This window comes from Bacillus sp. UNC69MF (assembly GCF_000746035.1).
Taxonomy (GTDB): Bacteria; Bacillota; Bacilli; order Bacillales; family Bacillaceae; genus Bacillus; species Bacillus velezensis.
In genome coordinates, this window is the sequence record NZ_JQKM01000013.1 from 57,672 (window position 1) to 106,919 (window position 49,248).

Annotated in this window: 48 protein-coding genes and 1 pseudogene; 35 read left to right on the forward strand and 14 right to left on the reverse strand. The window is 47.4% G+C overall.

Annotated elements, in window-relative coordinates:
- The first annotated feature begins 154 nt into the window (after positions 1-154).
- From glvA to cyoE, 9 genes are all read left to right on the forward strand, one after another.
- Positions 155-1,504: a maltose-6'-phosphate glucosidase gene (gene glvA / locus BR62_RS0109955; RefSeq protein ID WP_007610111.1), complete on the forward strand. Its 1,350-nt coding sequence runs from the start codon at positions 155-157 to the stop codon at positions 1,502-1,504.
- A gap of 68 nt (positions 1,505-1,572) precedes the next feature.
- Positions 1,573-2,334: a MurR/RpiR family transcriptional regulator gene (locus tag BR62_RS0109960; RefSeq protein WP_015239410.1), complete on the forward strand. Its 762-nt coding sequence runs from the start codon at positions 1,573-1,575 to the stop codon at positions 2,332-2,334.
- Positions 2,335-2,350: 16 nt separating this feature from the next.
- On the forward strand, positions 2,351-3,937 hold the full coding sequence (locus tag BR62_RS0109965; protein WP_032870701.1) for an alpha-glucoside-specific PTS transporter subunit IIBC: 1,587 nt from the start codon (positions 2,351-2,353) through the stop codon (positions 3,935-3,937).
- 187 nt (positions 3,938-4,124) lie between these two features.
- Entirely contained in the window at positions 4,125-6,449 is a 2,325-nt protein-coding gene (locus BR62_RS0109970) for a peptidase G2 autoproteolytic cleavage domain-containing protein (protein ID WP_032870703.1), read from the forward strand.
- Between the two features lie 293 nt (positions 6,450-6,742).
- On the forward strand, positions 6,743-8,476 hold the full coding sequence (locus BR62_RS0109975) for an ABC transporter ATP-binding protein (RefSeq protein WP_007408532.1): 1,734 nt from the start codon (positions 6,743-6,745) through the stop codon (positions 8,474-8,476).
- On the forward strand, positions 8,457-10,274 hold the full coding sequence (locus BR62_RS0109980; RefSeq protein WP_032870705.1) for an ABC transporter ATP-binding protein: 1,818 nt from the start codon (positions 8,457-8,459) through the stop codon (positions 10,272-10,274). Before BR62_RS0109975 ends, BR62_RS0109980 begins: the two co-directional genes overlap by 20 nt.
- Before the next feature lie 167 nt (positions 10,275-10,441).
- Entirely contained in the window at positions 10,442-10,846 is a 405-nt protein-coding gene (locus BR62_RS0109985) for a DoxX family protein (protein WP_032870707.1), read from the forward strand.
- Between the two features lie 16 nt (positions 10,847-10,862).
- Positions 10,863-11,720: a catechol 2,3-dioxygenase gene (locus BR62_RS0109990; RefSeq protein WP_032870709.1), complete on the forward strand. Its 858-nt coding sequence runs from the start codon at positions 10,863-10,865 to the stop codon at positions 11,718-11,720.
- A 365-nt stretch (positions 11,721-12,085) separates the two neighbouring features.
- Positions 12,086-13,033 (forward strand): heme o synthase, encoded by a 948-nt coding sequence (gene cyoE, locus BR62_RS0109995; protein WP_032870711.1) that lies wholly within the window; start codon positions 12,086-12,088, stop codon positions 13,031-13,033.
- A gap of 37 nt (positions 13,034-13,070) precedes the next feature.
- Here cyoE and BR62_RS0110000 read toward each other — a convergent pair whose 3' ends face one another.
- Positions 13,071-13,622: a PadR family transcriptional regulator gene (locus BR62_RS0110000; protein ID WP_032870713.1), complete on the reverse strand. Its 552-nt coding sequence runs from the start codon at positions 13,620-13,622 to the stop codon at positions 13,071-13,073.
- A 231-nt stretch (positions 13,623-13,853) separates the two neighbouring features.
- On the opposite strand from BR62_RS0110000, the gene BR62_RS0110005 reads away from it, so the two are divergent.
- From BR62_RS0110005 to bstA, 5 genes are all read left to right on the forward strand, one after another.
- On the forward strand, positions 13,854-14,456 hold the full coding sequence (locus tag BR62_RS0110005) for an NAD(P)H-dependent oxidoreductase (protein WP_007408540.1): 603 nt from the start codon (positions 13,854-13,856) through the stop codon (positions 14,454-14,456).
- On the forward strand, positions 14,447-15,535 hold the full coding sequence (locus tag BR62_RS0110010; protein WP_020955519.1) for an acyltransferase family protein: 1,089 nt from the start codon (positions 14,447-14,449) through the stop codon (positions 15,533-15,535). The genes BR62_RS0110005 and BR62_RS0110010 overlap by 10 nt, the downstream gene beginning before the upstream one ends.
- A 230-nt stretch (positions 15,536-15,765) precedes the next feature.
- Complete coding sequence (locus tag BR62_RS0110015; protein ID WP_032870715.1) at positions 15,766-18,177, forward strand: PEP/pyruvate-binding domain-containing protein; 2,412 nt, start codon at positions 15,766-15,768, stop codon at positions 18,175-18,177.
- Positions 18,178-18,199: 22 nt separating this feature from the next.
- A complete protein-coding gene (locus BR62_RS0110020; RefSeq protein WP_007408543.1) occupies positions 18,200-18,472 on the forward strand; it encodes a ribonuclease inhibitor Barstar in 273 nt (90 codons plus the stop codon).
- Positions 18,473-18,497: 25 nt separating this feature from the next.
- Positions 18,498-19,040, forward strand: coding sequence for a bacillithiol transferase BstA (gene bstA / locus BR62_RS0110025; RefSeq protein WP_032870717.1), 543 nt, complete (start codon positions 18,498-18,500; stop codon positions 19,038-19,040).
- Here the strand turns inward: bstA and BR62_RS0110030 are convergent.
- A complete protein-coding gene (locus BR62_RS0110030) occupies positions 19,000-20,592 on the reverse strand; it encodes an MFS transporter (RefSeq protein WP_032870720.1) in 1,593 nt (530 codons plus the stop codon). The two genes, bstA and BR62_RS0110030, sit on opposite strands and share 41 nt — an antisense overlap.
- Before the next feature lie 108 nt (positions 20,593-20,700).
- Complete coding sequence (locus BR62_RS0110035; RefSeq protein WP_007408546.1) at positions 20,701-21,183, reverse strand: MarR family transcriptional regulator; 483 nt, start codon at positions 21,181-21,183, stop codon at positions 20,701-20,703.
- Positions 21,184-21,351: 168 nt separating this feature from the next.
- Here BR62_RS0110035 and mprF point away from each other — a divergent pair, with 168 nt between their 5' ends.
- From mprF to BR62_RS0110050, 3 genes are all read left to right on the forward strand, one after another.
- Entirely contained in the window at positions 21,352-23,922 is a 2,571-nt protein-coding gene (mprF, locus tag BR62_RS0110040) for a bifunctional lysylphosphatidylglycerol flippase/synthetase MprF (protein ID WP_032870722.1), read from the forward strand.
- A 94-nt stretch (positions 23,923-24,016) separates the two neighbouring features.
- Positions 24,017-24,901 carry a PhzF family phenazine biosynthesis isomerase gene (locus BR62_RS0110045; RefSeq protein ID WP_007408548.1) on the forward strand — a complete coding sequence of 295 codons (885 nt, stop codon included), beginning with the start codon at positions 24,017-24,019 and terminating at the stop codon, positions 24,899-24,901.
- A gap of 76 nt (positions 24,902-24,977) precedes the next feature.
- The gene (locus BR62_RS0110050; protein WP_007408549.1) at positions 24,978-25,562 is read left to right on the forward strand and encodes a nitroreductase family protein; all 585 of its coding nucleotides are present in this window, start codon (positions 24,978-24,980) and stop codon (positions 25,560-25,562) included.
- Between the two features lie 38 nt (positions 25,563-25,600).
- On the opposite strand, the gene BR62_RS0110055 is transcribed toward BR62_RS0110050, so the two are convergent.
- The 3 genes from BR62_RS0110055 to BR62_RS0110060 form a co-directional block, all read right to left on the reverse strand.
- Entirely contained in the window at positions 25,601-25,792 is a 192-nt protein-coding gene (locus BR62_RS0110055; protein ID WP_003155508.1) for a YfhD family protein, read from the reverse strand.
- Between the two features lie 70 nt (positions 25,793-25,862).
- Positions 25,863-25,973, reverse strand: a complete 111-nt coding sequence (locus tag BR62_RS19195; RefSeq protein ID WP_003155504.1) for a YfhE family protein — start codon at positions 25,971-25,973, stop codon at positions 25,863-25,865.
- 57 nt (positions 25,974-26,030) lie between these two features.
- Positions 26,031-26,930 carry a TIGR01777 family oxidoreductase gene (locus BR62_RS0110060; protein ID WP_020955524.1) on the reverse strand — a complete coding sequence of 300 codons (900 nt, stop codon included), beginning with the start codon at positions 26,928-26,930 and terminating at the stop codon, positions 26,031-26,033.
- A 91-nt stretch (positions 26,931-27,021) separates the two neighbouring features.
- Between BR62_RS0110060 and recX the strand changes: the two genes are divergently transcribed.
- From recX to BR62_RS0110075, 3 genes are all read left to right on the forward strand, one after another.
- Positions 27,022-27,813: a recombination regulator RecX gene (gene recX, locus BR62_RS0110065; protein WP_015239427.1), complete on the forward strand. Its 792-nt coding sequence runs from the start codon at positions 27,022-27,024 to the stop codon at positions 27,811-27,813.
- Between the two features lie 6 nt (positions 27,814-27,819).
- Positions 27,820-28,134 (forward strand): YfhH family protein, encoded by a 315-nt coding sequence (locus BR62_RS0110070; RefSeq protein WP_007408553.1) that lies wholly within the window; start codon positions 27,820-27,822, stop codon positions 28,132-28,134.
- A 144-nt stretch (positions 28,135-28,278) separates the two neighbouring features.
- Positions 28,279-29,472, forward strand: a complete 1,194-nt coding sequence (locus BR62_RS0110075) for an MFS transporter (RefSeq protein WP_076982912.1) — start codon at positions 28,279-28,281, stop codon at positions 29,470-29,472.
- 39 nt (positions 29,473-29,511) lie between these two features.
- Here the strand turns inward: BR62_RS0110075 and BR62_RS0110080 are convergent, their stop codons facing one another.
- The 3 genes from BR62_RS0110080 to BR62_RS0110090 form a co-directional block, all read right to left on the reverse strand.
- Positions 29,512-29,901, reverse strand: coding sequence for a DUF2606 family protein (locus BR62_RS0110080; RefSeq protein ID WP_007408555.1), 390 nt, complete (start codon positions 29,899-29,901; stop codon positions 29,512-29,514).
- Complete coding sequence (locus BR62_RS0110085) at positions 29,864-30,775, reverse strand: trypsin-like serine peptidase (protein WP_007408556.1); 912 nt, start codon at positions 30,773-30,775, stop codon at positions 29,864-29,866. The genes BR62_RS0110080 and BR62_RS0110085 overlap by 38 nt, the downstream gene beginning before the upstream one ends.
- Before the next feature lie 144 nt (positions 30,776-30,919).
- Positions 30,920-31,072, reverse strand: a complete 153-nt coding sequence (locus BR62_RS0110090) for a small, acid-soluble spore protein K (RefSeq protein WP_003155495.1) — start codon at positions 31,070-31,072, stop codon at positions 30,920-30,922.
- A gap of 123 nt (positions 31,073-31,195) precedes the next feature.
- On the opposite strand from BR62_RS0110090, the gene BR62_RS0110095 reads away from it, so the two are divergent.
- The 6 genes from BR62_RS0110095 to BR62_RS0110120 all read left to right on the forward strand — a co-directional run bounded on the left by BR62_RS0110095 (position 31,196) and on the right by BR62_RS0110120 (position 37,211).
- Complete coding sequence (locus BR62_RS0110095) at positions 31,196-31,465, forward strand: YfhJ family protein (protein ID WP_003155492.1); 270 nt, start codon at positions 31,196-31,198, stop codon at positions 31,463-31,465.
- Positions 31,466-31,596: 131 nt separating this feature from the next.
- Positions 31,597-32,124 (forward strand): SH3 domain-containing protein, encoded by a 528-nt coding sequence (locus tag BR62_RS0110100; protein ID WP_007408557.1) that lies wholly within the window; start codon positions 31,597-31,599, stop codon positions 32,122-32,124.
- Between the two features lie 85 nt (positions 32,125-32,209).
- On the forward strand, positions 32,210-32,545 hold the full coding sequence (locus BR62_RS0110105) for an SdpI family protein (protein ID WP_007408558.1): 336 nt from the start codon (positions 32,210-32,212) through the stop codon (positions 32,543-32,545).
- On the forward strand, positions 32,538-33,398 hold the full coding sequence (locus tag BR62_RS0110110; RefSeq protein ID WP_032870726.1) for an alpha/beta fold hydrolase: 861 nt from the start codon (positions 32,538-32,540) through the stop codon (positions 33,396-33,398). The genes BR62_RS0110105 and BR62_RS0110110 overlap by 8 nt, the downstream gene beginning before the upstream one ends.
- 210 nt (positions 33,399-33,608) lie before the next feature.
- A complete protein-coding gene (locus BR62_RS0110115) occupies positions 33,609-34,589 on the forward strand; it encodes a glycosyltransferase family 2 protein (RefSeq protein WP_003155484.1) in 981 nt (326 codons plus the stop codon).
- A gap of 36 nt (positions 34,590-34,625) precedes the next feature.
- The gene (locus BR62_RS0110120; RefSeq protein WP_032870728.1) at positions 34,626-37,211 is read left to right on the forward strand and encodes a YfhO family protein; all 2,586 of its coding nucleotides are present in this window, start codon (positions 34,626-34,628) and stop codon (positions 37,209-37,211) included.
- Here the strand turns inward: BR62_RS0110120 and BR62_RS0110125 are convergent.
- The gene (locus BR62_RS0110125; RefSeq protein ID WP_003155481.1) at positions 37,208-38,191 is read right to left on the reverse strand and encodes a metal-dependent hydrolase; all 984 of its coding nucleotides are present in this window, start codon (positions 38,189-38,191) and stop codon (positions 37,208-37,210) included. The two genes, BR62_RS0110120 and BR62_RS0110125, sit on opposite strands and share 4 nt — an antisense overlap.
- Before the next feature lie 225 nt (positions 38,192-38,416).
- Between BR62_RS0110125 and mutY the strand changes: the two genes are divergently transcribed.
- The gene (gene mutY, locus BR62_RS0110130; RefSeq protein WP_032870730.1) at positions 38,417-39,514 is read left to right on the forward strand and encodes an A/G-specific adenine glycosylase; all 1,098 of its coding nucleotides are present in this window, start codon (positions 38,417-38,419) and stop codon (positions 39,512-39,514) included.
- A gap of 6 nt (positions 39,515-39,520) precedes the next feature.
- Here the strand turns inward: mutY and BR62_RS0110135 are convergent, their stop codons facing one another.
- Positions 39,521-39,745, reverse strand: coding sequence for a hypothetical protein (locus BR62_RS0110135; protein WP_007408563.1), 225 nt, complete (start codon positions 39,743-39,745; stop codon positions 39,521-39,523).
- Between the two features lie 81 nt (positions 39,746-39,826).
- Here BR62_RS0110135 and fabL point away from each other — a divergent pair, with 81 nt between their 5' ends.
- From fabL to BR62_RS0110160, 5 genes and pseudogenes are all read left to right on the forward strand, one after another.
- Positions 39,827-40,579 (forward strand): enoyl-[acyl-carrier-protein] reductase FabL, encoded by a 753-nt coding sequence (gene fabL / locus BR62_RS0110140; RefSeq protein WP_032870733.1) that lies wholly within the window; start codon positions 39,827-39,829, stop codon positions 40,577-40,579.
- An 84-nt stretch (positions 40,580-40,663) separates the two neighbouring features.
- Positions 40,664-40,816: pseudogene (locus BR62_RS0110145) on the forward strand (gamma-type small acid-soluble spore protein); the annotation flags it as partial.
- A 160-nt stretch (positions 40,817-40,976) separates the two neighbouring features.
- Positions 40,977-41,243, forward strand: a complete 267-nt coding sequence (locus tag BR62_RS0110150; protein WP_003155476.1) for a YgaB family protein — start codon at positions 40,977-40,979, stop codon at positions 41,241-41,243.
- Positions 41,244-41,378: 135 nt separating this feature from the next.
- Positions 41,379-41,909, forward strand: coding sequence for a nucleoside tri-diphosphate phosphatase (ntdP, locus tag BR62_RS0110155; protein WP_003155475.1), 531 nt, complete (start codon positions 41,379-41,381; stop codon positions 41,907-41,909).
- A gap of 84 nt (positions 41,910-41,993) precedes the next feature.
- Entirely contained in the window at positions 41,994-43,736 is a 1,743-nt protein-coding gene (locus BR62_RS0110160; protein WP_014417243.1) for an ABC transporter ATP-binding protein, read from the forward strand.
- Positions 43,737-43,815: 79 nt separating this feature from the next.
- On the opposite strand, the gene BR62_RS0110165 is transcribed toward BR62_RS0110160, so the two are convergent.
- Together BR62_RS0110165 and BR62_RS0110170 are read right to left on the reverse strand one after the other, a co-directional pair.
- Positions 43,816-44,880, reverse strand: a complete 1,065-nt coding sequence (locus BR62_RS0110165) for an aromatic acid exporter family protein (RefSeq protein WP_007610190.1) — start codon at positions 44,878-44,880, stop codon at positions 43,816-43,818.
- A gap of 209 nt (positions 44,881-45,089) precedes the next feature.
- Positions 45,090-46,379: a glutamate-1-semialdehyde 2,1-aminomutase gene (locus BR62_RS0110170; RefSeq protein ID WP_007408567.1), complete on the reverse strand. Its 1,290-nt coding sequence runs from the start codon at positions 46,377-46,379 to the stop codon at positions 45,090-45,092.
- 157 nt (positions 46,380-46,536) lie between these two features.
- On the opposite strand from BR62_RS0110170, the gene bcp reads away from it, so the two are divergent.
- Together bcp and perR are read left to right on the forward strand one after the other, a co-directional pair.
- A complete protein-coding gene (gene bcp, locus BR62_RS0110175) occupies positions 46,537-47,010 on the forward strand; it encodes a thioredoxin-dependent thiol peroxidase (RefSeq protein WP_003155466.1) in 474 nt (157 codons plus the stop codon).
- Positions 47,011-47,134: 124 nt separating this feature from the next.
- Complete coding sequence (gene perR, locus BR62_RS0110180; protein ID WP_003155465.1) at positions 47,135-47,572, forward strand: peroxide-responsive transcriptional repressor PerR; 438 nt, start codon at positions 47,135-47,137, stop codon at positions 47,570-47,572.
- Between the two features lie 34 nt (positions 47,573-47,606).
- Here the strand turns inward: perR and BR62_RS0110185 are convergent, their stop codons facing one another.
- The gene (locus BR62_RS0110185) at positions 47,607-47,960 is read right to left on the reverse strand and encodes a YgzB family protein (RefSeq protein WP_007408568.1); all 354 of its coding nucleotides are present in this window, start codon (positions 47,958-47,960) and stop codon (positions 47,607-47,609) included.
- Between the two features lie 200 nt (positions 47,961-48,160).
- On the opposite strand from BR62_RS0110185, the gene BR62_RS0110190 reads away from it, so the two are divergent.
- A complete protein-coding gene (locus BR62_RS0110190; protein WP_007408569.1) occupies positions 48,161-49,045 on the forward strand; it encodes a nucleotidyltransferase-like protein in 885 nt (294 codons plus the stop codon).
- The last annotated feature ends 203 nt before the right edge of the window (positions 49,046-49,248 follow it).

The window sequence follows — 49,248 nt, forward strand, 5'->3', positions numbered from 1 at the left end:
GACAGCAGGCCTTTTTCGTACCTGTGGGAACTTTCCCGCTTTTTGAGAAAAATAACTAAAAATGATTAAATGATCTAACTCCTCCAAACCCGGTACAGATCGGACCTTCTCATGATATAAATAAAATGTAAACGTTATCAGAGGAGGGCTTCACATGACAGACAAATCATTCTCAATCGTTATTGCAGGCGGCGGCAGCACATTTACCCCCGGAATTGTATTAATGCTTTTGAATCACCTGGAAGAGTTTCCGATCAGAAAGCTGAAACTTTATGACAATGATAAAGAAAGGCAGGAGCGGATTGCGGGTGCGTGTGAGGTATTCATAAAAGAAAAAGCGCCGGACATTGAATTTCTGGCGACTGATGACCCAGAGACGGCTTTTACGGATGTTGACTTCGTCATGGCGCATATCCGCGTCGGAAAATATGCGATGCGCGCGCTCGATGAACAAATCCCGCTGAAGTACGGCGTGGTCGGCCAGGAAACATGCGGGCCGGGCGGAATCGCATACGGCATGCGCTCTATCGGCGGTGTTCTGGAGATTCTTGATTATATGGAAACGTACTCGCCTGACGCATGGATGCTGAATTACTCCAATCCGGCGGCGATTGTGGCCGAAGCTACACGGCGCCTCAGACCGAATTCAAAAATATTGAACATCTGCGACATGCCGGTCGGAATTGAGGATCGCATGGCGAACATCCTCGGATTATCTTCACGGAAAGAAATGAACGTCCGTTACTACGGCTTGAACCACTTTGGCTGGTGGACGTCCATCACAGACCGGCATGGCAATGATTTAATGCCGAAGCTGAAAGAGCATGTCCGTGAATACGGCTACGTTCCGAAGACGGAGGCCGAACAGACTGAAGCAAGCTGGAATGACACATTCAAAAAAGCGCGCGACGTACAGGCGGCTGATCCGGATACGCTTCCGAACACATATCTGCAATATTACTTATTCCCGGATGATATGGTGAAAAAATCAAACCCGAACCATACGAGAGCCAACGAAGTCATGGAAGGGCGGGAAGCTTTCATTTTCAGCCAATGCGATATGATTACGCGCGAACAATCGTCGGAGAACAGTGAAATTAAAATTGATGATCATGCTTCCTATATCGTCGACCTTGCCCGGGCCATCGCTTACAACACAGGGGAGAGAATGCTGTTAATCGTTGAAAATAACGGCGCGATCGCAAACTTTGATCCGTCAGCCATGGTTGAGATTCCTTGTCTCGTAGGCTCAAACGGACCGGAACCGCTCTCAGTCGGGAACATACCGCAATTTCAAAAAGGCCTGATGGAACAGCAGGTGTCTGTCGAAAAACTGACGGCTGAAGCGTGGGAAGAGCGGTCATTTCAAAAGCTGTGGCAGGCGCTGATCCTGTCAAAAACAGTGCCGAACGCCCGTGTGGCAAGACTGATTCTTGAAGATCTGATGGAGGCTAACAAGGACTACTGGCCTGAGCTTGATGTAAGTCCGTCTCCTATTTCCTGATGACAATCTTCCCCGTTTTCTTTATCTGTTATTCTATATAATAGAAAGAAAACGGGGGGATTTTTGGGATGAGTCTTGAAGAACTGGTTAACCAGCATTACGCGAAATTAAATGATAACGATTTTTATATTTTAAAATATATATTGAATCATAAACATACGTGCTACCATCTCGGTATCAATGACATGGCGAAAGCCTGCAATGTCTCTCGGTCTTCCATCCTGCGGCTTGCCCAAAAACTGGGCTTCAGCGGCTACAGTGAATTCCGGGTTTTTCTGAAATGGGAGGATCAGCCTGAAGAGGGCGAGAATATGACGTTTGAAAAGCTGCTGGATGATATTGAAGCCAATGTAAAATATGTGAAGTCAAAAGATATGACGGAGATGTGCCGGCTAATAGATGAAGCAAAACGGATTTTCGTTTACGGATCGGGCACGGCTCAGAGGGTGTGCGCCCGTGAGCTGCAGCGGATGTTTGTATCCCGGCGGAAGTATCTGATTTTAATTCAGGACATCACAGAGTTTGATATCATGTGTGATGATTTTAAGGTTGATGACGTATTCATCATTATTTCTTTATCAGGCGAAACACCCGAATTAATTCCGCAGGTAAGGACCCTGTCCGCAAAGGGAGTTCCGTTTATTTCAATCACCAATCTGAAAAACAACGTACTGGCGCAAACGACGCCGTATAATCTTTATGCGACCAGCAAGCCGGTGACGTTAAGCGATAAAACGGAAATTGTCGCATTTGCCCCGTTTTTTCTGGTGGGCGAATCGTTATTCCGTGCATATGTTGATTATAAAGAGCTTGAAAATTTTGATAAATAGCGGGAGGTCACGTGAAATGATGCAAAAAGTCCAGCGCTTCGGCAGCGCGATGTTTGTGCCTGTTTTGTTATTTGCATTTTCCGGTATTATTGTCGGTCTGAGTACGCTGTTTAAAAATAAAACACTGATGGGGCCGCTGGCTGATCCTGACGGGCTTTGGTATCAATGCTGGTATGTCATTGAACAAGGCGGCTGGACCGTCTTTAATCAAATGCCGCTCCTGTTTGCGATCGGCATCCCTGTCGCCTTAGCGAAAAAAGCGCAGGCGCGGGCTTGTTTGGAAGCGCTTACAGTTTATCTGACATTCAATTACTTTATCAATGCGATTCTAACGGTTTGGGGCGGGGCTTTTCACGTCGATATGACTCAGGAAGCCGGCGGAACGAGCGGGCTGACGATGATCGCCGGCATCAAAACGCTTGATACGAATATTATCGGTGCCATCTTTATTTCATCTATTGTCGTGTATTTGCACAATCGTTATTTTGATAAAAAACTGCCGGATTTTCTGGGGATTTTTCAAGGATCTTCCTACATCGTTATCATTTCTTTCTTCATTATGATACCGATTTCACTTGCGGTGGCATACGTATGGCCGATGGTTCAGTCCGGAATCGGCTCGCTGCAAAGCTTTCTCGTTTCTTCCGGGGCGATAGGCGTGTGGATTTACACATTCCTGGAGCGGATTTTAATTCCGACCGGCCTGCATCATTTTATTTACTCGCCGTTTGTTTACGGTCCGGCTGTGACTGAAGGCGGTATCGTTACCTATTGGGCCCAGCATCTCGGGGAATACTCTCAAAGCGTCAAACCGCTGAAAGAATTGTTCCCGCAGGGGGGATTCGCGCTTCACGGCAACTCGAAAATCTTTGGCATTCCGGGAATCGCGCTCGCTTTTTACGCCACGGCTTCAAAGGAGAAGAAAAAAATCGTCGCCGGCCTATTGATCCCGGTCACCTTGACGTCCATTGTCGCGGGAATTACAGAGCCGATTGAATTTACATTCCTTTTTATCTCTCCGTTTTTATTTGCGGTTCATGCTTTGCTTGCCGCTTCCATGGCAACCGTCATGTATATGGCCGGCGTCGTCGGAAATATGGGAGGCGGTTTGATCGAAGCTGCGACCTTGAACTGGATCCCGCTGGCGTCAAGCCACGGCTTGACGTATGTATACCAGATCATTATCGGGTTGTGTTTTACCGCTGTTTACTTTTTCGTCTTCCGTTTCCTCATTCTCAAATTCAACATCGCCACACCGGGCAGAGAAAAAGAGGAAGGACAGGAAACAAAGCTCTATTCGAAAAAGGAGTACAGAGAACGGAAGCAGGCTTCAAAAGAAACAGCGGCGGCAGACGAAACACAGCGGGATACAGCCGCTTTGTATATTGAAGCGCTGGGCGGAAAGGACAATATTACGGAGGTCACCAACTGCGCCACCCGTCTCCGCGTCACTGTCGCTGATGAATCAAAGGTCAAAAGTGACGCCGATTTCAGAGAGCTGGGAGCCCACGGCGTCGTCAGAAAAGGCAGGGCGCTTCAGGTCATTGTCGGATTAGGCGTTCCGCAAATGCGGGAGCGTGTCGAGAAAATATTGAACGGTTAAAATACTGCAGCAGCAGACTATGTGCAGAGCGCTTGTTAATCCGGCGCTCTTTTTATGTTTTGAAAAAATGTATGAATTTGTCATACCTTTGCCACCTGTACATGCAGGAGTGAAAATGAGGGGGTGCAAAAAACGAAATGACTTCTGCGGTATTTTAAATAGCAATTAACAAATAGGAGGCAAGGCAATGACAAACTATACGACTTTCTTAGGACTTTACAAACCCGATAAAACGGAGGGGATTGAGGTTGAAAGCATTGCTCAAAACTTTGAAGCGATTGACAGCAAAATCGGTGCTGCGCTTAGCAATGGCACGTCAACTTATGAAAATTTAAACGAAAGACTTAAAATGTATGAAAACAGATTTGAACATGTGACAGAGCGGAACGTTATGGATTTTGGAGCTAAAGGTGACGGCGTAACGGATGATACGCAGGCATTTCATGATGCCATGGCCGACGGAGGTTATGTCGTAACAGTTCCCGCGGGTGTATTCAGAACATCGGGATTGTTTGTTCCTTCAAATACAATGCTTGTCGGAGCAGGCAAGAAAAGAACGGTCATTAAATTATTAGACGAAACACCGGTCGGCCATTCTGTTCTGACCAACAGTGATTATACGAACGGTAATGAAAATATTTATGTCGGCCATCTCACTTTGGATTGGAACAAGGATACGCGTCCTTCCGGCTGGAAGATTCCGAAAGGTCCCACTTCAAGCTGTTTGCTTTTTGCGAATGTTGACTATTCTTTTGTCGAGCATGTGTTTGCGAAGAACGCCGGCCTGCACGGCTTTGATTCTACAAGCCCGAACTATAACAGACATGGAGAAAAAGATGATCCAACTTATTATCAGCCCAACGGCTGTAACTTTGTAACGTTTTCACATTGTGAAGCAACAGGGTCCGGGGATGATAACTTTACTTGTCATTTTGGATTCCACACTACTTTCAGCCACTGTGTTTCCTATCACCCGATGGGCAATGGGAATGGCACGTCAAATTCAAATTGCTTTGAGATCGATGACGGTTCTCAAGATGTATTTGTAGATAGCTGTGTTGCAATTGGCGGTGCACGCGGTTTTGAAATTAAGGCGCATGACTATGCACCGGCGGCTAAACGAGTTCAACTGGCTAATTGCCGTGCTTACGAAAATGCGATCGGTTTTTGCATTAGACATATTGGCCATCATTTATCGGCTGAGCCGACATCAAAAACTGCCCATGATGTCCAATTAGTAAATTGTCAGGCAACAAATCCTAAACAAAATTCTATATATAAAGGCGTCGGAGCGAGTGCGTTGGTTGTTTCGGGCTATGATTCAGTTAATATAGTGAATTTCCAAGCTATTTGTGAAGATCGTTCATACGATTACAGCAATGACACGATCATTATGATTTATTACAAAGGACGGTATGTCAATCTGAAGAATATTACGATCCGCGGGTTCCGCTCCGCTGCTCATGATCTGTATGTTCTTGGCGGAGAAAATGCGGTAGGTAAGTGCATGATTGACGGCGTTTTTCTAGTTGACGGCGGCACGACGGGGCTTGCTTTTGGCGGAGGCGTTGATAATTGTACAGTGAGCAATGTATACGGGCATAGATTGGGAGCCGGCAGCGGAACGGTCGGACTCTATTCTTCGGGTCCGGATCTGAATATATCAAATATTGATTTTCAAGGATATGAAACAACATTTCATGTAGGCGGTAAAAAAACACCGTATGAGTTGTTTAAACATAAAGGATCTTCTGTTATGGCATCTAAAGATTCCCATGTTACAGGAACTAATGGCTTTGTCGTCGGTTCTGTCCGGGGACAGGCTGCAGGAGGTTCTCAATCTGGAGTAATCGGTTCATATAATACGATTAACCCAAATGCGAACTCAACTGTATGGGGCTGGGGTGCCGGCAGCACTCCGTCATCAGCCAACAGAAAGATTGAGCTTCACGCAAAAGAAGGAACAATTAAGGCTACGGGAGGCGTAACAGGTTCCTCGACATTCTCTGACTACGCCGAGTATTTTGAAAGCCTGAGAGGGGAAAAGATTCCGACGGGAACACTTGTCACACTTGAAGGTGATAAGATCAGACCGGCTGAAAAAGGTGACCTCATGCTTGGGGTCATTTCCGAGACCGCCGGAGTGATTCTTGGTGAGTCGAGTTTTCACTGGTCGGGACGATACGTAAAGAATGAATTTGGCGGCTATGTTTATGAAGAACAGAAAGATGCGAACGGCCATACGGTCATGGCGCCAAAGGAAAATCCGGACTTTCGGCCTGAAGAAGACTACGCTTCAAGAGAAGAGAGAGACGAGTGGAACATTGTCGGACTCATCGGCCAGGTATATGTCAGATGCGATGAGACTGTGAAACCGGGAGATTTTATTCACGCTCATAACGGGATTGCAACAAAATCTGATGCTTCAAACCAGCGCTGGCAGGTCATGAAAGTGATCAATGAGTTTGATGCTGATAAAGGATTCGGGGTCGCTCTCGTTTTTATTCGTTAAATGAAATGACACGGTATGAATGATCATCTGACTAGCGGATGTCTTTTAAAGGCTCCGCTAGTCATTTTAAAATAAAAGGCTCCGGTTCAGGAGCTGGTAAAAAGAAAAGATAAGACAGCCTCCATATATCTGCACGCCTCATTCCCTCAATTTTTATCCTCAATGATTTCCGTTTTTTTTACACAAAGTACATAATAAAAGTGCGAGTTCAAGGGTTAATCCTTTATTCATTTAAGACAAACAAATAAAATAAATATACATACATATTGAACAAAGGATTTGGAGGCTTACACATGTCAAAGGCTTTATCATATGTAAAACCGTATTCTCTTTTGGCGGGAATCGCTCTGTTTTTCATGCTCATCGAGCTTGCGGTAGAGCTGATACAGCCCCTGCTGATCGGGAAAATCATTGACGAAGGAATTTTAAAGCAGGATCTCGGTACGGTTTGGCTGTGGGGCGGCGTGATGATCGGACTGACCGCTGTTTCATTCGCATCGGGCATTTTAAATTCATTCTACTCCGCCCACATCAGCCAGAGCTATGCGTATGATACGCGAAAAGGGCTTTTTCAAAAAATTCAATCCTTCTCTTATTCGACGTTTGCGCAATTCTCATCCACATCGTTTATCACCCGGCTGACAAACGATGTGACACAGGTCCAAAATATGCTTTTCATGAGTCTCCGGTTTATGCTTCGTGCGCCGTTAATGATCGCGGGGGGCATTATTCTCTCGCTGACCGTCAATGCGAAACTCGGGTTTTTTCTGCTGATCACGGTGCCGATTTTGCTTTTGTTTTTGCTGTGGGTGCTGAAAAGAGGCGGCGCGCTGTTTCGGTCTGTGCAAAAGCGGCTTGATCAGGTCAACACGATCATGCAGGAAAACCTGACGGCGATCAAACTGATTAAAGCGCTCCTCCGTGCAAACCACGAAGTGAAACGTTTTTTGAAATCGAATACGAAGCTGATGGAAAAAACGGTCTCCGCTTTTCGTCTCGTGGAAGCGGCGATGCCGATTTTAATGCTGCTGATGAACATTTGCATTTTGTTTATCTTATGGTTCGGCGCCAAAAGCATTGCTCAGGGCGGAGCGCAGGTCGGCGATGTCGTTTCCGTCATTAACTATGCGACGCGGATTACAGGCGCGCTGTCCGTCCTTCCTTTTCTCATCATGGTATTTTCCCGGGCGAAGGCTTCCGGAGAAAGAATCGGCGAGGTGCTGGAAACAGAAGGCGGCGAGGGAACGGGGCAGGACCCGGCACGGGCGCTTGCAGGCGGGATTGAGTTTCGCGAAGTGTCCTTCCGCTATCCGGGCATGGAAAAAGACGCGCTGCATCACGTGTCCTTTTCTGCCAGCCCGAAAGAAACGGTTGCCATTATGGGCGCGACAGGTTCAGGAAAATCAACGCTTTTTCAGCTGATTCCGCGCCTGTACACGGCTGATTCGGGCAGTATTTTCATAGACGGCAAACCGATCGGTGAATTCTCCGCTTGCGGGCTGCGCAGGGAAATCGGCTATGTTCCGCAGGAAGTGCTTCTGTTTTCGGGCACCATCCGTGAAAATATCGCCTGGGGGCGGGAGGATGCTTCACTAGATGAAGTAATGGAAGCGGCCCAAGACGCGCAAATCCATGACACGATTATGAAGCTGTCAAACGGATACGACACGGTGCTGGGACAGCGGGGCGTCAATTTGTCAGGCGGGCAGAAGCAGCGGATTTCCATCGCGCGCGCTTTTATCAGAAAGCCGTCCCTCCTGCTGTTAGATGACAGTACGAGCGCGCTTGATCTTCAAACGGAAGCGAAGCTTTTACAAGCGATCAGATCCTATGAATGCACGACACTGATTATTACGCAGAAAATAACGACTGCAATGAAGGCTGACACCATCTTATTGCTTGAAGACGGCGAACTGCTGGCCAAAGGCACGCACAAAGAGCTGATGGCACAGTCTCATCTGTACCGGCAGATTTATGAATCACAATTCGGAAAGGAGGGAGCTGACAATGCAAAAAGACATTCGTAAACCTTTCCGATATCCGAAAATACCGCTCAAATCAAATGAAGGCGGCAGAAAACGCGCGAAAGCAAAAGATACAAAAGGCACGCTGCGCAGAATCTGGTCTTATGTAGCCGAGAAAAAAGGGCTTTTAACCCTTGTGATCATCATGGTAGTCATAAGCGCCATATTCGGCCTGCTCGGACCGTTCGTCATCGGGAAAGCGATTGATCATTTTATCGTCGGACAGACGACAGACGGATTGGCGGGGGTGCTGTTCATCCTGTTTGGGATTTACCTCGTGCAATCATTGTCCTTATGGTTTCAAAACTATTGGATGATCAATATCTCGCAAAGCACCGTGTTTAAAATGCGGAGCGAGCTGTTTACCCATCTGCATGAGCTGCCGATTCCGTTTTTTGATAAACAGCGGCTCGGGGACTTAATGAGCCGGGTCACCAATGATATCGAAAATGTCAGCTCCACTTTAAATACATCCGTCATTCAAGTGCTGTCGAGCGTCATTACATTCGTCGGCACAATCTCCGTCATGCTGTACATGAGTCCGCTTTTAACATTGATCACGCTTTTGATTATTCCGATCATGCTTTTGAGCATTAAATGGATCACCAACCGGACGGGATTGCTGTTTAAGCAGCAGCAGAAAAACCTCGGCGAGCTGAACGGTTTTATTGAAGAGTCGATATCAGGGGCGAAGGTCATTAAAGCCTATTCGAGGGAAGACCGCGTCATGGAACAATTTTTAGAAAAAAACGCGGCGTTACAATCATCGGGGTTTTGGGCGCAGACAATTTCGGGATTCATTCCGAAAGTCATGAACTCTTTAAACAATTTAAGCTTTACGATTATAGCGGCGGTCGGCGGGCTGTTTGCGCTGAAGGGATGGATCTCGATCGGTTCCATCGTCGTATTCGCCGAATACTCGCGGCAGTTCACGCGCCCTTTAAATGATTTAGCCAATCAGTTCAATACGATGTTATCGGCCATCGCCGGGGCTGAACGGGTGTTTGACGTGCTGGATGAAAAAGAGGAGCGGGAAGATGAAGAGCATGCGCTGTACCAGCCGATCAAAACGGGAGAGATTGAATTCCGAGATGTCTCCTTCGGCTATCAGGAAGACAGCCTGATCTTAAAACACCTGTCCTTCAGCGTTCCGAAAGGACAGTCCATCGCCTTCGTCGGACCGACCGGAGCGGGTAAAACAACCGTTACAAGCCTGATCGCCCGTTTTTACGAGCCGAATAACGGAAAAATCCTCATTGACGGAACGGACATCAAAAAACTGACGAGATCCAGTCTGAGAAAAAACATGGGGTTTGTCCTGCAGGATTCTTTTCTCTTTCAGGGCACAATCAGGGAGAATATCCGCTACGGCCGGCTGGATGCTTCTGACAAAGAGGTGGAGGAAGCCGCAAAAGCCGCCAATGCCCACGGGTTCATCGAACGGCTCCCGAAAGGCTACGATACCGTTCTTACCCAAAACGGCGCGGGCATCAGCCAAGGACAAAAACAGCTCATTTCCATCGCGAGAGCTGTGCTGGCGGACCCGGTGCTGCTCATTTTGGATGAAGCGACGAGCAACATTGACACAGTGACGGAAGTGAAAATACAAGAAGCGCTCGGCCGTTTAATGACGGGCAGAACAAGCGTCATCATCGCTCACAGGCTGAACACAATTCAAAAAGCCGATCAGATTCTTGTGCTGAAAGACGGCGAAATGGCTGAAAAAGGAACCCATGCCGAACTTCTAAGCCAGAACGGGTTTTACCGGGAATTATATGAAAGCCAGTTCCGGGAATCATAGATAGGGAAAAAGACCTCCGACAGAGTGCGGAGGTCTTTTTTTCGCGAAGGCAAATAGTACTTTTAAGTTATTTTCGTTAAATGTAACAAAATTACTTGACGTAAATAAGTTATGTATATATACTAGCTTACATAAAGTAAGTGATAATAATTTTCAAGGAGGATTTTATGAATAAATCATTCGAAACAGGAACACTGCTTTTAAGGGTTGTAACAGGTATTATCTTTTTTGTTCACGGTTTATCCAAGTTTCAAGGGTTGGAAGGAACTGCGCAATTTTTCCAGAGCATCGGGCTTCCGGCCTTTATGGTCTATGTCATCGCGACGATTGAGCTTGTCGGCGGGGTTCTGATCTTTTTCGGTTTGGCAACGCGCATTATCGGCGTTCTGTTTGCCGTCACATTAGTCGGCGCCATCTTCACGGCGAAGCTTTCCTCACCATTTATGGGCGGATCGGAATTTGATTTCATCTTACTGGTTGCGTCAATTCATTTAGCGCTTTCAGGAAGCCGTCTGCTTTCATTGGATCAGCTCCTTTTCAAATCAAAAAAGGGAGAAACTTTTTCAGCATAAGAAAGAAGGCGTTCAAATGACCGGCATTCATCAAGATACGGCAATCGGTTATGTCAAATTGACCATTAAAAATATGGAACGCTCGCTCGGCTTTTACCGGAATGTCATCGGCCTTCAAGTCATCTCGCAGACAGATCGTTCTGCAAGACTGTCAGCAGACGGAAAACGCGTCCTGCTGGTGCTTGAAGAAAATCCAAGCGCCGTCGTTCTGCCGGAGCGGTCTGTCACCGGCCTTTACCATTTCGCGATACTTCTGCCTGACCGGAAAGAACTCGGCATCGCATTGGCCAGGCTGATTGAAAACGGCATCGCGCTCGGTCAGGGGGATCACGCGGTCAGTGAGGCTCTTTACCTGTCTGATCCGGACGGCAACGGTATTGAAATATACGCCGATCGTCCCCGCAGCACGTGGCGCCGGGATGCAGAGGGCAATTATGTCATGCAAACGGCGCCCGTCGATGTGGACGGGCTTTTGGAAGAAGCCGGAGCTGAACGGAAAAGCCGTCTCCCAGAAGGAACTGTTATCGGCCACATCCATCTTCATGTGACGGACTTACAGGAAGCCAAAGCGTTTTACACCGATATTCTCGGTTTTGATATTGTCGGCAATTACGCGGGCATGTCCGCTCTGTTTGTTTCAGCGGGAGGGTATCACCATCACATCGGTCTGAATATATGGGCCGGAAAACATGCGCCGCCGAAACCGGGAAATGCAAGCGGGCTGGATTATTACACCATCGCGCTGCCGCATCAAAAAGAGCTGTCACGTGTGACAAAAGCGCTGACCGATGCCGGCTTTGAGATCGAAGAAAAAGAAGAGGGCGTATTCGTCAAAGACCCTGTATCAGGGGCGGATATCGCATTTACACTGTAAGAAACAAACCTTGCCGTCTAACCGGCAAGGTTTTTTATTTTTCTGAAGTTTTCTTGAAAAGGCTCGGGAAAGAAGAACGTCGATTTGCAATATACACACGGCTTTTGAGTGACTGAAGAGAGCGAACATCTCAGTGAGGCGCAAAAATGACGCGTGGAGCCGCCATCGCCGGCCCGAGCTCAGGGCATCCGCCGGATTGAAAAAGCTGTATGGGCAGAATTTGAATAGAAAAAGGCAAAAGCCGCATCCGGTCACAAGATGCGGCTTTTCATATACAATTTACAATTGTGTGAAAAATGTCCAAAATAAATTGTGCTTCCTGATTCTTCCTGATATGATAAGCCGAAAAAGGAGAACCTGAACAAATGAACTCAAATGCAGCACAGACGGAACAGCCGATGAAGCATAACGGAAACCGGGTGACGATCAAGGACTTTATCATTCTTGCCAAACCGGGGATTATCATCTCAAATTCACTCGCCGCATTGGGCGGATTTTGGATCGCATGGATTCAGTCAGAAAGGACGGGCGGAGGGCCCGGTATATTTGCCGCCATGGCGGTTGCCATGATCGGAACGGCGTTGGTCATGGCATCAAGCACTGTTTTTAATAACTTCTTTGACCGCGGCATGGACGCAAAGATGGCACGAACCCGCACCCGCGCAAGCGTCACGGGAAAAATACCGCCGTCGGTCATGATCCTGTACGGCACATGTCTCGGCGCCTGCGGATTCATCATGCTTGCTTCACTTAATGTACTGACCGCCGTTCTTGGCCTGCTTGCCTTTTTGCTGTATGCCGTCGTTTATACGCTTTGGTTTAAAAGACAATCCGTCTGGAGCACATTTGTCGGCAGCTTTCCCGGGGCGGCTCCGCCTTTAATCGGTTATTGCGCGCTGGCCGGGTACATTGATATGCCCGCGATTTTGTTATTCGCGATTATGTTTTTGTGGCAGCCGCCGCATTTCTGGGCGATCGGAATCAGGCGAAAGGAAGAGTATCGTGCAGCCGGCATTCCGCTTTTGCCGATCATAAAAGGCAACCGCGCCACAAAAATAAAAATGCTGCGCTATATTGCGGTTCTGACTGCGGTTTCGCTGCTCGTTCCTCTTTATATAGACGTCAGCCCGTTTTATACCGCGTCCGCTCTCCTGCTCGGGGCCATCTGGCTGTACCGGAGCGTCAAAGGCTTTCAGGCGGCGGATGACACGCAATGGTCGAAGGGGATGTTTTTTTATTCGATTGTGTATTTCAGTCTGCTTTTTCTTATTTTAATGGCTGATTCGTTTATCAATGCGGTTCTCAGAACGTAAACAGGCGGCTTGCAGATACAGAGCCGCCCCGTTTTGTTTATGCTTTTTTGATGAGAGCCAAAATATCTTCAAGCCAGGAAATATAATTCCGTTCCCGCTCAAGCGCTTTTGTCAGCACGAGATAATGGCCGAAATCAGGAGAAGAAAAAGAATCCGCCTCCGCGGACGATGTCATCAGTTCTTGATAACTGTTTTCCAGATCGGACAATTTCTCCTTCCGCTTTACGAGCTGGTCGGTGAATAGCTCATCCGCTTCTTCCTGCGTCAAAGCTGAGATGAAATAAGCCTTCAGCATAAATTCATCCTTCACCGTTTCCGGAATCGGGTCTTTTTTCGTCAGCCAGGCAGCAAGCTCCAGCTCTCCCCTGTCAGTCAGCGTGTACATTTTTTTCTCAAGCTTTGTTCCTTGAATCGCAGTGCGAAACGTAATAAATCCCTCAGCCGTCAGTTTTTTTAATTCCGGATAAATCTGGCTGTGCTTTGCGCTCCAAAACTGGCCGAGCTCTTCCTTAAAATAGCTCGATATATCATATCCGCTCAATTCGCCTTTTCGCAAAAGCCCTAAAATCGCGTACTTTAAAATTCTCATGTTGTCCTCCAAGCCATTCATTTGACAGCTAGTATACCATACGGCCGCTCAAAAACGCAGAAGTGCCGGATGCTTGTCATTGAATCTGCGGCGGCAAAATCAGCGAAAATATGCAGAAAGGGGTTATCGAAACGGCAGCAGAACTGGAAAAAGCCTTTCTCATGTCTTTGCCTCATTCATATGACAACATGATATAATCATTGTAAAAATTAAGAAATAATGGAGGGACATATGAAGACGGTGATTGTGTATGCAAACCCGGATGAGAACAGTTTCAATGCGGCTCTCGTAAAATACGTCGTCATGGCTTTAAAGGATAGCGGCCAAAGCTATACGGTCATTGACTTATACGCCGACCAATTTGATCCCGTGCTGAAGTACGGCGGCGAAAAAAAGCGCTCTGACATGAACCGGGACGCTGAAACGAAGAAATACCGGAAACTGATGAAAGAAGCGGATCATCTCATTTTCATCTACCCGCTGTGGTGGGGAGGCGTTCCGGCGATTATGAAAGGCTTTTTTGACAGAGTGCTTGTCGCCGGAGAAGCCTACACATATGAAAACGGCCGCGTAAAAGGACTGCTCCGGGCAGAGACGGCACAGGTCTTTTATACGGCGGATTCCCCGGGCTGGTACTTAAAGTGGTTCCGGAAAAACTCGGACTGGATTACGCTGAAAAAAGGCATTCTGCAATTTTGCGGCATTCAAAAAGCCGAGCGGAACCTTTTTTCTGTCGTCAAAACGAGCACACCCGAGCTGCGGGAAAAATGGCTGCGCCAAGCATACGCTAAAGTCCGGCGCGCTTGTGAAAAAGGAGCGGCCGCATGCAGATAAAAGAAATTTTTGTGATTCGCTGCCTGTCCTGTTTAAGTGTGGTTCTGCTTCACGTAGTTTCAATGGTGCTGATGATTCAGGAAGAGTCCTTAGCCAGTGCCGCCCATACGGTTGATGCTTTTCGGACCCTGTTGATGTTCAGCACGCCGGCGTTTATCTTTATTTCGGAATTTCTGCTTGCCAGGTCATACCCGGGAGGCGTTCCCGCGGGTTTTTTAAAGAAAAGGGGCAAAGTCATTTTCGTGCCGTTTCTGTTTATTGCCGCGGTGGATGCCATTTTAATGAAAAGCGTGGCGGAAGAAGGAGCCGGCTTCGTTTCAGTGATCGGTAAATTTTTAGAGAATGTGTTTTTAGGAAACTTCATCGGCTACTTCATTCTTGTGATCTTTCAATTTTACATTCTCCATATGCTGCTGCACCGCTGGCTGAACAACACATCTCCCATGTGGGTGCTGTCTGTTTCGTTTATCATCAACGCCGTCTATCTGGCTTACTTTTCCATCTTTCATCCGCCGGCATCATCGGGGCTTGATTCTATTTTTCCGTTCTTTTGGGTTCCGTTTCCGGGCTGGGTGTTTTATTTCTGTCTGGCATTTTATTGCGGAAAGGAATATCCGCGTTTTTTATCGCTCATCAATCAGTACCGTTATGCGGTTTACTTCAGTGCGGCCGTATCGGCAATATTGATTGTGGCCGTTTCATATATCAGCGGCGGCTCCATTTCCTCTAAGCGTCCGGATATTATGATTTACGCGGTCAGTATGATCTTTCTGTGTTTTCATCTGTTTTCAAAGCTCAAAAAAGTGCCCGCGATTGTGATGATGATCAGCAACTATTCGTTTTCAATCTATCTGCTGCACTCCTACTTTTTAATCAGCGGATATCTTCTGGAAGGCTATTTGCGATCAATGCCTTTGCCGGCTGCCATCCTTCTTTTATTTTTGATCTGCACGCTCGGTCCCATTTTCTTATCTTGGGTGTGCAACCATTTCAGATACGGATACCTGTTTGTCGGGAAAGTGTATCAGCCGAAGCAGACCAAAAGAAATACGGCGGCGCATCAAGGCCGCACAGTCTGAAAAAAAGGCGGCGTTTCGGCCGCCTTTTTGATACGGAAGTTGACATAACCTGCAAACGAAACCCCCCGCTGCGGCCGTTTTGACGGATGCATTTATGACAACATAACGCCATCGATTTTCTCCCTTGTGAAGACCGATATATTGTATACTTATAGGAAATACTTTCAAAAAAAGTGAAAAAGAGAAAAACTGTGAGCTTGGATGAACGACTAAAAAGGAGCGGGGACATTATGAATGACTGTGTCAAAACATTCGGAGAACTTCCGGCCGAACTTTATTCCTTTGCGGGAGGAAAAGGAAGCATTCTCTCTAAAATGTATCAAAGCGGGTATCCTGTGCCTGAAGGGTTTGTGATTTTGCCGTCAGCCTTTCAGGACGGGCAGCTCCGCCATCAGGCGAGAGAGGCTGTTGATCAATATGTGAATTCCATCCGCAGCCGCCATGCATCTGCGTTGTTTGCCGTACGATCATCCGCGCTGAGCGAGGATTCCGCTCAGGCTTCCTTTGCCGGAGAATTCGATACGGTGTTGAATGTCAAAACAGATCAAGACATGTCCAGGGCGATTGATGAAGTCCGCCGATCGGCACAGTCAGAAAGGGTAAAAGCGTACAGCGCCGTTCAGGGAATGGAAGATGAGCATGAAATCGCAATCGTCATCCAACTGATGATACCGTCTGAGATATCCGGAGTGCTGTTTACCGCAGATCCGATTACGGGGAGCGGGCGGGAGATGACAGGCAATTACGTCTACGGTCTCGGGGAGCAGCTCGTTTCCGGGGAAGCCGATGCTTATTCTTTTAAACTGGCACGGCCCAAGAAAAAATATGACGGCCCCGGGGAATTTCGCAAATATGCGTCAAAGCTCTATAAACTGGCGAAAAAGCTGGAAAAAGATCTTGGAGGGCCGCAGGATATTGAATGGGCCGCCGCGGGCGGGACATTGTATATTCTTCAATCCCGCCCGATTACGACCTTACAAGCCGGAAATCTGGAAACCTATGAATGGAATGATTCTTTCAGCGGGGATTTTTTATGGACAAACACAAATATAGGAGAAGCGATTCCCGATGTGATGACGCCGCTGACATGGTCGCTCCTCCGGAATCTGGATGAAGAGTCGGGCATCATTCCGGGCTATTATGTCTGGTCCGGCAATATTTGCGGAAGAGCCTATAACAATATGAGCCAGCCTCTTTCCGTTCTCGCCGCTTTCGGTCTGAATCCGAAAGGCGGAAAAATAGGAAAAATGATGAGCGATACATTGGGAGAAATCCCGGCGGAAATGAAGATTCCTTTATATCCGTTCTCAAAGTATGAACTTTTGAAGATCATCTCGAAAAAACTGAAACCGTATCTGTCGAAAATGAAGCTCGCGAAAAAAAACATGTCCTCCTACTTGGACGAATCGCCGGAGTGGTGCCGGAATATTGAGGAAAAGCTGAAACGGGCCGAAACGGAGCGGGCATTATTAGCGATATGGAACAATGAGATCTATCCGTATTTATGCAACGCGTGGTTTGCGTTAATATCCGGCGGGCGTGATTCTGCGCAATCCTCTTCGTCGTTAACCTCTCAATTAACAAAACTCGCAGGGATAGAAGATGCGAATCTCCTGCTGTCCAATCTGAGGGGAAAAGGCGGACTGGCCAGCCTGGAGCCGATTATCGGCATTGATCAAGTCATGAAAGGCCGTATGAGCGAGGAAGAATATCTCAGGAACCAAGGCCACCGAGGCCCGCATGAATACGAACTTTCCATACCGCATCCGGGAGAAAACCGGGATTGGCTGACGAAGCAGATCAAAGAACACAAGGAGTCGGGTATTGATGCCGAACAACTGCTTTTGAAACAGCAGCGGGCGCATGAACAGGCCTTCCGAAGATTTGAAGAAAAGTTTCCTCATAAGGTCAAATGGCTCAAAGCCAAAATGGAAAAAGCGTCAGAATACGCGAATATGAGAGAAACAACCAGATCCGAATTTGTCAGGGTGTACCGGACAGCCAGAGCATTCGCGCTCAGAGCGGCGGAAATGACCGGCATGAAGGACGATATTTTCTTCTTGTATCTGCATGAAATAACCGATCTGCTCGCGGGGAAAGAGCCGGCGGTTGCGTCGATTCAAGCGAGAAAGCAAAACTATGAAACCTATAAAAAACTGCCGCCGTTCCCATCCGTTATTAACGGAAGATTCAATCCGTTTAAATGGGCTGAAAATCCTGACAGAAGAGCGGATTATTACGATGCTTTTATGCCTGCGCAAACTGATGATGCGCATACTTTAAAAGGTTTCGCGGGAGCGGCCGGGAGAGTGGAGGGCATTGTCCGTGTCCTTGATGCTCCGGAAGACGGGGATTCTTTTGCGGCGGGGGAAATTTTAGTGACGTCGACAACCAATGTAGGCTGGACCCCGCTTTTTCCAAGAGCGGCTGCTATCATAACGGACGTCGGCGCCCCTTTGTCCCACGCGGCGATCGTTGCCCGGGAACTGGGAATTCCTGCCGTTGTCGGGTGCGGAAATGCAACGTCAAAACTGAAAACGGGGGACAGGGTGGCCGTTGACGGCGGGCAAGGCATCGTCCAGCTGGAACCGCGGCAGACTCCGGTTACTTCTGAAGAGGAAAATGGTAAACTGATAGAATAAAATCATGAGAAAGGAGCCGCGCATGAATAAAGCAGTTATTAATGGGGAGCAAATCAGAAGTATGAGCGACCTGCACCAGACATTGAAAAAGGAACTTGCTCTTCCTGAATACTACGGTGAAAACCTTGACGCTTTATGGGATTGTCTGACCGGCTGGGTGGAATACCCCCTCGTTTTAGAATGGAGACAGTTTGAACAAAGCAAGCAGCTTACAGAAAATGGCGCCGAGAGTGTGCTTCAGGTCTTTCGTGAAGCGAAAGCGGAAGGCTGCGACATCACCATCATACTTTCATAATACGATCAACGGGAGAGAGACAAAAATGGAAAAACAAATCCTCAGCTATCCGATTGGAGAGTATCAGCCGGCTGAATCGATTTCGGCCGGACAGAAACAAGAATGGATCAATACGCTCGAACACGCTCCGGCCAAACTGAAACAAGCTGTCAGAGCGATGTCGGACAGTCAGCTTGATACGCAGTACCGCGAAGGGGGATGGACTGTCCGCCAAGTGGTTCACCATCTGGCGGACAGCCACATGAACGGCTATACCCGGTTTAAATTGAGCTTAACGGAGAATGAACCGGAAATCCGTCCTTATGATGAAAAAGGCTGGGCCGCTCTTCATGATTCCAAAACCGCCGCTTGCGGGGATGCGCTTGAGCTGTTAACGATCCTGCACAGAAGATGGGCCGCTCTTTTGCGCTCCATGACGGAAGCCCAATTCAAACGGACATACTTCCATCCTGTATCTAAAGAGACGATTACGCTGGAACAAGCGCTCGGACTATATGTCTGGCACTCTGAACATCACATCGCCCATATTACTGAGCTTTCCCGGAGGATGGGCTGGCATCTGTCTTAGAGGGTGCCGGCTTTCGGAAAAACGCCAAAACAGCCGCAGATACAATCGTGCATAATGAAATGACGGCGGCTGCCGTATAAAGATGGTGGTAGCCGCTGGCAATGCCCGCTTCAATCGCATCAGAAACCGCTTTTTTGACAGCGGGAACGGGGATTCGGCTCACTTGCTCCTGCCACGAAGAAAGTCCGCCGCCGATATCCGGCGTTTGCGCCTGATCAGCGGGAATGCCGCTTTTCGCTAAACGGTTTTTGATGTCATCTCCGATCCGGTCAAAGCCCGCTGTAATGAAGCCGGCATATAAAGCCGGAGCGAGCGTCAGCCCGACCTGCCTTACGAGTGACAGCGTGCCGAGCGCTGTTCCTTTGTTTTGGCCCGCCGTTTCTGATACAAGCACATTCAGCGGAGCCCCGAGCAGAAATCCGAAACCGATCCCCGCAATGACACTAGATGTAACAAATTCCCATTTATCCGTCACCCATAACGGAAACAGGCTGAAGCCTGCAAATGCGATGGCGCCTGATACAACCGCGGAAAAGACCGGCCCTTTTTTATCCGTGATCGCCCCGCCGAGCCACGCTCCGATGCCTGACGCCAAAGCGAGCGGCGTCATCCAATAACCCGCTTTCTCCGCCGATACGTGCAAATATTGCTCCGCATAAGAAGGAATAAAAATGACCGCAGCGAGCAGCCCTCCCGATAAAAATCCGATGACGAGCGTCCATTGAAACACTTTATTTTGCAGCAGCGAGTAGGCGAGAATCGGATCGCCCCCTCGGTTTTCAACCCGCTTTTCGACCTTAAGCAGCACCAGAAAGAGAAGTGCAGCTCCCAAAAGATACCCGTATACCTTTACGTCCATTATGCTTTCTGACAGCTTCGCCCCATCGAGATTCGTGATACCGATCATGCAAGATAAGATCGCAAGAGACAGCAGCATTGTGCCGGCGAGGTCAAGCCGTTTCGCCTCAGGCTCTTTCGTTTCAGCGATAAACAAACCGCCGCACACAACCAAAGCGGCGGCAATCGGCAGGTTAATCAAGAACAGCCAATGCCACGATCCGGTTACATCAAGCAAAAAGCTCCCGATATTCGGTCCGAGGACGGCCGCCATACCGTTCATCGCCCCTAAAAGCCCGAGAGCTTTCCCTTGTTTCTCCTTCGGAAGCACGGCCAGCACATGCGAACTCCCGATAATAAAAATTCCGCCGCCGCCAAGCGCCTGAATGAGCCGTGCCGCCAAAAACATCGGGAAGCTCTGACTGAGTGCGACAAGCAAAGAGCCGAGTCCGAACAGCCCGACTTCAATCATAAACAGCTTTTTCCGCCCGTATCGGTCCGACAGCTTGCCGACAATCGGCACACTGACACTGAGTCCCAATGTGTAAAGGGTCACTCCCCACGATCCCCATGAAGGAGAAACATCAAAAGAGCTGTTAATCGTCGTCAGAGCAGCGGAAATAATTCCGTTGTCCAGCGCCGCCATGAACACACCGATCGTAAAGAGAGTGATGGCCCGGCTCTGGTTTTTTACTGTTTGCAATGGCTCCGGCATACTGATCAATCCTCCTGTTTTTAATTCACTTCGAATATATTATTCACTTCAAGTGAATTAAATGTCAAACAAAAAAAGGCCGCCGATACCGGCAGACCTTTTTCATCTCTATCCCTGTTTGGAAGAATCAAGCGCTCTTGCCAAAATGGAAAGCCCTTGATTGACCGTTTGTTTTTCTTCAGCGGTCAGTGTTTCCAATGAACGCTTCAATTTTACATGTCCTTTTTGATAAAGGCTGCGGAAAATATCTTTCGCGTTTTCCGTTAATTGAACGACGACTGAACGGCGGTCTTCTTCTGACGGAGCGCGTGTAATGAAACATGATTTTTCTAAACGGTCAAGCAGCCCCGTCGTATTTGAAAGGGAAGCGCCCATTTTCTCCGCTATGTCACTCACCTTAAGCGTCCCGTGGTTGTTCAGAAGCATCAGCACCTTCATTTGCGGCATGCTCATATCAAGCTTCATCCACTCCGACACATCGCCGAGCCCCGCCGATGTCATCACTTTCATGTACAGCACCCAAATATCCCGTTCCTCAGGAGAAAAAATATCGCCGCTTAATACTGTTGTATCATGCAGATTATAATCCATCGTCTCACTTCCTCATTTATACTCCTGCATACCATATTACTGATTTTAATCAGAGAAAGAAAGTTGCAGACGAGTTTTGTTTGAATGTGAGGTGGTAGTGTATAATATGTTGGAGATTATTGGGGGAATTATAATAAATAAGCTATTTTATGATGATTGGAGAGAACATTGCTGACTAAAAAGAATGCCTTATCGATATTAAAAGTATTATTTCCTATTGCAGTTTTGCTTTTAGTCATTTATCAGTCCAAAAAGGAATTGACAGACCTTTCTTTTAAACGAACGCTGTACATTATTAACGGGATTGAGCGTTACGATTTATTTATTCTCGTTCTGCTCGGCCTTCTTGCCGTCAGCGCAATGTCCTTTTATGACTTTGTGCTGAAACGGACGCTTCGCCTCAACATTCCGAATTGGAAAGTATTCAGGGTCTCCTTTATCGCCAATTCCTTTAACAATGTCCTTGGATTCGGCGGTCTGGCGGGTGTCGGGCTGCGGACGATGCTATACAAAGAACATACGAATGACGTAAAACGCCTCGTCGCAGGCATCGCCTGGCTTACGTCCTCAGCGCTGCTCGGGCTGTCCGTTTTCAGTATGTTGACCATTGCCCGCGTTCTGCCGGTCGGAGAGATTACAGGTGAGAAGCCGTGGCTGTGGGCTGTTATCGCCGGAGTGGCGCTTATTGTGCCGGCAGCCTTAATCGCCGCTGGGATCAACAATAAAAAAGCTGGCGCAGAAGACGGTGAAGCAAAACCGAGGCATCCGGTTTTTTCTTACATCGGGGCATCGTTTGCTGAATGGTTTGCGGCGGCTGTCGTCATGTATTATTCCTTGTATGTCATGGGAATTCACGCGGATGTCCGCCATGTATTCGGTGTATTTGCCATTGCCGCTATCGGGGGAATCATCAGTCTTGTGCCGGGAGGATTCGGTTCGTTTGACCTTCTGTTTCTGCTCGGCATGCAGAATATGGGCTTTCCGCAGGAGGCGGTTGTGACATCCATCGTCATCTACCGGATTGTGTATTCATTTATTCCGTTTGTGTTCGGGCTGTTCTTTGCGGCTGGCGATTTAACGGAAAATACGCTTAAACGGCTGGAATCAAATCCGAAGATGGCGCCCGCCGTGGAAACGACGAACGTGCTTCTCGTATTCCAGCGCGCTATCTTAATCAGGGTGCTTTACGGTTCGCTGTCGCTTTTGGTTTTCATGGCGGGAGTGGTCGTGCTGGCGTCCGTCGCCCTGCCGATTGACAGGGAGACGGTCATCCCGCATATTCCGCGCCCGGCGCTCCTTGCGTTTAACGCGTTATCGTTAAGCGCGGCTTTGATTCTTTTAATCTTGCCGATTGAATTATACAAACGGACGAAACGTTCTTATTCAATGGCGGTTGCCGCGTTGGTCGGCGGTTTTGTGTTCAGTTTCTTAAAAGGATTGAACATCAGCGCGATCTTTATTCTGCCTGTCGTCATCGTATTGCTTGTGCTGTTAAAGCGGCAGTTTATCAGAGAGCAGGCTTCGTATACGCTCGGCCAGATGATTTTTGCGGCCGCTCTGTTTATTATCGCCTTGTTTAACTACAATCTCATTGCCGGCTTTATTTGGGATAAAATGAATCGGCTGCTGCGCCACGATTATTTCGTCCATAACAATTCGCACATTACATATGCCACGATGACGGCCATTATTGTTGTGCCGCTGTTTTTCCTTTTGTTTACGTTCTTTTATCATAAAAGATCGAAGCCGATCGGAGAAAAGGCCGATCCTGAACGACTGAAGTCCTTTTTGGCGGAAGAAGGCGGAAACGCACTCAGCCATCTCGGCTTTCTCGGGGATAAGCGGTTTTATTTTTCAAGCGACGGCAAAGCGCTTTTATTGTTCAGCCAGATTTCCAGAAGGCTTGTCGTGCTCGGTGATCCGTCAGGACAGAGAGACTCTTTTCCGCTTGTGATTGAAGAATTTCTGAATGAAGCGCATAAGCAGGGGCTGAGTGTCATGTTTTATCAGATCGAACGTGAAGATCTGGCGCTGTATCATGACTTCGGCTATAACTTCTTCAAGCTTGGAGAAGAAGCGTTCGTGGATATGGAGGCCTTTACGCTCTCAGGTAAGAAAAAAGCGGGGCTGCGGGCGATTAACAACAAATTTGACCGCGAAGGCTACACATTTCATGTCGGGGAACCGCCGTTTTCCTCCGAGTTTATCGCCAAGCTGAAAGACATTTCGGACGAATGGCTCGGACCGAAAAAAGAGAAAGGTTTTTCTCTCGGTTTCTTCGACCGGGATTATTTGGAACAGGCGCCGATTGCTTACGTGAAAGACGCGGAAGGGGAGATCATCGCTTTTGCCAACCTGATGCCGATGTATCAGGAAGGCGAGATATCCGTCGACTTGATGCGTTATCGGAAAAGCGCGCCGAACGGTATTATGGACGCGCTTTTTATCCGTCTGTTTCTCTGGGCGCAGGAAAAAGGCTATACTACCTTCAATATGGGCATGGCGCCTTTGTCAAACGTAGGAACGGCTTTTACATCTTTCTGGTCGGAAAGAATCGCGGCCGTCATCTTCAACAACGTCCGGTATATGTACAGCTTCAGCGGGCTGCGGGCCTTTAAAGAAAAATACAAACCGGAGTGGCGCGGGAAATACTTGGCGTACCGCAAAAACAGATCGCTGTCCGTCACGATGATCCTCGTCACCCGCCTGATCGGAAAAACCAAAAAAAGACGCCGTTAAAAGGCGTCTTTTTTTTCGAAGAATTAACTAAAAATTCTAATTTCACTCTGTTATACTGAATAACATGATCATAAGGTGAAAGGAAGGCTGATGAATGAAACAGGCAACCGTGTTTAAATATGAAGCGTTTTCCAATATTCCTGATTTGGGAAATCCCGCGGGAATCGTCTTTAACGGAGATGATTATTCAGATGAAGAGATGCAGATGATCGCCGAAATGGCAGGGTACAATGAAACCTCATTTCTCTGTAAAAGCGGAGAAGCCGATCTGCGCATCCGCTATTTTACACCCGGCCACGAAATGAATTTATGCGGACATGCTACCGTCGCCTCTCTTTACGCATTAATTGAAAAGGGAAGGCTTCAGGCTGATCAGACATATCAAATTGAAACAAAAGCCGGCATTCTTCCCGCAAAAGCCGCTGAACGAAACGGCCGGGTATACATCACACTCGAACAGGCTCCCCCGCAATTTCTGCCGTTTACGGGCGACAAAGAAAAGCTTGCCGCCTCGCTCGGGATTACGGCTGAGGATTTTCACAGCGGGCTGCCGATTGTTTACGGATCAACGGGGATCTGGACACTGATTGTTCCGCTGAGATCACTTAAAGCATCACGGAATATGGTGCCGGACAACGCACAATTTCCCGCTATTTTGCGCGATCTTCCGAAAGCGAGCGTTCATCCGTTTTCTCTGGAAACCGTTCATCCGGAAAGTGATCTGCACGGACGCCATTTTTCTTCCCCTTTCTCCGGAACGACCGAAGATCCCGTCACGGGAACCGCTTCAGGCGTCATGGCAGCCTATATGCGGCAATACGGAGGCTCCGAAGCCGAATGCCTTACGATTGAACAAGGCCAGGAAATCGGGAAAGACGGAAAAGTGGAAATCAGGATCGCGGAGGAAAACGGAGAGATGAACATCAAGATGACGGGAACGGCCGTGTATGCCGAAACAATCAATTTTCAGCTTCCGTAACGGTTTACAAATGCCGGTCGTATCCGTTATATTATAAATGATAATCATTTTCATTTGGATAGGAAGGTGAATCGGCATGCCGAAAACCGAACAATTACAGCAAAACGAAAGTCTTGCACATACAATCAGAAACAGAAGATCCATCCGGTCGTTTAAACCGGAAACCGTACCTTCTGAAGTCATATTAGATATGCTTGAAACGGCCGTTTACGCACCGAACCACAGACTGACGGAGCCATGGCGTTTTATCTACGCAGCAAGCGAAGCGGGAAAAGCAAAGCTTGCGGACAGCTACGTCTCATTTTTCAAAAAGATAAAAGATGATTTCAACGAGGAAAAAGAGCGGAACATGAGAAAAAATCTCAGCGCCGTTCCGGGATTTTTGCTGGTCGTCTTAAAAGAAGATGAAAATGAATTTACGAGAAACGATGATTTTGCGGCGCTGAGCGGCATGATTCAAAACCTTCAGCTTCTCGCACATGAAAACGGCATCGGCATGGTCTGGAAAAGCGGCCGCATTATGTATGACAAACAGGTGCACCAAGACTTCGGCCTTGCTGACAATGAGCGCTTTGCCGCCATCATTCAAACGGGCTATCCGGATGAACAGCCTAAGGCGAAAGAACGGACGCCGGCAAAAAGCCTGTTTACCGAACTGTAAAAAAATCCCCGTCTCTATACAGAGGCGGGGATTTCGTATTAGCGGGTTTTGCTTTTAGCTCTGTTGTCAGCGGCTTTCATCCGCGCCTGCGCTTCACGGTCAGCGGAATCAGCAAGCTCGCTTGAATATTCCTCATATGTGCCGTCTGTTTCGCGTTTCAAAGCATCCGGAACTTGAGGAAGTTTTTGTTTGTTTTTATCACGGTTTTTGTGAGTATGATTTCTGCCCATATCAATCGCCCCCTGAAAAAAGTGATATCAAACAAACATAGTATCTGCCCGGTCCCGATCTTTATTCAGTTTATTTCCGTTTGGCTGCTCTTTCCGCTTTTTTGAATTCACCGGAATAAAGGACTTCCTGCATTTTTTTCAGATTGGCTCCCTGCTGATGTTTTTCGCGCTTCTTTTCCATAAAAGAAGACCCTCCTTCAAAACAGAATACCAATAGGATTGGCTTTTATTTCCGTTTTTATGCAGATAAGAGATCCTTTAAAGCGGAATCAAGTTCTTCATACGTAAATTGAAAACCGGATGTCAGCGCCTGCTTAGGCAGGGCGCGCTGGCCTTTTACGATCAGCAGGCTCATTTCTCCCAAGGCCTTCTCCAGAAAAAGTTCCGGTACGGGAATCCAATGGGGGCGGTGCAGGACGCTTGCGATCGTTTTTCCGAATTGCTTCATTTCCACGGGGTTCGGCGATGTCACATTCATGGGACCGGACAAGTCATCATGCTCCGCCGCATAAGCGATAAGTTCCGCGGCGTCGTCCACATGAACCCATGACAGCCACTGCCGTCCAGAGCCGATGGTGCCGCCGGCTAACAGCTTATAAGGGAGAACCATGAGCGGCAGGGCGCCTTTTTCACCGAGCATCACCCCGAATCTGGCATATACCGTCCGGATGCCGAGCGCTTCAATTTTCTGGCCTTCACGTTCCCACATATGAGCCGTATGACTGAGAAAATCTTCATTTGACGTATCTGACTGTTCGGTGAACGTTTTTTCTGTGCTTGTGCCGTAAATGCCGACGGCGCTGGCCTGAATCAAAGCCCGGGGTTTTTTCGGCTGCTGCTTTATAATCCGTCTGACTTCTCTCGTCGCTTCTATTCTGCTTGAGATGATTTGTTCCTTCGTTGTGTCCGTCCAGCGGTCAAAGATGGATTTGCCGGCGAGGTTCACCCATACATCAATAGGGGGAAGCTCGCGCTCAGGCGCCGCGTTTTCGGCCAGCCATTGAACATATGTCACATTTTTTTGTTCGGTTTCTCTCTGTTTTCTTGATAAAATATAGACATGATGTCCCCGGCGGGTAAACACACCTGTCAGATGCCGGCCCAGAAAACCAGTGCCGCCTGTCATCGCGATATTCATATCCATCTCTCCTTACACGTTGATACATATACTGTACCTCATTTGCCAAAAAGAAAAACGCCTGAACATCGGGGCGGGAAAGGAGACCGGGATGCCGTTTATTACAAAAATATCGACCCAAAAGAAAAATACCGAGCGCTTCAACATCTTTCTTGATGAGAAATATGCATTCAGCGTCGACGCCGACGTGCTTGTGCGTTTTGACCTGAAAAAAGGGAAAGAACTGGACGAGCTTGACATTCTTGAAATCCAGTACGGCGATGACGTGAAAAAAGCCTTTAACCGCGCCGTAGAATTTTTATCATACCGGATGCGCTCTGAAAAAGAAGTCCGGGATCATCTGAAGAAAAAAGAAACACCGGACATGGTCATTTCTGAAGTCATCCATAAACTGTACGATTACAGCTACTTAAATGACAAAGAATTTGCCGAAGCCTATGCGAGCACCCACAAAAAAACAAACGGCAAAGGCCCTGACGTCCTGTTCCGCGAGCTGAAAGCGAAAGGAATAGACGACGATACCATCAAGGAGACGCTCAGTGCGTTTACATTTGATGAGCAAATACAAGAAGCGCTGAAACATATCGGCAAAATCCTGAAAAAAGACAAAAAGCTGTCCACAAAAGAGATCAGACAGCGGGCGCAGATGCAGCTTCAGCGAAAAGGTTTCCCTTTCGACGTCATCAATGCCGCTCTGGAACAGACGGAGTATGAAAATGATGATGAAGCCGAGATGGAAGCTCTGAAGGCTCATGCGGAAAAAGCGATCAGGAAATACCGCTATGACGGCAGTTATGAAAGCGGAATGAAGGTCAAACAGTACTTATTCAGAAAAGGATTCTCGATTGACGATATTGATCAATTCTTGCAGGAAGAGGAGTAAACTGAAATGGACAAACGATACAGTCAAATGACGCCTCATGAACTACAGACAGAAATTGCGGGACTGACGGAAAAAGCGCGAAAAGCGGAACAGATGGGCATTGTAAATGAACTGGCCGTGCTTGAACGGAAAATTACGATGGCCAAAGCTTACATGCTGAACCCGGAAGACTTTCGGCCCGGCGGGGTGTATCAGATAGAAGGTTCTGATGACACTTTCCGCATTGATTACATCAACGGCGTATTCGCCTGGGGACACAGATCTTCCCCGTCTGACGGGGAAGAAGCACTGCCGATTTCCGTTTTAAAAGAAAAAAAATAACAAAAGAGGCCGGTTCCGGCCTCTTTTTCTTTTCGGGCACATTCGTTTCATACTTTCAGTAAAAAATGATTGAATTCATTTTTGATATCTTTTAAGATGGAATTCGTTGTTTTTTAAATAAAAAGGAGGCGATTTGCGTTGAATATCAAAATGAAACAGCCATCTGTGAAATTAATGATTTTTGTTTTAATGATTTGCACATTTTCCATCGGGTATACGGAATATGCTGTCATGGGTATTCTGACGTCGATTGCCGATGACTTTCATATACATGTATCTTCAGCGGGCATGCTTGTTACGGCGTACGCGGCGAGCGTCTGCCTGACGGGCCCGATCGTAACCATTATCGCGGTTAAGCTGCCAAGAAAGCCGGTGTTGCTAGGGTTAATGGGCATCTTCGTCCTTGCCAACCTGATGAGCGTCTTTGCGCCAAACTTCGCCGTGCTGGCGATTTCCAGAATTTTATCCGCATCCATCCACGGAGCTTTTTTTGCGATCGCCATGGTGTTTGCGAGTGAAATGGTGCCGCCTGAAAAACGTTCCGCCGCCGCGGCTTCCATGAACGGCGGATTAACCGTGGCGCTGATGCTCGGTGTCCCGTTCGGCTCTTATTTAGGAGATGCCCTTAACTGGCGGGCCGTCTTTTTCATTATTTCCGTTTTAGGCATGATCGGGCTGATCGGACTGATGCTGGTCGTACCGAACCGGAAACCGAAAGTGATTCCGATGCTGATGAATGAATGGAGTGTCTTTAAGCATAAGCAAGTGATTTTTTCCTTTGCGATCACCATTCTCGGCTACTCAGGCGTATTTATCGCTTACACGTTTATTGAGCCGATTTTAAGAGATTCAGCGGGGTTCGGCACAGTCGGCATCACAGGCGCATTATTTGCCTACGGTCTCGGCGGAGTGGCGGGGAATTTCTTCGCGGGGAAAGTGCCGCTCAAACTGCTGACACGCACGATGATCGGTGTGATGATCGGCTTGATCGGCGTCTTGGCGATTTTTCCTTATATCGCCGTTTTTCCAGCCGCCGCGGTTTCAGCGACATTTTTATTCGGCGCATGTGCGTTCGGCACGCCGCCGCTTTTGCAGACCAAGGTTATTTCTTCCTCTGAAAACGGCACGACAATCGCCGCTGCGGTGAGCGTTTCCGCCTTTAACCTGGCAAACGCGCTCGGCGCCTGGATCGGCGGATTGATTCTCGGGGGAACGGGATCTTACTCATGGCTGTTTGCCGGCGGTGCGCTGATGACGGCTCTCGGCCTTGTGCTTTCCACGTTCGCTCATCTGTCTGAGAAGAAAGATGTTTATGATTACCAAGTGCATAAAGGGTAACAAAAAGCTTGCAGGGGATATTCCGCCTGCAAGCTTTTTTCAGTGCTTCAATGTAATGCTGATCACCGTATGTTTATCACTCTCAGCTAAGGACATATTCCGGGTTTCCGGTACTCCGTCTTTTTCAAAAACGACGGCATAGGTTCCTTTCGCGCCGCTTTTCCATGCAATCTCGCCGTGGTGATCAGTCTTGCCTATTATCTCTCCGCGGTCTATATTCGGCTGATGATCTGACTCCGCCGCTTTCATCACGGTGACCGTCACACCGGCCGCCGGTGAACCGTCTGCATCCTCAACATGGAGCGTAACGGGCAATGCTTTTTTGGCGGCGGAATCATTCGCTTTGCCGCATCCGCATAAAACGGCCGCCGCGAGAAAGAAAACAAAAGCTTTATTGATTTGACCAATATTGAATGTTGTCGAATACACTGTTTGTCACCCTTGTTCCCAGATTGTAAGACGACCCGCCGTTTGTATGAATCGCAATGGCGGTCTGGCCGGTGTCGCTGTAATTGCGGTAAACGGGCGATCCGCTCTGGCAGCCGTACGTATCTGTCGTATAAGTGAGTTTATATGTCTCGGCAGAACGAATCGGCTTGCTGTCCGACCACATGGAACCGGACACTTTGTCGCACGGATATCCTGTCACGGTTGAGGAAAGCCCGGCCGGACTGGAACTGTTGGTCGTCCGGTAGCCGTACCAGCCGACAGTATTCCCGGGCGACCCGTTTACTTTGATTGCCCCGTAGTCGTAGTTTGTGTCACCGTTTTCTGTCCACCCTTTGACACTGTAGAATGTCTTGCCTGAATAAGAGCCGTACGGGTACGATGATCCGTTGCGGCCCGGAGCTGCCGTAATTTTAGATGCCCAGCCGTTTTTCTGGTCATACACGCAATGTCCCGCCGTAACGATCGTGTCGGCATTGACAAAAAAACCGGTGCATCCGTAGGTGCTTGTGCTGCCGCTGTATGTAACGGTCAGCTGTGCTGTCGCTCGATATGGAAATGATGTTGTAGGAGAAATTCTGATTCGTTCGTCTGTCCCAATAATACTGGAAGGCTTTAATGACTTGATGTCAGCTTTGCTGTTTTGTGCAAGCTGTCTTTTGGTGAGGCCCGTTCCTTCATAAGCGGGGGATGTCTGTGTTGTTTGTACAGGCTGATTCTGATTTGCGTCAAACTCCTCACCGCTGTTTGATACAGATGTCTGCGGGCTGCCCGCTGCTTCAGCTGAAACAGCAAATAATGAAACTGACAGTAAGAATGCGGTAAGGCTCAGCAATCGTTGTGAAACTGTCTTCATTTTATAAAACCCCTCCTTTTTTGTCTACCGGTTTTCGTTTTAACATTTAACATATTATGGAATTTATTTAGCGTTATGACCGCAAAAGGATGTTTTTTTCCGCAAAAAAAAGACCGGGTCATTCCCGGTCTCTTACGGTGTGTGTTATCGTCTGCCTGAAGCTCTCATGCGCTCTTGCGGGTGCGAATTAATTGAACCGTCCGCCCGTTTAGAAGCGTAGTCATCCTTTGCCCGCGGTTCGCCTTCAAACTTATTATTGTTCTGATTAGGAAATCCTTTTGCCTTGTTCCGGACCATTTGTTTTCCCCCTCGGCCAATATCAAAAGGTTGCGCCTTCTGGACTGAAGACGTAAAGTTAGTATATGCCTGTGACAAGCTGCGTAAAAGCAGCAGGTTTTCCCAAGGAAAGGAGACAGAGACATGAATACATATATCGACAAACTGACGAATTTGCTGCTTGAGAAAAATGACATGCTCAGCTATTTGCAAGCGCGAACTTGGGTTGAGCTTTTATGGGGAGATTTCGAAGCGACTTACGCAAAAGCCGGCCGCCCGTATCAAGGAGAGCAAATGACGGAACGCGTGGTCAAGGAATGGATCGAATCATACGGCAGCAAGCTCCATATGTTCCAGAGCGTACGGGAAGACGTTTCTCATTATTTGGATCAAAGCAGGGGTCTCCTGCATTAACATAGCAGTTCGCCCGCCGGATACCGTCCGGCGGTTTTTTCTTTTTATAAAAGAAATAGAAAAATCATGTTTGACGGCCCGCGGAATGTGGAAATGTGTAATAACTTATAAAATAGCGGGGAGGAACCACAATGAACATGAAAAAGGGGTTAACCGCATTTATTCCGGCCGCAGGACTTTGCTTATTTTTAGCCGCAGGCACCGTTTTTTTTGATCCGGCAGCGAATGCCGCAGCAGTTCAGCAGACAAAAATAGACACCGCAGCAGATACATATATCGTGAAAGCAGGAGAACTTAACGTCCGCAAAGAACCAAATAAACAAGGGTCGATTATCGGCACGCTTCGTTCAGAGGATTCCGTAAAGGTTAAACGGCTTCAAGGAGCAGATTGGGCTGAGATTGACTACAAAGGGCACAAAGCCTATATCTCCACACATTTTCTGATGAAGCAGCCGGTGAAGGCGGTGACGGCGAAACAAACCGCTTTTTATACGCCGACTTTGGAAACCGGCAAAAAAGGGTCCGTTAAAGCGGGTGAAACCGTCAATGTGCTCGGCTGGGGGTTCAGCCATGACGGAGGGTTTGACCGTAAATGGGCGTACGTCACATACGGCGGGAAAGCAGGTTATGTGAAAACGGCCGACTTAACTCAAAAATAAAGATTCAGGCAGGCGAATGAGCCTGCTTTTTTTCTGAAACCTTCCGCCTTTCCTTTCGTAAAAGATGAAAAGGAGAGTGAGGGATATGATAATGGTGATCGGCGGCCTTCTGATGGCTGCGGCCGGCATTTTAGTCACATTTTTTCCGCCGAAGTCGATCAACAGCCTGTACGGATATCGGACGAAGCGCTCTATGGCGGATGAGTCGCAGTGGAAAGAAGGCAATCGATTCAGTGCGCTTCTCATGATTTTGTTCGGCCTTATATCGGCGGCAGCTGGATTTGCGGGCAGCCTGCTTATCCGGCTGACTCAGCCGTTCGCCCTGATCGTTCAGGCCGTATTATTGATTGCGATCAGCGTACTGATCATCGTCTTAACAGAAAGAAGATTGAAACAAACGGGGAGGAGAATCGATGAATGACATTACGTTTCACATGATCGAAACAAACGGAGTGACGCTGCACACGGCTTCAACCGGTCCGAAAGACGGTCCTTTGGCGGTGCTGCTGCACGGGTTTCCGGAATTCTGGTACGGCTGGAAGAGCCAGATCAAACCGCTGGCGGATGCCGGATACCATGTTGTCGTGCCTGATCAGCGCGGCTATAATCTCAGTGACAAACCGGAGGGCATTGAAAACTATACCATTGATACGCTCAGAGACGACATTATCGGGCTGATCACTCATTTTACAGATGACAAAGCCGTCGTCATCGGCCACGATTGGGGAGGAGCCGTGGCCTGGCATTTGGCATCCACGCGGCCGCAATACGTTGAAAAATTGATCACGGTCAATATCCCGCACCCGGCGGTTATGCGGAAGGTCACACCGTTCTACCCGCCGCAGTGGAAGAAAAGCTCTTATATCGCGTTCTTTCAGCTTCCGGAAAAGCCGGAACGGAGATTGTCTGAAGACGATTACCGCGTATTGGATCACGCGATCGGCTTATCTGAACGCCCGGCGCTTTTTTCACGGGAAGATGTCGACAGCTACAAAGAAGCTTGGGGCAGAAAAGGAGCGCTCACGGCGATGCTGAACTGGTACCGGGCGATCAGAGCCGGCGGTTTAGGCCCTGCCGTTCCGCTTAAAATGCCCGTTCCGTACCGATTAATATGGGGCGTCAATGACCGAGCGCTGAGCAAAAAGCTCGCCAAGGAAACAAAACGGATGATTCCAAACGGCGACTTAATCTTCATAGATGATGCCTCACATTGGGTCATTCACGAAAAACCGCGCATTGTCAGCCATTTGATTCATGAATACCTTCAGCAATAAAGTCTGTCCCGCGTACAGACTTTTTCTTTTTTTTCTCATATCTGCCGAAAAACATGACAAAATATAAATCATATGCAGAAAAAATTTTCTTTCCCTGTAACAAAAAAAGGGTTTAAACGTCATTAAAAAAAGGAAAAGCCTTACTGAAGTTTTGCGGACAATTCCTTTAAGGCCGTCCTAAAAAAAGAATAATACAAAGAAGGTGCCTTCATGAAACAAAGGTTAATCTCAATTATTATTCCGTCTTACAATGAAGGGAACAACGTCAAGCTCATCCATGAATCTTTAAAAAAAGAGTTTCAGACGATTCATTATGACTATGAAATTTTCTACATCAATGACGGAAGCGCGGATGACACCCTTCAGCAGATTAAAGAACTGGCCGCCAGAAACCATCGCGTCAAATACATATCTTTTTCCCGCAACTTCGGGAAAGAAGCGGCCATTTTGGCAGGATTTGAACACGTGCAGGGCGAAGCGGTAATCGTGATGGACGCCGATCTGCAGCATCCGACCCATCTGCTGAAAGACTTCATTCAAGGCTATGAAGAAGGGTATGACCAAGTCATCGCGCAACGCAACCGAAAAGGGGACAGCCCCGTGCGTTCCGTGCTTTCTTCCCTGTATTATAAATTTATCAACAAAGCCGTCGAAGTGGACCTGCGTGACGGGGTCGGAGATTTCCGCCTGCTGAGCCGGCAGGCTGTTGATGCCCTTTTGAAGCTGAGTGAAGGGAACCGTTTCTCGAAAGGGCTGTTCTGCTGGATCGGGTTTGACCAGAAAATCGTGTTTTATGAAAATGTCGAAAGGAAGAACGGCACGTCCAAATGGTCATTCAGCAATCTGTTCAACTACGGAATGGACGGTGTCGTCTCCTTCAACAACAAGCCCCTGAGGGTTTGCTTTTTCACCGGTATTCTGATATTGCTTCTGTCGATGGTTTATATTGTAACGACCTTTGTTCATATTCTGACACACGGCGTGTCCGTACCCGGATACTTCACCATTATTTCCGCCGTGCTGTTTTTAGGGGGCATCCAGCTTTTGAGTCTCGGCATCATCGGAGAATACATCGGCCGGATTTACTATGAAACAAAAAAACGCCCGCACTATTTAATTAAAGAAGCGAATATAACATACGGAGAACAAAATGAAACGAATTATACAAAAAAGCGCAAGTGGAACCATTAAACAGGCGCCGCTGTGCGCAGGGTCTGGGGACGTTGTATGAAAAAAAACAAATGGATCTTGCCGGCAGCCTGTGTGCTGGCTGCGGCAGCCGCTCATATTTTTTTCTTAAAAGAGTGGTCGGCAGGCCGCTATATGACGGGGTCTGGAGACGGGATCGCCCAAATGGCGGTCTTCAAAAAGCTGCTGTTTGATCAATATATGAACGGCAGGCTGTTTTACAGCTATTCGTTCGGACTGGGCGGGGGCGTGTACAGTCAGCTCGGCTATTATTTCTCTACTTCTTTTCTATTCCTGTTTATCTCCGCCGCTGTCCGCTTTTTGCAGCTTATTCAGCTGACGGGTGAGGCTGATGCGCTGTTTTGGGCGCAGGCCTCCGTTTTTATCAGCATTGCCAAGCAGAGTTTTATCATATTCACGGCGGCGTGTGTGTTCCGTTATTTCGTCAAACGGACGGTGCCTGCTTTTGCGGGCGCCGTGTTGTACGGGGTCTCGATTATCTACTTCCGGCATGAGGTATATTGGGACTTTTTCACTGACAGTATGGTGTGGCTGCCGTTGCTTGTGTTGGGCGCGGAAAAAATCATCAGGGAAAAAAAGCCGGCGTGGTTTATCTTCGCCTGTGCGCTGACATTGATCAACAACTTTTATTTTGCGTATATTAATCTGATTTTCATCGGCATTTATATCTTATTCAGGTGGGTGATCCCCCTTGAAGGCAATGAGGCGAAAAAGCTCACTCAATGCAGGATATTTATTCTGTCGGGCCTTCTCGGGTTCGGCATAAGCGCAGTTTCCTTTATTCCTGTCGTATACGGATACCTTCATAATCTGCGGCCGCCGTATTCAGAGCATATTGCATGGCTTGATTTTTCCGACAACATTTTATTTTCTAGCCGGATTATCATCCTGCCGGCGGCTTTTTTGCTTTTTCTATTTACATTTACTTTATACAAAAACCGCTTGTTCCGGCTGTTTGCGGGAATCAGTATGCTGTATATTCTGTTTCACTTCAGTCCGTTCGCGGCAAGTGCCTTTAACGGTTTTTCAGCTCCGCAGAACAGGTTTGAATACGTCCTGTGCTTCACGATTGCCGGTACGGTTTCAGCCGGGCTTTCTAAGCTTTCAGACATCAGCATGAAGAGTATGCTGATGTCCGCCGTACTCGTCGTTCTGCTCTATTGGAGCCAGGTGAGGCGGTACAGTCTGGATATTTCTGATCACGCCAACCTGCCCGTCATCCTTCTTCTGGTGCTGAGCATAGCCGCTTTCTTTGCAGCAAAGACAAGACTGAAAGGCGCGGTGCCCGCCGTCTATGCCGTCATTTTGCTTACGGCTGTGCTTACGGCTAATACATATGAAAAATATGCTTTATCAGAAGGCGGGAAGATTTATACGGTATCGCATACTTTTATGACGGGTGCTGACTATAAAGGCAAAGAGCAATCAGAGCTCATTCAGCGTCTGAAAGAAAAAGACCCTGATCCGTTTGCCCGTTTAGATTGGATGAACGGTGTCTTCAATAACACCCCGATCATATACGGATTCAACGGATTCAGCGTATACTCAAGCATACTGAACCGCAATCTGCTGTCCTTTTACTGGAACGACCTCCAGATTGACATGGGCAGAGAAAGCGTCAGCCGCTATGCGACATTAGGAAACAGGGCTAATTTATACAGCCTGCTTTACGGAAAATATTATATGACGGAAAAAACAAACGAGGCCGGCGTGCCGTACGGGTTCAAAAAAATCATGGAATCAACCCATTATGCGGTTTATCAAAATCAATATATGCTTCCGTTCGTACGGACAGCCGATCGCGTATATAACGAGGGCGGCCTGAAAAAAGCGCCCGCCCTTGCCAGGGAACGGGCAATGCTTGACGGGATCGTCATGGAATCAAGCACAACCAACACGAAAAAAGCGACTGAGGCGAAAAATATGATCCGCCATGCAGAGGTAGCGGCCGAACATGGCGATTATCATAACGGCATCCTGACGGTAAACGAAGACGGCGGCGGCCTGATCATTACGCCGCAAGCCGCTAAGATGGACGGCGGCGATTATTACGTCAGCTTTTATTTGAAGAATAAAGCGAAGGACCAGGGCTTTACATTAAAAGTGAACGATTACACGACAACGAGAAAATCGAATCAATCCATTTACAAAACAGGTGTCAACGATCTTACTGTGAGAGTGCCGAAAACAAAAAACATTCAAATCCGTCTGCCGAAAGGATCGTATCAGCTTGACAGACTGGCGCTTTATGAAGAACGATACGATACGCTGAAAAGCGCATACCGAAAAGCGGAAAAAGAACCGCGGGCCGATCTAAGCTGGCGCGGAAATACGCTTCATATCTCGTATGATAACAAAACCCGCGCGCCGTATATCATGCTTCCGATTCCATATGAAAAAGGCTGGGAGCTGAAGATAAACGGCAGAAAAGAGCAGATTGAAAAAGCGGATTATTCCTTTATCGGATTTAAAGCGCAAAAAGGAAAAAACGATATTCAATTAACGTATTACCCGCCGTTTTTTAAACCCGCGGCCGCTCTATCGGTGATCAGCCTCGTGTTTGCGGTTATATATGTGAGAAGACAAAAAAAGCCCGGCTCTTAAACAGAGCCGAGCTTTAATTTTTTCTGCAATTTTTCCTCGCTGAAAATCCAGCCCGTGTAAGAAGAGAGAAGCTCTAAATCATGACTGAGGTGGACGATGGCGACAAAAGGATAGTGGCCTTTGCTCCGGTAGCGCAAATCAATAAAGCGCACCTCATAATGATCTTTAAAGGTATCGACCTCCCACCTGTAAACGGGGGAAAATGAAAGAAAGGCTGCAATATTTTCGTCCTGTTTCGCGGCCTTCATCACATCGGTTTCCGGAACGGGCACGCGGTTGAATGTATCCAATATCACGACATGGCCGTCAAGGCTTCTGCCGACATAAAAGGCATGCGCCGTCGTCACGGCGATACGCCACTGCCTGAATTTCATCGTCGGCGAAATAATGATGGTTTCAATCTCCTCTTCAATCATTTCGCGCAGCCTTCGCTTTATCCGCAGCTGCATCAAAAACCGGACGGCGTAATATCCTGCGAGGATGATATAAAGCATCAGAAATGTCACGCCCGGATGACCTCCGATATACCACACGGCAATCGCGGCCAAATGGCTGACGAAAATAAACGGATCAAAGGTATTGATTAAACCGAGAGCGATCCATTTTCTCGAAAACGGGCGGATGGCCTGCGTGCCGTACGCGTTAAAAATGTCAACAAACACATGCAAAACGACAGCGAGAAGCGTCCACAGCCACAGGTGCAAAAAGTTCGCTTCTGGATAAAACATAAACAAAATACCCGGAATCAGAACGGACCAAAATAAAACGGCGGGAATGGAGTGCGTGAACCCTCTATGATTTCGAATATAAACGGCATTATTTTTCAGCTTCAATATGGTATCAATATCAGGTGCCTGAGAGCCGGCAAGAGCGGCAATCATAACTGCCTGAGACATGGGGGTGTGCATGCCGACGGCAGGATCAAGAGTTGCGATTCCGCCAAGCGCGATACCCATGACAACGTGAGTGCCAGTATCCATTGTTGACCTCCTAGCAGGCGTTAACAATCAGTCGCCCGCATATTTCGCATTATAAGATATTCCCCATTTTCTGTTTGCCCAATCATGGCGTTTATCCGCCGTTCTCATATGTTTCCGCTTTTTCTTTATCACTATTTAATGTAACATATTATCGTAACGTGCCCTAAGTTTACACCAAAATACGGTGTCAAGAAAAGCGGAACCCGAAACATCTGAGGAGAAGATATGAACGCACTTGAAGAAAAAATGAAACAAAAAGATATAGACAAATTTCGCGAGGACTTAATTACATGGTTCGAAAGAGAACAGAGAATTCTGCCGTGGAGAGAAAATCAGGACCCGTATCGGGTGTGGGTGTCAGAGGTGATGCTGCAGCAGACGCGCGTAGAAACCGTTATCCCTTATTTCCGGCGGTTTGTTGAGCAATTTCCGACCGTTTCGGCGCTCGCTGAAGCCGATGAGGAAAAAGTGCTCAAAGCCTGGGAAGGGCTAGGTTATTACTCCCGTGTAAGAAATCTGCAAAGTGCCGTAAAAGAAGTGCATGAGCGGTACGGGGGAGTCGTCCCTGCCGAGGAAAAGGAATTTGGCGGACTGAAAGGCGTCGGCCCTTATACAAAAGGCGCCGTGCTCAGCATCGCATACAACAAACCGATCCCCGCCGTAGACGGCAATGTGATGCGTGTCATGTCGAGAATTCTTTCCATATGGGACGATATCGCAAAACCTAAAACCAGAACCATTTTCGAACAGGCGGTATCCGCTTTCATTTCTCATGAAAAACCATCTGAATTCAATCAGGGTTTAATGGAGCTCGGCGCGATCATCTGCACCCCGAAATCGCCGTCCTGCCTGCTTTGCCCCGTACAAAAGCACTGCTCGGCATTTGCGGAAGGGACAGAGCGGGAGCTGCCCGTTAAAAGCAAAAAGAAAAAGCCCGGAATAAAAACAATGGCAGCCGTTGTGCTGACAGACGATCAAGACGATGTCTATATTCATAAACGGCCGCCAAAAGGCTTGCTCGCCAACTTGTGGGAGTTTCCGAATACCGAAACCCAGAAAGGAATCAAAACCGAAAGAGAGCAGCTTGAAGCCTATTTAGAAAAAGAGATGGGAACAACCGCTGAAATCGGGGAGCTGGAAGGTATCGTAGAACATGTTTTCACCCATCTCGTCTGGAATATTTCGGTCTTTTTCGGTAAAGTAAAACAAGTGTCGGATACAACGGAATTCATACGGGTCACAAAAGAGGAGCTCGAGGAATACGCATTTCCCGTTTCCCATCAAAAGATATGGAAAATGGCGGAAGAAAGCGGCCGCCTGTAAAAAGCGTCAGTCATAGCTGACGCGAGTGCCGTGGCCGTAATCCGCTTCATTCCGTTTCAGTCCGCCGCGGGCTTCGATTTCCTGAATCAGTTCCCGGTATTTGGACTGGCCTTCTTCGTTTAAATACGGCATAATTTGCTGGAAGGCATGATGGAAATAGGCGAGCTCTGAATCTCTCCAATCTTTTTTGGGCATCATGGCCAATTCGCCCATATCACGTCCGACATACATATAAAAGACCCCTTTCAACACATATTGCTTTTATTGTTTGTTGAATGAAAAGAACTATACACAGCAAGGAGCTGAGGAAAAATGGAACAAAATAAATGCGCACTGATCACGGGAAGCAGCCGAGGCGTCGGGAAAGCAGCCGCCATCAGACTCGCGGAAAAAGGATACAACATCGTCATCAATTACGCCCGCAGTAAAAAAGCGGCATTAGAAACCGCCGAAGAAATTGAAAAACTCGGCGTTAAAACGCTCGTCATTAAAGCCAATGTCGGCCAGCCGGCAAAAATCAAAGACATGTTCCGCCAGATTGACGAAACATTCGGCAGACTGGACGTGTTCGTCAATAATGCGGCTTCAGGCGTGCTGAGACCGGTCATGGAACTCGAAGAAACACACTGGGACTGGACGATGAATATCAATGCGAAAGCATTGCTTTTCTGCGCCCAGGAAGCGGCAAAGATGATGGAGAAAAACGGAGGCGGCCACATCGTCAGCATCAGCTCGCTCGGCAGCATCCGCTATCTTGAAAACTATACGACGGTCGGAGTCTCAAAAGCCGCTTTAGAATCGTTAACCCGTTATCTGGCGGTTGAGCTGTCTTCGAAAAATATCATCGTAAACGCGGTGTCAGGCGGAGCGATTGATACGGACGCGCTGAAGCATTTCCCTAACAGAGATGAACTGCTGGAAGATGCCCGCCAAAATACGCCGGCCGGCAGAATGGTCGAAATTAAAGATATGATCGATACGGTGGAGTTTTTAGTTTCTTCAAAAGCGGACATGATCCGCGGCCAGACCATTATTATTGACGGCGGGCGTTCTCTGCTCGTATAAGTTTTAAAAAAAGATGAATAGCCTTATCGTCTCCTGCGCATTCTAAAGTGCGTGGAGGTGATAACAATGGCAAACTCAAAATTCAGCAAAACAGACGTTCAGCAGGTGAAAAAACAAAACCAGCAATCAGCTTCCGGTCAGGGTCAATTCGGCACTGAATTCGGCAGTGAAACTGATGTGCAGCAGGTAAGAAAGCAAAACCAATCTGCTGAACAAAACAAACAACAAAACAGCTAATCACTGAAACGAAAAAGCACTTCATCTTCGGATGGAAGTGCTTTTTTTTGTTGGCAAAACGACAAAACTTGTGATTCCTCTACAGAATGAGTCAAAGGGTTTTCCGGCGGAAAATCGAAATGGTAAGGAGTATCAACCTAAAAGCCTAAGGAGGAACCCGATGTCAGAGTTTGAAAAGCTTGTAAGTGAACAGATGAAAATCATGGATCAGCTTCTCGAGCTGCAGTCAGAACTTGACCGCTGCCGCCAGGTGGAAGCGGAACTCATCAGTCTGGAAAGAGATGCAAAGCTGGACAATGTACAGGACGAAATTGCGACAAAGCGAAAAGATCTGGCCGGCATACAGGAGTTATTCCAAAGGCAGACAGAGCAAGTCATCCAGTCTTATCGCAGCACGGAAAAGCCGTCTTCCTATGTGCAGAAATGAATGTGCCATTCCGGAAGCGGAGTGGTTCTTTTATTTTCATTTTTTAATTCGTAACGTTATAATAGTGAAAAGACTTGTCGGAAAGCAATTGCGGCTGCATTGACTGCAGGGCTTTACAGAAAGTAGGGGAGAAATATGGGATATCCCAAGGAAGGAGAAACCATTCAAATTCACAGCTATAAGCATAACGGGCTGCTTCATCGAATTTGGAATGAAACGACGATTTTAAAAAGTACGGAATTGTGTATCATCGGAGCCAACGACCGGACAATGGTGACGGAATCCGACGGACGGACGTGGGTGACGAGAGAACCGGCGATCTGCTACTTTCATGCCCGTCAGTGGTTTAACGTCATCGGAATGCTGAGAGATGACGGGGTACACTATTATTGCAACATCAGCTCGCCGTTCGCTTATGACGGAGAGGCCATCAAATATATTGATTACGATTTGGATGTCAAGGTGTTTCCGGATATGACGTATAACATTCTTGACGAGGATGAATACGATGACCACCGCAAATCAATGAATTACCCTAAAGAGATCGACAGCATTCTGAAGGAGTATCTGAATACGCTGCTGCACTGGATTCATCAGCGGAAAGGACCGTTTGCTCCGGAATTTGTTGATATGTGGTATGAACGGTATCTGCGATATACAAAATAAAGAATACAATAAAAAAAACCTGTTGGGGTGTCAACAGGTTTTTCACATGGGCTCACACGCCTTAAAGAGAGAGGGGGATAAAGTGTGGGCGTAATCAGACGCTATATGCAATTTGTAAAACCTTATAAAAAACAAATTTTTATCACAGTGTTAATCGGCATCATAAAATTCTCCATCCCGCTGGCTCTCCCGCTGCTGTTAAAATACGTGGTCGATGACATTATTCAAGGGAGCGGAACGGCAAGCGCTAAAACATCATCGCTATTCACGATAATGGGCATCATGTTTGTGCTGTTTTTAATTCTGCGTCCCCCGGTAGAGTACTATCGGCAATATTTCGCGCAATGGACGGGCAGCCGGGTGCTCTATGATATCAGGGGAGTATTGTTTGATCATATTCAAAAATTGAGCCTGAGGTTTTATGCCAACACGAGAACGGGCGAAGTCATTTCCCGGGTGATAAATGATGTCGAACAGACAAAAGACTTTGTCATAACGGGACTGATGAATATCTGGCTTGATATGATGACGGTGCTAATCGTCATCTGCATTATGTTTACACTCGATGTCAAGCTGACATTGATATCTGTCATTTTGTTTCCGTTATACGGAATTTCAGTGAAATACTTTTACGGCCGCCTCCGAAAACTGACACGTGAGCGTTCTCAGGCACTCGCCCAAGTTCAGGGACATTTGCACGAACGAGTTCAGGGGATGCCCGTCATCAGAAGTTTTGCCATTGAAGATTATGAACAAGCCAATTTTGATGAAAAAAACGGACATTTTCTGGACAGAGCGATCCGTCATACGAATTGGAACGCAAAAACGTTTGCAGTCGTGAATACCATTACGGATTTGGCGCCGCTGCTCGTTATCGCGTTTGCGGGTTATTTTGTCATAAACGGTCCGCTGACGGTAGGGACGATGGTTGCGTTCGTCGGCTATATTGACAGAATGTACAATCCGGTCAGAAGATTGATCAACTCATCGACGACGCTGACCCAGTCGATCGCTTCAATGGACCGCATATTTGAATTTATCGACGAGCCGTATGAACTGACTGATAAACCGAATGCAGTAAAAGCTGACGGCATTAAGGGCGAAGTTGAATTCCGAAATGTCTCGTTCCGTTATGAGGAAGGAAAAGAAACGATTTTGCAGGACGTTTCCTTAAAGGTGACAAAAGGGGAAACCGTCGCGCTCGTCGGGATGAGCGGCGGCGGTAAATCGACGCTTGTCAGCCTCATACCGCGTTTTTATGATGTATCCGGCGGCAGCCTGCTGATTGACGGCACAGATATTCGCGATTATGAAGCGAGAAGCCTCCGCAATCAAGTCGGAATGGTGCTTCAGGATACGTTTCTGTTCAGTGAGACGATTCGTGAAAATATCGCCATCGGTAAACCGGGAGCGTCTCTGGATGAGGTGGTTGCGGCTGCGAAAGCGGCAAATGCCCATGAATTTATTATGAATTTCCCCGAAGGCTATGAAACCAAAGTCGGCGAACGGGGCGTCAAATTGTCAGGCGGGCAGAAACAGCGGATTTCCATCGCGCGTGTATTCTTAAAAAATCCGCCGCTGTTAATCTTGGATGAAGCGACATCGGCTCTTGATCTTGAAAGTGAACACTACATTCAGGAAGCGATGGAAAAGCTTGCGAAAAACCGGACGACTTTTATCGTCGCCCACAGGCTGTCCACGATTACGCACGCGGATAAAATTGTCGTCATGGAAAACGGCGCCGTCGTCGAAACCGGCACGCACGAGGAATTAATGGCCCAAGGCGGTCAGTACAGACACTTATTTACGATTCAGAATTTGAACTGATACAAAAACGTATGCCGTCCGAATGGGCGGCATACGTTTTTTTGAATGCAAAAAAACCCGGTTTTACGGAAGCACCGGGTTACTCTTCGTCTGTTTCTAATTCGCTGTCTTTCGGGTGGTATGTCTGAAAACTCGTAATTAATGTATCGAGATGCTCCAGCTGCTCGCGGTATTCCGCAACCGCAGCCATAATGCTGAGCATATTGTAATCAAGCAGTTCATCCTCGCAGTTCTGCTGATTTTTCAAGAAAGACTTCGTCAAAAGCTGTTTATATCTTATGCTTTCTTCAGCATCGTCATCATGCGGTTTGATCTTGCCGACCGTCCGCATCAGAATCCTTTCATGCCAATGAAGCAGATAATCAATTTCTTCTGTCAGCGTCTCCTGAAATTCCTCCGGCATATGATAAATCTCGTTTTCATAGCGGTGCAGCTTTTTCAGCGTATCAAGCGCCCGATTCGCCGTAATAATCGCCTGTCTGAACAATACAAGCTTGCGCGACTTTACATACGTCGTTTTCTTAAAGTAGCTTCTCTCCTCTTTATAAAGAAGGTACGTATGATCAAGCTTCATCATCTTTTCCTTCAGCTTCTCAATATCCTCTTTCAATATCGAGTGTTCCGTGGACTGACGCATCGTCAGCCTGATCCATTTCATGATCTCATCGGTATATTCAACCGTATGATGAGTCAGCTTCGTTTCGTATTTCGGCGGAAGAAACACAAGGTTCACAATAAAAGAAGACAGCACGCCTAAAATAACGGTGCTTGTTCGTATCAGAGCGAACGTCAGGAAGCTGTTTCCCGGTGTTTCTAAAATTGCGATAACCGTCACGAGCGCAATCGAAATGGTGTGTTCAATTTTCAGTTTTAACATGATCGTGATGACAATCACTGCGGTCAATCCGATCATAATCGGACTCGGTCCGAAAATCAGTCCGAATGCCGTAGCGATGACAGCGCCGATGATATTTGCCTGAACCTGATCAATAATGATAAGAAAAGACCTGTAAATAGAGGGCTGTATGGCAAATATAGCTGCAATCCCGGCAAAGATCGGCGACGGAAGTCCGATCCATGATGCTAAGTAGAGCGCGAGCGTAATCGCAATCCCTGTTTTGAAAATGCGGGCACCAAGTTTCATTGGTTTGTGCGTGCATTCCTTTCTCTAATAAATTATGTGCCGAACGAACGGCTGACACTTACATTTCCCTGTCGGCTGATTTGCTAAACAATAAAGTAATATACAGGGATCATACCAATTATTCAAGGTCTTTTTTTGAAAAAACCATTATCTCACAAATCGGACAAAAAGAAAAAGCGGAAGCCCCGGGCTCCCGCTTGTTTCAGCAGTTATTTTTTCATATGTCTGAACGCATCTTCAACGGCTTGTAAAGTGGCGTCGATATCCTCTTCAGTATGTGCGGTTGTGATAAACCAAGCTTCATACTTCGATGGAGCGAGATTGATGCCGCGCTCAAGCATCAGCTTGAAGAACTTGGCGAATGCTTCTCCGTCCGTATTTTCCGCCTGCTCGTAATTGACGATCTTTTCATCAGTGAAGTAAACCGTGAGCGCGCCTTTTAAACGGTTGACGGTGATGGTAATGCCGTGTGTCTCCGCATGGGCGAGAATGCCTTGCTCAAGTCTGGCGCCGAGCTCATCAAGCCGCTCATAAACGCCTTCTTCCTTCAGCACTTCCAGGCAGGCGATGCCTGATAGGATAGATGCCGGGTTTCCGGCCATCGTGCCGGCTTGATATGCCGGGCCGAGCGGAGCAACCTGCTCCATGATCTCTTTTTTGCCTCCGTAAGCGCCGATCGGCAAGCCGCCCCCGATAATTTTACCGAGCGCCGTTAAATCAGGCTTCACTTGAAGAAGATCCTGCGCGCCTCCGTACATAAAACGGAACGCCGTGATCACTTCATCATAAATGACGAGCGCGCCCGCTTTATGGGTCAATTCATTTACCTGTTCTAAAAATCCTTCTTCAGGTTCAACGATGCCGAAGTTGCCGACGATCGGCTCGACGAGAACCGCTGCAATTTCCGAACCCCATTTATCCAGCGCGGCTTTGTAGCTTTCAATATCATTGAAAGGAACGGTAATCACCTCATTGGCGATGCTTTTCGGCACGCCGGCGGAATCAGGAGTGCCGAGCGTAGACGGACCGGAACCCGCAGCGACAAGTACAAGATCAGAATGGCCGTGATAGCAGCCGGCGAATTTAATGATTTTTGTCCGGCCTGTATAAGCGCGTGCAACCCGGATCGTTGTCATTACCGCTTCAGTGCCTGAGTTTACGAATCGTACTTTATCAAGTGAAGGAATGGCCTCCTTCAGCATTTTGGCGAAAGTGACCTCATGTTTGGTCGGCGTCCCGTACAGCACGCCGTTTTCAGCCGCTGTTTTAATCGCTTCAGTAATATGCGGATGGGCATGTCCGGTAATAATCGGGCCGTAAGCCGCTAAATAATCGATATACTGATTCCCGTCTACATCCCAGAAATAAGCGCCGTTCGCTTTTTCCATCGCAACGGGTGAACCGCCGCCTACCGCTTTATAGGATCTGGACGGGCTGTTCACGCCTCCGACGATATGCTCTAACGCTTCCTTATGAAGTTCAACTGATTTTGTATACAAAAAATGACCCTCCTAATATCTCCTTACATCATGTTCTATTGTAGCATGCTTCATTGCGAGCACAACGGTTCATGCTTCCAGAAAAGAGCGGAAGGATAACGGTTGTAATCTTAACGTGAATTGGATACGCTTAATAAAAAACCCGGAGGTATAAGAAATGACGATTGAAATCGGACAAACAGCACCGGATATGAAATTAGTGAATGACAGCGGGGAAGAAGTAGCATTGACGGATTTTAAAGGGAAGTACGTCGTTCTCTATTTTTATCCGAAAGACATGACACCCGGATGCACGACGGAAGCATGTGATTTCCGTGATCAGCACGAAAGTTTCGCGGGACTTGATGCGGTTATTATCGGAGTAAGCCCTGACAGCCGTGATAAACATGAAAAATTTAAGCAAAAACACGATCTTCCTTTCCAGCTCCTCGTTGATGATGAGCACAAATTGGCGGAAGCTTTTGATGTGTGGAAGCTGAAAAAGAATTTTGGGAAAGAATATATGGGTATCGAGCGATCCACTTTTTTGTTAGATAAAGAAGGCCGTCTTGTGAAGGAGTGGAGAAAGGTAAAAGTGAAAGATCACGTTGCCGAGGCGCTTCGAGAATTGGAACAAATTGCGTCTAATTAATGGACAAATGCTGAACTCACGGGGTTTTCTTCAGATTACATTTGACAGGAGACCGGAAAAAGATGTACACTAATTATAAACATTATAAAGTAAGAATCTTTTTTAGAAGAGAGGTGCATGACGGATGGCTGCACATGAATTAAAAGAAGCCTTAGACACGTTGAAGGATACGGGAGTCCGGATTACTCCTCAACGTCATGCCATTCTGGAATATCTCGTGGATTCTATGGCACATCCGACAGCGGACGATATATATAAAGCCTTGGAAGGGAAATTCCCTAATATGAGTGTTGCGACAGTGTATAACAATTTGCGTGTATTCCGGGAAGCGGGGCTTGTAAAGGAACTGACGTACGGAGATGCGTCCAGCAGATTTGACTTTGTCACCTCTGACCATTATCACGCCATTTGTGAAAGCTGCGGAAAAATCGTAGACTTCCATTATCCCGGGCTTGACGAAGTGGAACAGCTTGCGGCTCACGTCACGGGGTTTAAGGTAAGCCACCACCGTTTGGAGATTTACGGCGTCTGCCAAGAATGTTCCAAAAAAGAAAACCACTAAACGAAGCTGACCGCTTTGATACGGTCAGCTTCGTTTATTTTACACTGTTTTTTCTGTTATAAGACTCATCGAACGCTTTGCCTTCCAATCCTTTATCCAATGTAAGCGGCTCTCTGCAATGCATGCACATATCCACTCTGCCCAGAATCTTCGTTTCTTTCTCGCAAGCGGGGCACATCACCCGGACCGCTTTTGTGGACAGCATGCCGATCCAAAAATAAACGGCGGTGCTGAGCCCGATCGACAGCAGGCCGAGAATCATAAACAAGCTGGCAAGCAAAACAGACTGCTTGAAGAACAGCCCGATGTACATAATGATAAACCCAACGAAAACCAAACTTAACGCAAACGTTCTGATCTTATTAATTTTGCTTGAGTATTTCGCCATGTCCATCCCCCTCTCGTTTAACTATAGCACAAAACAGATGGCATATTCTTCATGTTTTCGTAAGAAAAGGGAAGAATAAATATGGAACCTGAAAGGAAATTTGTTATAATAGTGCAATGTGTTTAGAAAAAAGGACTTTCATGTTTTATCATAGAAATGTAGAAATAAGCTTGTGAAACAATCGCATTGGAGGAATCGTAATGGACAATCTTCTCCGTCCAATTTACCAAGAAAGAGCAAGTCATCCCGATACGCTGGCCGTCCTTATGATTGAGAGAAGGAGTAAAGCATCATCCATCACGGATAACTTTGATGCGGTCATGCTTGTCATTGTCAAACAGGCTGATGAACCTCTTTTTATAAAGCATTATGAATTCGAACAAAAAACCGCTTCTTTACATATTGTAACGGATGCTCTGCTTCAGGAATGGATTCTGCTTGGGACCAATAGAAGAGTCATAGATTGGATCATCAACGGCAAAGTGCTGTTTGACCGCAATGAATATATATCTGAACTCAATGACCGGCTCAGCACTTTTCCTTTCGCCGAGCGGAAATTAAAGATCGGAATGGAATACGGCAAGCTGATCAGAAGATTTGTAGAAGGAAAAGCGTTTTTTGAAGCTGATCATTTTCTGGATGCATATTATGCGGTAGTGCATGCTCTTCACCACTTGGCCCGCATAGAAGTGATTGACCGGGGGTTTTATCCCGAAACGACAGTCTGGAACCAGGTCCGTCACATTGAGCCGCAGGTATATAAGCTATATTCCGAACTTGTCGAGAGTCACGAAAGTTTGGAGAAAAGACTCGAATTATTATTCTTAGCAAATGATTTTCTCATCCATTCAAAAGCTGAAATCGGTTCTGCGCACCTTTTTCAAGTGATGAAAGAAAAAGAAATGTGGCAGTTTGGAGAATTGCTTCAGCACCCTGAACTGGTGCACTTCACCCAAGATCTTGGTGTCATGCTTGATTACCTGACGGAAAAAGGCTTTGTTGAAGTATCTCAAATAGAGACCAAAGGGCAGGAAGTATATCATCGAGGATATTCTTTCAAAAAAAGTGTTGACGCTGAATCATAGGCATGGTATATTATTAAACGTCGCTGATGCGCTTCAACAAAAAGCTCACAGCGGCGGAGAAATAAAAACAAAAAAACATTTGACAGCAACTCGCTGAAATGTTATACTGAAAAAGTCGCCTCGAGATGAGGTTGAAATGATCTTTGAAAACTAAACAAGACAAAACGTACCTGTTAATTCAAAGTTTTAAATAAATCGCACAG

Coding starts and splice junctions, on each gene's coding strand:
- BR62_RS0109965 (WP_032870701.1), top strand. CDS start 2,351: ATGATGCAAAAAGTCCAGCGCTTCGGCAGCGCGATGTTTGTGCCTGTT.
- BR62_RS0110150 (WP_003155476.1), top strand. CDS start 40,977: ATGTCAGAGTTTGAAAAGCTTGTAAGTGAACAGATGAAAATCATGGAT.
- BR62_RS0110000 (WP_032870713.1), bottom strand. CDS start 13,622: ATGAGAATTTTAAAGTACGCGATTTTAGGGCTTTTGCGAAAAGGCGAA.
- BR62_RS0110185 (WP_007408568.1), bottom strand. CDS start 47,960: ATGGCGAAATACTCAAGCAAAATTAATAAGATCAGAACGTTTGCGTTA.
- BR62_RS0110005 (WP_007408540.1), top strand. CDS start 13,854: ATGAAGACGGTGATTGTGTATGCAAACCCGGATGAGAACAGTTTCAAT.
- BR62_RS0109970 (WP_032870703.1), top strand. CDS start 4,125: ATGACAAACTATACGACTTTCTTAGGACTTTACAAACCCGATAAAACG.
- BR62_RS0110100 (WP_007408557.1), top strand. CDS start 31,597: ATGAACATGAAAAAGGGGTTAACCGCATTTATTCCGGCCGCAGGACTT.
- BR62_RS0110135 (WP_007408563.1), bottom strand. CDS start 39,745: ATGTATGTCGGACGTGATATGGGCGAATTGGCCATGATGCCCAAAAAA.
- BR62_RS0110020 (WP_007408543.1), top strand. CDS start 18,200: ATGAATAAAGCAGTTATTAATGGGGAGCAAATCAGAAGTATGAGCGAC.
- BR62_RS0110125 (WP_003155481.1), bottom strand. CDS start 38,191: ATGGATACTGGCACTCACGTTGTCATGGGTATCGCGCTTGGCGGAATC.
- BR62_RS0110115 (WP_003155484.1), top strand. CDS start 33,609: ATGAAACAAAGGTTAATCTCAATTATTATTCCGTCTTACAATGAAGGG.
- BR62_RS0110120 (WP_032870728.1), top strand. CDS start 34,626: ATGAAAAAAAACAAATGGATCTTGCCGGCAGCCTGTGTGCTGGCTGCG.
- BR62_RS0109985 (WP_032870707.1), top strand. CDS start 10,442: ATGAATAAATCATTCGAAACAGGAACACTGCTTTTAAGGGTTGTAACA.
- BR62_RS0110110 (WP_032870726.1), top strand. CDS start 32,538: ATGAATGACATTACGTTTCACATGATCGAAACAAACGGAGTGACGCTG.
- recX (WP_015239427.1), top strand. CDS start 27,022: ATGCCGTTTATTACAAAAATATCGACCCAAAAGAAAAATACCGAGCGC.
- BR62_RS0110190 (WP_007408569.1), top strand. CDS start 48,161: ATGGACAATCTTCTCCGTCCAATTTACCAAGAAAGAGCAAGTCATCCC.
- BR62_RS0110030 (WP_032870720.1), bottom strand. CDS start 20,592: ATGCCGGAGCCATTGCAAACAGTAAAAAACCAGAGCCGGGCCATCACT.
- BR62_RS0110050 (WP_007408549.1), top strand. CDS start 24,978: ATGCCGAAAACCGAACAATTACAGCAAAACGAAAGTCTTGCACATACA.
- BR62_RS0110015 (WP_032870715.1), top strand. CDS start 15,766: ATGAATGACTGTGTCAAAACATTCGGAGAACTTCCGGCCGAACTTTAT.
- BR62_RS0109980 (WP_032870705.1), top strand. CDS start 8,457: ATGCAAAAAGACATTCGTAAACCTTTCCGATATCCGAAAATACCGCTC.
- fabL (WP_032870733.1), top strand. CDS start 39,827: ATGGAACAAAATAAATGCGCACTGATCACGGGAAGCAGCCGAGGCGTC.
- bcp (WP_003155466.1), top strand. CDS start 46,537: ATGACGATTGAAATCGGACAAACAGCACCGGATATGAAATTAGTGAAT.
- BR62_RS0110060 (WP_020955524.1), bottom strand. CDS start 26,930: ATGAATATCGCGATGACAGGCGGCACTGGTTTTCTGGGCCGGCATCTG.
- BR62_RS0109960 (WP_015239410.1), top strand. CDS start 1,573: ATGAGTCTTGAAGAACTGGTTAACCAGCATTACGCGAAATTAAATGAT.
- BR62_RS0110070 (WP_007408553.1), top strand. CDS start 27,820: ATGGACAAACGATACAGTCAAATGACGCCTCATGAACTACAGACAGAA.
- cyoE (WP_032870711.1), top strand. CDS start 12,086: ATGAACTCAAATGCAGCACAGACGGAACAGCCGATGAAGCATAACGGA.
- BR62_RS0110045 (WP_007408548.1), top strand. CDS start 24,017: ATGAAACAGGCAACCGTGTTTAAATATGAAGCGTTTTCCAATATTCCT.
- perR (WP_003155465.1), top strand. CDS start 47,135: ATGGCTGCACATGAATTAAAAGAAGCCTTAGACACGTTGAAGGATACG.
- BR62_RS0110010 (WP_020955519.1), top strand. CDS start 14,447: ATGCAGATAAAAGAAATTTTTGTGATTCGCTGCCTGTCCTGTTTAAGT.
- BR62_RS0109975 (WP_007408532.1), top strand. CDS start 6,743: ATGTCAAAGGCTTTATCATATGTAAAACCGTATTCTCTTTTGGCGGGA.
- bstA (WP_032870717.1), top strand. CDS start 18,498: ATGGAAAAACAAATCCTCAGCTATCCGATTGGAGAGTATCAGCCGGCT.
- glvA (WP_007610111.1), top strand. CDS start 155: ATGACAGACAAATCATTCTCAATCGTTATTGCAGGCGGCGGCAGCACA.
- BR62_RS0109990 (WP_032870709.1), top strand. CDS start 10,863: ATGACCGGCATTCATCAAGATACGGCAATCGGTTATGTCAAATTGACC.
- ntdP (WP_003155475.1), top strand. CDS start 41,379: ATGGGATATCCCAAGGAAGGAGAAACCATTCAAATTCACAGCTATAAG.
- mutY (WP_032870730.1), top strand. CDS start 38,417: ATGAACGCACTTGAAGAAAAAATGAAACAAAAAGATATAGACAAATTT.
- BR62_RS0110095 (WP_003155492.1), top strand. CDS start 31,196: ATGAATACATATATCGACAAACTGACGAATTTGCTGCTTGAGAAAAAT.
- BR62_RS0110085 (WP_007408556.1), bottom strand. CDS start 30,775: ATGAAGACAGTTTCACAACGATTGCTGAGCCTTACCGCATTCTTACTG.
- BR62_RS0110105 (WP_007408558.1), top strand. CDS start 32,210: ATGATAATGGTGATCGGCGGCCTTCTGATGGCTGCGGCCGGCATTTTA.
- BR62_RS19195 (WP_003155504.1), bottom strand. CDS start 25,973: ATGGAAAAGAAGCGCGAAAAACATCAGCAGGGAGCCAATCTGAAAAAA.
- BR62_RS0110165 (WP_007610190.1), bottom strand. CDS start 44,880: ATGAAACTTGGTGCCCGCATTTTCAAAACAGGGATTGCGATTACGCTC.
- BR62_RS0110035 (WP_007408546.1), bottom strand. CDS start 21,183: ATGGATTATAATCTGCATGATACAACAGTATTAAGCGGCGATATTTTT.
- BR62_RS0110055 (WP_003155508.1), bottom strand. CDS start 25,792: ATGGGCAGAAATCATACTCACAAAAACCGTGATAAAAACAAACAAAAA.
- BR62_RS0110090 (WP_003155495.1), bottom strand. CDS start 31,072: ATGGTCCGGAACAAGGCAAAAGGATTTCCTAATCAGAACAATAATAAG.